Origin of the sequence: Limosilactobacillus albertensis (assembly GCF_014145555.1) — a bacterium.
GTDB lineage: Bacteria > Bacillota > Bacilli > Lactobacillales > Lactobacillaceae > Limosilactobacillus > Limosilactobacillus albertensis.
In genome coordinates this window covers 1-57,671 of sequence record NZ_JACIVD010000065.1, presented here as the reverse complement: position 1 = coordinate 57,671, position 57,671 = coordinate 1, and the positions used below count along the sequence as shown (strand labels likewise).

At 38.6% G+C, this 57,671-nt stretch carries 49 protein-coding genes (1 of these 49 running past the window's edge); 14 read left to right on the top strand and 35 right to left on the bottom strand.

The window, feature by feature from the left end; genetic code table 11:
* The 7 genes from H5S41_RS06875 to H5S41_RS06845 all read right to left on the bottom strand — a co-directional run.
* On the bottom strand, positions 1–689 hold the 5' portion of the coding sequence (locus tag H5S41_RS06875; protein WP_182602801.1) for an alpha/beta fold hydrolase. 100 nt of this gene lie to the left of the window's left edge; the window shows 689 of its 789 coding nt (coding positions 1–689); the start codon lies at positions 687–689; the stop codon falls past the left edge of the window.
* A complete protein-coding gene (gene citG, locus H5S41_RS06870) occupies positions 670–2,097 on the bottom strand; it encodes a triphosphoribosyl-dephospho-CoA synthase CitG (protein WP_182602800.1) in 1,428 nt (475 codons plus the stop codon). Before citG ends, H5S41_RS06875 begins: the two co-directional genes overlap by 20 nt.
* A 97-nt stretch (positions 2,098–2,194) precedes the next feature.
* Positions 2,195–3,733: a citrate lyase subunit alpha gene (gene citF, locus H5S41_RS06865; RefSeq protein ID WP_182602799.1), complete on the bottom strand. Its 1,539-nt coding sequence runs from the start codon at positions 3,731–3,733 to the stop codon at positions 2,195–2,197.
* Positions 3,723–4,628: a citrate (pro-3S)-lyase subunit beta gene (gene citE / locus H5S41_RS06860; protein ID WP_182602798.1), complete on the bottom strand. Its 906-nt coding sequence runs from the start codon at positions 4,626–4,628 to the stop codon at positions 3,723–3,725. The genes citF and citE overlap by 11 nt, the downstream gene beginning before the upstream one ends.
* Before the next feature lie 2 nt (positions 4,629–4,630).
* Positions 4,631–4,924 (bottom strand): citrate lyase acyl carrier protein, encoded by a 294-nt coding sequence (gene citD, locus H5S41_RS06855; RefSeq protein ID WP_153709882.1) that lies wholly within the window; start codon positions 4,922–4,924, stop codon positions 4,631–4,633.
* A complete protein-coding gene (citC, locus tag H5S41_RS06850; protein WP_182602797.1) occupies positions 4,924–5,967 on the bottom strand; it encodes a [citrate (pro-3S)-lyase] ligase in 1,044 nt (347 codons plus the stop codon). Before citC ends, citD begins: the two co-directional genes overlap by 1 nt.
* 11 nt (positions 5,968–5,978) lie before the next feature.
* Positions 5,979–7,136, bottom strand: coding sequence for an NAD(P)-dependent malic enzyme (locus H5S41_RS06845; protein ID WP_182602796.1), 1,158 nt, complete (start codon positions 7,134–7,136; stop codon positions 5,979–5,981).
* A 138-nt stretch (positions 7,137–7,274) separates the two neighbouring features.
* Between H5S41_RS06845 and H5S41_RS06840 the strand changes: the two genes are divergently transcribed.
* The gene (locus H5S41_RS06840; RefSeq protein WP_182597708.1) at positions 7,275–8,216 is read left to right on the top strand and encodes a sugar-binding transcriptional regulator; all 942 of its coding nucleotides are present in this window, start codon (positions 7,275–7,277) and stop codon (positions 8,214–8,216) included.
* Positions 8,217–8,253: 37 nt separating this feature from the next.
* Here H5S41_RS06840 and H5S41_RS06835 read toward each other — a convergent pair whose 3' ends face one another.
* The 7 genes from H5S41_RS06835 to H5S41_RS06805 form a co-directional block, all read right to left on the bottom strand.
* A complete protein-coding gene (locus H5S41_RS06835) occupies positions 8,254–9,672 on the bottom strand; it encodes an anion permease (RefSeq protein WP_163705264.1) in 1,419 nt (472 codons plus the stop codon).
* Between the two features lie 24 nt (positions 9,673–9,696).
* A complete protein-coding gene (locus tag H5S41_RS06830; RefSeq protein WP_182602795.1) occupies positions 9,697–10,632 on the bottom strand; it encodes an L-lactate dehydrogenase in 936 nt (311 codons plus the stop codon).
* Between the two features lie 63 nt (positions 10,633–10,695).
* Positions 10,696–12,090: a flavocytochrome c gene (locus tag H5S41_RS06825; RefSeq protein WP_182602794.1), complete on the bottom strand. Its 1,395-nt coding sequence runs from the start codon at positions 12,088–12,090 to the stop codon at positions 10,696–10,698.
* A 123-nt stretch (positions 12,091–12,213) separates the two neighbouring features.
* Complete coding sequence (locus H5S41_RS06820; RefSeq protein ID WP_182602793.1) at positions 12,214–13,602, bottom strand: class II fumarate hydratase; 1,389 nt, start codon at positions 13,600–13,602, stop codon at positions 12,214–12,216.
* A gap of 348 nt (positions 13,603–13,950) precedes the next feature.
* The gene (locus tag H5S41_RS06815; protein WP_182602792.1) at positions 13,951–14,538 is read right to left on the bottom strand and encodes a peptidylprolyl isomerase; all 588 of its coding nucleotides are present in this window, start codon (positions 14,536–14,538) and stop codon (positions 13,951–13,953) included.
* Positions 14,539–14,609: 71 nt separating this feature from the next.
* On the bottom strand, positions 14,610–15,656 hold the full coding sequence (locus tag H5S41_RS06810) for a zinc-dependent alcohol dehydrogenase family protein (protein WP_182602846.1): 1,047 nt from the start codon (positions 15,654–15,656) through the stop codon (positions 14,610–14,612).
* A gap of 54 nt (positions 15,657–15,710) precedes the next feature.
* Positions 15,711–17,252, bottom strand: coding sequence for a plasmid pRiA4b ORF-3 family protein (locus H5S41_RS06805; RefSeq protein WP_220483253.1), 1,542 nt, complete (start codon positions 17,250–17,252; stop codon positions 15,711–15,713).
* A 143-nt stretch (positions 17,253–17,395) separates the two neighbouring features.
* Here H5S41_RS06805 and H5S41_RS06800 point away from each other — a divergent pair, with 143 nt between their 5' ends.
* Positions 17,396–18,793 (top strand): DUF2252 domain-containing protein, encoded by a 1,398-nt coding sequence (locus H5S41_RS06800; RefSeq protein ID WP_182602790.1) that lies wholly within the window; start codon positions 17,396–17,398, stop codon positions 18,791–18,793.
* A gap of 114 nt (positions 18,794–18,907) precedes the next feature.
* Here H5S41_RS06800 and H5S41_RS06795 read toward each other — a convergent pair whose 3' ends face one another.
* The 3 genes from H5S41_RS06795 to H5S41_RS06785 all read right to left on the bottom strand — a co-directional run bounded on the left by H5S41_RS06795 (position 18,908) and on the right by H5S41_RS06785 (position 23,705).
* The gene (locus tag H5S41_RS06795) at positions 18,908–19,387 is read right to left on the bottom strand and encodes an efflux RND transporter periplasmic adaptor subunit (protein ID WP_182602789.1); all 480 of its coding nucleotides are present in this window, start codon (positions 19,385–19,387) and stop codon (positions 18,908–18,910) included.
* A 134-nt stretch (positions 19,388–19,521) separates the two neighbouring features.
* The gene (locus H5S41_RS06790; RefSeq protein ID WP_182602788.1) at positions 19,522–23,145 is read right to left on the bottom strand and encodes a KxYKxGKxW signal peptide domain-containing protein; all 3,624 of its coding nucleotides are present in this window, start codon (positions 23,143–23,145) and stop codon (positions 19,522–19,524) included.
* 386 nt (positions 23,146–23,531) lie between these two features.
* Positions 23,532–23,705, bottom strand: coding sequence for a hypothetical protein (locus H5S41_RS06785; protein WP_182597716.1), 174 nt, complete (start codon positions 23,703–23,705; stop codon positions 23,532–23,534).
* A 144-nt stretch (positions 23,706–23,849) separates the two neighbouring features.
* Between H5S41_RS06785 and H5S41_RS06780 the strand changes: the two genes are divergently transcribed.
* On the top strand, positions 23,850–24,887 hold the full coding sequence (locus tag H5S41_RS06780) for an aldose epimerase family protein (RefSeq protein ID WP_182602787.1): 1,038 nt from the start codon (positions 23,850–23,852) through the stop codon (positions 24,885–24,887).
* 145 nt (positions 24,888–25,032) lie between these two features.
* Here the strand turns inward: H5S41_RS06780 and H5S41_RS06775 are convergent, their stop codons facing one another.
* Both H5S41_RS06775 and H5S41_RS06770 read right to left on the bottom strand, forming a co-directional pair.
* Positions 25,033–25,473 carry a hypothetical protein gene (locus H5S41_RS06775; protein WP_182602786.1) on the bottom strand — a complete coding sequence of 147 codons (441 nt, stop codon included), beginning with the start codon at positions 25,471–25,473 and terminating at the stop codon, positions 25,033–25,035.
* A 182-nt stretch (positions 25,474–25,655) separates the two neighbouring features.
* Positions 25,656–26,906, bottom strand: coding sequence for a D-alanyl-D-alanine carboxypeptidase family protein (locus H5S41_RS06770; RefSeq protein WP_182602785.1), 1,251 nt, complete (start codon positions 26,904–26,906; stop codon positions 25,656–25,658).
* A 195-nt stretch (positions 26,907–27,101) separates the two neighbouring features.
* On the opposite strand from H5S41_RS06770, the gene H5S41_RS06765 reads away from it, so the two are divergent.
* Positions 27,102–27,899, top strand: a complete 798-nt coding sequence (locus H5S41_RS06765; RefSeq protein ID WP_153709865.1) for a serine hydrolase — start codon at positions 27,102–27,104, stop codon at positions 27,897–27,899.
* Positions 27,900–28,024: 125 nt separating this feature from the next.
* Here the strand turns inward: H5S41_RS06765 and gtfA are convergent, their stop codons facing one another.
* The 4 genes from gtfA to H5S41_RS06745 form a co-directional block, all read right to left on the bottom strand.
* Positions 28,025–29,482: a sucrose phosphorylase gene (gene gtfA, locus H5S41_RS06760; RefSeq protein WP_182597721.1), complete on the bottom strand. Its 1,458-nt coding sequence runs from the start codon at positions 29,480–29,482 to the stop codon at positions 28,025–28,027.
* A gap of 19 nt (positions 29,483–29,501) precedes the next feature.
* Positions 29,502–30,719 (bottom strand): MFS transporter, encoded by a 1,218-nt coding sequence (locus H5S41_RS06755; protein ID WP_182602784.1) that lies wholly within the window; start codon positions 30,717–30,719, stop codon positions 29,502–29,504.
* 309 nt (positions 30,720–31,028) lie between these two features.
* A complete protein-coding gene (locus tag H5S41_RS06750) occupies positions 31,029–32,363 on the bottom strand; it encodes a dipeptidase (RefSeq protein ID WP_182602783.1) in 1,335 nt (444 codons plus the stop codon).
* 12 nt (positions 32,364–32,375) lie between these two features.
* Positions 32,376–33,893 carry a YfcC family protein gene (locus H5S41_RS06745; protein ID WP_182602782.1) on the bottom strand — a complete coding sequence of 506 codons (1,518 nt, stop codon included), beginning with the start codon at positions 33,891–33,893 and terminating at the stop codon, positions 32,376–32,378.
* 156 nt (positions 33,894–34,049) lie between these two features.
* On the opposite strand from H5S41_RS06745, the gene H5S41_RS06740 reads away from it, so the two are divergent.
* Both H5S41_RS06740 and abc-f read left to right on the top strand, forming a co-directional pair.
* Positions 34,050–34,994, top strand: a complete 945-nt coding sequence (locus H5S41_RS06740; protein WP_182602781.1) for a Dyp-type peroxidase — start codon at positions 34,050–34,052, stop codon at positions 34,992–34,994.
* Positions 34,995–35,257: 263 nt separating this feature from the next.
* Positions 35,258–36,730 (top strand): ribosomal protection-like ABC-F family protein, encoded by a 1,473-nt coding sequence (gene abc-f / locus H5S41_RS06735; RefSeq protein ID WP_220483252.1) that lies wholly within the window; start codon positions 35,258–35,260, stop codon positions 36,728–36,730.
* Between the two features lie 57 nt (positions 36,731–36,787).
* On the opposite strand, the gene H5S41_RS06730 is transcribed toward abc-f, so the two are convergent.
* Positions 36,788–37,504 carry an alpha/beta hydrolase gene (locus H5S41_RS06730; protein ID WP_182602780.1) on the bottom strand — a complete coding sequence of 239 codons (717 nt, stop codon included), beginning with the start codon at positions 37,502–37,504 and terminating at the stop codon, positions 36,788–36,790.
* A 242-nt stretch (positions 37,505–37,746) separates the two neighbouring features.
* Between H5S41_RS06730 and H5S41_RS06725 the strand changes: the two genes are divergently transcribed.
* Positions 37,747–38,775 carry a YeiH family protein gene (locus H5S41_RS06725; protein WP_153709857.1) on the top strand — a complete coding sequence of 343 codons (1,029 nt, stop codon included), beginning with the start codon at positions 37,747–37,749 and terminating at the stop codon, positions 38,773–38,775.
* A gap of 59 nt (positions 38,776–38,834) precedes the next feature.
* Here H5S41_RS06725 and H5S41_RS06720 read toward each other — a convergent pair whose 3' ends face one another.
* Positions 38,835–39,371, bottom strand: a complete 537-nt coding sequence (locus H5S41_RS06720; protein WP_182602779.1) for a flavodoxin family protein — start codon at positions 39,369–39,371, stop codon at positions 38,835–38,837.
* Between the two features lie 192 nt (positions 39,372–39,563).
* Positions 39,564–40,478, bottom strand: a complete 915-nt coding sequence (locus H5S41_RS06715; RefSeq protein WP_182602778.1) for a PLP-dependent cysteine synthase family protein — start codon at positions 40,476–40,478, stop codon at positions 39,564–39,566.
* 307 nt (positions 40,479–40,785) lie between these two features.
* Between H5S41_RS06715 and hemH the strand changes: the two genes are divergently transcribed.
* From hemH to H5S41_RS06695, 4 genes are all read left to right on the top strand, one after another.
* Positions 40,786–41,718: a ferrochelatase gene (hemH, locus tag H5S41_RS06710; RefSeq protein ID WP_182602777.1), complete on the top strand. Its 933-nt coding sequence runs from the start codon at positions 40,786–40,788 to the stop codon at positions 41,716–41,718.
* A gap of 2 nt (positions 41,719–41,720) precedes the next feature.
* Positions 41,721–43,025 carry an Nramp family divalent metal transporter gene (locus H5S41_RS06705; protein ID WP_182602776.1) on the top strand — a complete coding sequence of 435 codons (1,305 nt, stop codon included), beginning with the start codon at positions 41,721–41,723 and terminating at the stop codon, positions 43,023–43,025.
* A gap of 132 nt (positions 43,026–43,157) precedes the next feature.
* Positions 43,158–43,409, top strand: coding sequence for a response regulator (locus H5S41_RS06700; protein ID WP_182602775.1), 252 nt, complete (start codon positions 43,158–43,160; stop codon positions 43,407–43,409).
* Between the two features lie 170 nt (positions 43,410–43,579).
* Positions 43,580–43,933: a LytTR family DNA-binding domain-containing protein gene (locus H5S41_RS06695; protein ID WP_182602774.1), complete on the top strand. Its 354-nt coding sequence runs from the start codon at positions 43,580–43,582 to the stop codon at positions 43,931–43,933.
* Between the two features lie 191 nt (positions 43,934–44,124).
* Here the strand turns inward: H5S41_RS06695 and H5S41_RS06690 are convergent, their stop codons facing one another.
* The gene (locus tag H5S41_RS06690) at positions 44,125–44,718 is read right to left on the bottom strand and encodes an LPXTG cell wall anchor domain-containing protein (RefSeq protein ID WP_182602773.1); all 594 of its coding nucleotides are present in this window, start codon (positions 44,716–44,718) and stop codon (positions 44,125–44,127) included.
* Between the two features lie 214 nt (positions 44,719–44,932).
* Between H5S41_RS06690 and H5S41_RS06685 the strand changes: the two genes are divergently transcribed.
* Positions 44,933–45,988 (top strand): Rpn family recombination-promoting nuclease/putative transposase, encoded by a 1,056-nt coding sequence (locus H5S41_RS06685; protein WP_182602772.1) that lies wholly within the window; start codon positions 44,933–44,935, stop codon positions 45,986–45,988.
* A 49-nt stretch (positions 45,989–46,037) separates the two neighbouring features.
* Here H5S41_RS06685 and H5S41_RS06680 read toward each other — a convergent pair whose 3' ends face one another.
* Genes H5S41_RS06680 through H5S41_RS06670 form a run of 3 tightly spaced genes read right to left on the bottom strand, consistent with a single transcriptional unit; the run spans position 46,038 to position 48,608 of the window.
* Positions 46,038–46,586, bottom strand: a complete 549-nt coding sequence (locus H5S41_RS06680) for a class I SAM-dependent methyltransferase (protein WP_182602771.1) — start codon at positions 46,584–46,586, stop codon at positions 46,038–46,040.
* A 17-nt stretch (positions 46,587–46,603) separates the two neighbouring features.
* Positions 46,604–47,272: a potassium channel family protein gene (locus H5S41_RS06675; RefSeq protein ID WP_153709850.1), complete on the bottom strand. Its 669-nt coding sequence runs from the start codon at positions 47,270–47,272 to the stop codon at positions 46,604–46,606.
* The gene (locus tag H5S41_RS06670; protein ID WP_182602770.1) at positions 47,265–48,608 is read right to left on the bottom strand and encodes a TrkH family potassium uptake protein; all 1,344 of its coding nucleotides are present in this window, start codon (positions 48,606–48,608) and stop codon (positions 47,265–47,267) included. The genes H5S41_RS06675 and H5S41_RS06670 overlap by 8 nt, the downstream gene beginning before the upstream one ends.
* Positions 48,609–48,763: 155 nt before the next feature.
* Here H5S41_RS06670 and H5S41_RS06665 point away from each other — a divergent pair, with 155 nt between their 5' ends.
* Both H5S41_RS06665 and H5S41_RS06660 read left to right on the top strand, forming a co-directional pair.
* The gene (locus H5S41_RS06665; protein ID WP_182602769.1) at positions 48,764–50,536 is read left to right on the top strand and encodes an oleate hydratase; all 1,773 of its coding nucleotides are present in this window, start codon (positions 48,764–48,766) and stop codon (positions 50,534–50,536) included.
* An 87-nt stretch (positions 50,537–50,623) separates the two neighbouring features.
* Positions 50,624–51,382, top strand: a complete 759-nt coding sequence (locus H5S41_RS06660) for an NADPH-dependent oxidoreductase (RefSeq protein ID WP_182602768.1) — start codon at positions 50,624–50,626, stop codon at positions 51,380–51,382.
* Here H5S41_RS06660 and H5S41_RS06655 read toward each other — a convergent pair.
* From H5S41_RS06655 to H5S41_RS06635, 5 genes are all read right to left on the bottom strand, one after another.
* Positions 51,379–52,509 (bottom strand): glycosyl hydrolase family 8, encoded by a 1,131-nt coding sequence (locus H5S41_RS06655; RefSeq protein WP_182602767.1) that lies wholly within the window; start codon positions 52,507–52,509, stop codon positions 51,379–51,381. The genes H5S41_RS06660 and H5S41_RS06655 overlap by 4 nt on opposite strands.
* Positions 52,510–52,536: 27 nt before the next feature.
* Entirely contained in the window at positions 52,537–53,844 is a 1,308-nt protein-coding gene (locus H5S41_RS06650; RefSeq protein WP_182602766.1) for a glycosyltransferase family 2 protein, read from the bottom strand.
* Positions 53,844–53,987, bottom strand: a complete 144-nt coding sequence (locus H5S41_RS06645; RefSeq protein WP_182602765.1) for a hypothetical protein — start codon at positions 53,985–53,987, stop codon at positions 53,844–53,846. The genes H5S41_RS06650 and H5S41_RS06645 overlap by 1 nt, the downstream gene beginning before the upstream one ends.
* A 4-nt stretch (positions 53,988–53,991) precedes the next feature.
* The gene (locus H5S41_RS06640) at positions 53,992–54,852 is read right to left on the bottom strand and encodes a hypothetical protein (RefSeq protein ID WP_182602764.1); all 861 of its coding nucleotides are present in this window, start codon (positions 54,850–54,852) and stop codon (positions 53,992–53,994) included.
* Between the two features lie 313 nt (positions 54,853–55,165).
* Positions 55,166–56,479, bottom strand: coding sequence for an MFS transporter (locus H5S41_RS06635; RefSeq protein ID WP_182597742.1), 1,314 nt, complete (start codon positions 56,477–56,479; stop codon positions 55,166–55,168).
* Between the last annotated feature and the right edge of the window lie 1,192 nt (positions 56,480–57,671).

Genomic DNA, 57,671 nt, shown 5'->3' with positions numbered 1-57,671 from the left:
AATTCTGGATTAGCATCCCTCATTACATCCGCAAATGATCCGTTAAAATACGGACTTTGATTGGCAGTCACCAATAACGTCGCTACATGAGTATTCATTAATGTTGATCGCCAATCCCGCTTAGCATGGTCATACAGTAACGGCAAATTTTCCGCGCGAACGAATGGAAACATTTCTTTTTCTGGTGCGAGTTTTGATATTACCTGCGCTGGTACGCCATTTAATGTTTCACGAACATTGCCATGCTCCCTTAACTTTAACTTATATGATGCCCTTGTAACATCCATATACCCATATTGCCATTGAGCCGTGTTAAGCATTTTAGGCGATTGATCAATTGAGATCACACCCCTTACAGGAAAATCAGGATAAAAATTTAAGAAACCATAGATGACTGCCGCGCCCATTGAATGACCAATCAAAAACGGATTTTCTATTTGTAAAAACATTATCAATTCATATAAGTCTTTGATCAGCGGCTTAATAGTTGTTAAGTTTTGATCCCTGCCTGATGCACCATGGTTTCGCTGGTCATATGTAATTACCTGATAACCTTGTCTGATTAAGTTTTCAATCTGCAAGCACCATATTTGTTGATAACCGCCAAAACCATGAATTAACACTACCGGTTTTCCAGTACCATAAACATAATAGTTGATCCGCACTCCATCACTTGTCTTGAAATTCATTAGGCAGACCTTCCTTTACTAAACCTAAAAAGATAGTCACAATTAACAAATCAGCTGTTCCACCAAGGCTTAAATTGCGTTGACTAAATTCCTTTTCAATTTCAATTAACTTTTGGCGCCCCGCATTAGTCGAAATACCGCCCATTGCTAAACACTCACTGATTTCTTGATTTTTCCATTCTTGAATTGATGGAGTTCCAGCACGCTTAATTAAAGTAGAATCTTCAATGTGCATGGCTAGTTCTAGGAAAGTTGTTAAGATGCGGCTATTCCAACTACCCGTTGACGCTAGTAAAGCTGGCAGTCCATTCATAAATACGGTTGGATAGCCTGCATGTGCCTCACCACGGATTCCAGATAGTCCATATTCTAAATATTGTTTTTCGCCGGCCGTCAAATGTTTTTTTGCTTTAAGATGCTTTAAATCATCATCAATTAAGTTTACCATCATTTGCTTAATTACCGCCTGGATATCCTCTGCATCAAATCTTTTAACGCGTTGCAAACTATACCCTGTTGCTGCAACAAATACTCCTAAAGAAAAGACTGCTCCCTTATGAGTATTAATATTATTTGTAGCAGTAAACATTGCTTTTTCAGCCTTTTTACCGTATTCTCGTAATTCTTCAAATATCAAGGATAAATTAGTTGAACGGCTCATTGTCCCTAATAATGCCGCTTGGTGGAGATATTTTTGCAAACTAGCCGAACTATTGATAAAGGTAAAGATGTCCATGTCTAAATGCGCTCCATGTTCAACCGGATCAACTAACCCCGGTTTAGGCCAAGCAGAGGCCTCATACAAAAGAGCTTGTTGAGCAAGTCGTGTTAGCCAATTAGCCATTTTCGTTTTTTGATTATATGATAATTCCGCGCAAACCAACAAACTAACCTTTTTTTGCAATTCTTCAACCGTGTGACGCCGCGAACGCCCACACTCCTTAGCAGGACGTCCACATATTAAGCATTTTCGCGGTGGCTGGCTTGCATCTGCCCTCGAAAGTGTTTGAATTTTACCATTACTATTAGTTAGTACATCTAAATCAAATAGACGAAAGCTTGGTTTCATTTCCTCAAATTGGCTAGTAATGCTCTTAAGCTTAGCAGCATCTTCTTCAATAAGATAAAACCGTTCAGGCCCTGTCATTTTTTCTAGCCACTCATCCTTAATGACAAAATTAACACCAGTAGTTAGTAATTTACTTTCAAAAGCATCTAGTCCAGTCACAAAAAATTCTTGTATTTTTTTATTATTTTTTATTGGACCTGGAATATTTAACTTAGCTGCTACAACAGTCATTGATGGATTATCTTTTAATAATTTATTCTGCGTTTCCACACGTTCATCTTTATTTTTTAAAACGGCCAGAATATCTTGATATTGACCATGATCAAAAATAGTTTGCATACTAACTCCTCAAATTAAAAATTCATCATTAATTATAGCAATAATAAGTATAAAAAACGGTACTAGAAAACTCCAGCACCGCAATTCTTATTCATAACTAGTCCTTGATTTGCTTGATTTCATCGATTAAAGTACCATCACGATATTCAACCAGGGCAACTGTTCGATCGGTATATTCGATCTTTTCTGGTTTACCAACAATCTTTTCAGCACGTTGTTGTAATTCTTCAATTGAAACAACAGGAATACTTGGAACTTTCTTAAATGCCTCAATCAAGTCTTTACGAGCAGGGTTTACCGCAACCCCTACTTCAGTAACGACAACGTCAATTGATGAACCAGGTGTCGTTACTGAGTTAACAGCAGGAACAATTGTTGCAATTCGGCCACGAGTTAATGGAGCCGAGATAATTGTCATCTTAGCAGTACCAGCATCCTGGTGACCACCAACAGCACCACGGATTTCACCGTTAGATCCTGTCAACACATTAACATTAAAATCAGTGTCAATTTCCAAGGCAGAAAGGATTGCAACATCTAATTGATCAACCATAGCACCCTTGTTGTCTGGATCAGCGTACCAAGAACCATCGATTTCGATTTGACCCGGATTACTCTTCATACTTGAAGCTGCACCTTTATCAAAATCTTGAACGTCCATTACTTTCTTAACTAATCCTTCTTCCAAGAGTTTAACAATTGGTGAAGTAGTTCCTCCACATGTAAAGGAAGCCGTGATATGGTTATCAATCATTGCTTGACGAAGGAACCGGGTAACAGCCAATGCCGCTCCACCAGTACCGGTTTGGAAAGAGAATCCTTCTTTAAAGTAAGGAGAGTTAACAATTACATCATTAACCATCTTGGCAATTTTTAATTCTTTAGGGTCCTTAGTAAAACGGGTAGCACCACTACCAATCCGGTCTGGATCCCCAACTTTATCAACTTTTACAACATAATCAACTTGTGTTTGTTGAATAGAAGCAGGAGTGTTAGGGTAATCAGCAATTGTATCTGTAATCAAAACTACTTTATCAGCATACTTAGCATCAACAAGTGCATATCCTAAGGAACCTAAAGCGGATTCACCGTTCATCCCGTTTGCGTTCCCCATTCGGTCAGCGTTAGGAACACCAATAAATGCAACATCAATCTTAATATTGCCATTTTCAATTGACCGCGCACGGTTACCATGAGAACGGAAGATAACAGGGTTCTTTAATAGTCCATGAGAAACTGCTTCACCAAGACTTCCCCGCATACCAGAACTAGTGATATTAGTAATCGTACCAGCTTTAATCGCTTCAATTACCTTATCGTTCATTACCCCAGTTAAAGATGATGGGGCCAAAGTTAAATCTTTGTAACCCATTTTAATGATCTTATCCATTACCATATTGAAAACAAAGTCACCGTTTCGGAAATGGTGGTGGAATGAAATCGTCATTCCGTCTTTCAAGTTATTTTTAATTACATCATCTAGTGAGGCAACTAACTTATCATCACCCTTAGTTACACGAACATCATGACCGGTATAGTGAACAACCGGGTGGCCAATTTCGGTGGTTTCAAATGGCTTGTAGTTTGTTGCGTTTAAGATTTCGTCTGAAATTTCACGACCTACTTTATTTTTCAATGTATTCGCCCTCCTCATTGATTAAGTTAGAAGCTTTAGCTAAACGAATGACTCTTTGTGCCCGCAATACGACTGGACGATCAACCATTTGTCCATTCATTGAGATAACACCTGAACCCTTTTGATGAGCTTCTTCAATTGCTGCTTCAACATCCAACGCATTTTCAATTTCTTTCTTTGTTGGCTCATAGATTTTGTTTACCCAATCAATTTGACGAGGGTTAACTAAGGACTTGCCATCAAATCCTAATTCATGAATATGCTCAGTTTCTCGTTTGAATCCTTCAACATCATTCATATTCGTGAAGACCGTATCAAAGGCGGCAATTCCAGCAGCACGTGCAGCATGAAGAATCATGTTTCGTGCAAATTCAAGCTCCGCACCATCTGGATAACGGTGAGTCTTCATATCAGTAGTGTAGTCTTCAGCAGAAAGAGCTAACCCAATCATCCGGTCTGTACTTGCAGCAATTTCTGGAGCATTTAATACCCCTTTAGCACTTTCAATTGCTGCCATTACATGGGTAGTTCCTGGCTTAATACCAAATTTATTCTCAGCTTCTTCAACTACCTTTACAAGATCTAGCATCATTTGTGCAGATTCAACTTTTGGCAACCGCACAACTTGGATTCCAGCCTTCACCATTGCAAAAACATCATTCTTAAAAAATGGTGTATCAATTCCATTAACCCGCACAACTAATTCCGAGTCGCCATAATCCTGTGCTTGAAGAGCTTGGTAAACTAACATCCGAGCAGCGTCTTTTTCTGCCATTGAAACTGAGTCTTCCAAGTCAAACATAATGGAATCAGCACCATAGATACCAGCATCCTTTACCATTCCGGCATTGTTACCTGGAACAAACATCATTGTTCGACGTAAACGTTCTTCCATTATTAAAATACCTCCCAGTCTGGTTGATCAACTGTATCAAGCGCACGTTGGGCAGCAGCCATCGTCCGTGCTTTTATTACGCAATCTAAAGCGCCCTTATCTACAGCTTTCACATTAGCATTATCAATTCCATAAGCAGACAAAGTATCAGTGATTACCTTACGAATTTGATCACCGTAAAGTTTTTCTACTGAGGAATCTAAGTCAATGTTGATACCGTTACTACCTTGGCTCAAGGTAATTTGAATATCGGAAGATTCCAAAGTTCCTGCTAGTGCAGTCTTCTTAATATCCATTATTTAATACTTCCTTCCTTTATCCGAGTTTGAAGCTCAGACCAGTTGTTTTTAATAAATTCGAGCGTTGTATCTGGAACATACTTCTTAACTAACGCAATATTATCATTAGCAATTGCTGCTCGTACCTTCGTTGCTGAAATAATATCTTGATCTTCGGCTTGTTTTCGATCAATAATTTTTACTTCAACATCAGGTGGTAGAACCCGGCTCAATTCTTCATTATATACATCAGTAGTCTTAGAATATGGCTCTTTTCCAAGATAGCGGCTTGTTATATTAAGCGGCTTTGCAATTTGTTCTTTAAAAAGAGTTCCATCAAGGGAAGCCTGAAATCTTCCAACATTTTGGTCATCTTTTAAGAAATACGCTGGAAAGGTAGCATAACTTACCATATATTCTTTTCCTGATACAATTGTTACATTTGGCAAGTCTCTTGTTCCAGCTTTTACTAATTCATAGCGTTCAGCAAATGAAAAGCTCGATACATCCTCACTAACTACAAAAACATATACATGATCATTTTCTTTACCGGCTTTTTCAATTAAAAACCGATGACCTTTTGTAAACGGATTAGCATTCATTACAATTCCAGCTATTTTACTATTATCCTGATCATCAAAATGCGGTAAAGAAGAAATATAATCATGCACATCAGATGTCCCGCTTTCTAAAATAGCTCCCTGATCTACTTTTGCCAGCTCATGAAACCCAACATACTGAAAGCTTTGGCTATATTGCGGTTTTGTAAATACAAACAAATGAAAACGTCCCATCATTGCCGCTTCATTTTCTAATTTGCTAACCAAACTATTAAAAGTTTCACCATGGCCCTGTATCTTGGAACAGATTGCAATATATTTCAACACATTACCAGCAATTGACCCCGTTGCCAGGATTTCGCCATTTTCTTCCCATACAAAAGTTTTATCAATAGAAGCGGTTTCCTTTTCTGAGAAAACCTGAATTTCATTGAACTGTAAAAATTTTTTCCACTTAGTAAAATTACGTTTCAAATGAATGTTGATTTCACGAACCTGCATCGAAAACTCTCCTAGTTGCTATTTTCCTTGCTTGCATAGTGACGAACTGCCTGAGCTACTGTATTAACAACACCATCATCAAATACCCCGGGAACAATTTTTTTAGCTGTTGGGTTAGAAATCATACTTGCTAAGCCAGACGCAATCGCCATTTCAAGACCAAAATCAACTTTATTTAAGCTGGTAGTTAATAATCCCTTGTATAACCCGGGAAATACCAGAATATTATTTACCTGATTTGGATACTGGCTTGAGCCGGTTGCCATCACCGCTACCCCAGCTCTTTCAGCCGCTTGCGGGTCAATTTCTGGACGCGGATTTGCCAAGGCAAAAATAATTGGGTCGTTTGCCATTGTCTTAACCTGTTCTTCGTTTAATACATCAGCATCAGAAAGGCCAATAAATACATCCCTGCCTTCTACAGCTTCGTCCAAGCTGTTATATGGTGTTTGATCGCTGCTTTGCTTTACTAAATCAGTTTGATAATGATTATAATTCTGGCTGTCAGCATGAACAGGTCCATTAATATCAACAAAAGCAATATTTTTAATACCTGCTGCAAAAAGCAAGCGAGCAGTTGCAACACCCGAAGCACCGACCCCGTTAATCACTACTTTTAATTCTTTTAACTCTTTATTTACCACTTTAGCTGCATTAATCAGTGCTGCTAAAACAACAATTGCTGTTCCTTCTTGATCATCATGGTAAACAGGAATATTAACAGCTTTAGATAATTTCTCTTCAATTTCAAAACATCGAGGCGCCTTAATATCTTCTAAATGGAAACCGGCAAATGACTCTTGCATATTTTTTAATGTAGTAACAAACTCATCAACAGGAACTTGCTCAACAGTCAAAGGCAATGCATTAACGTTAGCTAAGTCTTTATATAGCAAAGCCTTACCTTCAACAACAGGAAGCCCACCTGCTGGACCAATATTTCCTAAGCCTAAAACAGCAGATCCGTCTGTTACTAAAGCGATGAGTTTGCCGCTAAGCGTATACTTATCTTTAAGTTCAGGATAGCGCTCAATAAGCTTAGAAATAATTGCAACACCAGGCGTATATGCTTCACCCAATTCTTTACGGTTTTTCACTTTAAATTGAGGTGCAATATTAAGTACTCCCTGGTTTTTAGCATGCATTGAGAGTATTTCTTCATCTTCCATCTACTAAATGCCTCCTCATCTCGTTATTAATATTCTACCATCTTTTTTAAAAAATTAAAATATTTGCTGTATTTTTAAAAATTTTAAAAAATAATGCTATACTTAGAACAGCATTGAACATGAAAGGCATGAAATACAATGGATTCACAACATCAACAATTGCTGGGAAATCTCGCACAGGATTATTACCTAAGTAAAATGGCAATCAGCGATATCTCAAAAAAATATAACCTCAGCCGCTATCTCATTATGAAATACCTCGATGAAGCATTTTCTAGTGGAATTGTTGACATTAATATTCATACTGAATATGATCGAAACGCTCACCTTGAGCATCAATTATCAAAGACCTTTAATATAAAAAACATATACGTTATCAAGGATCCCGATAATCCACTTGATCGTGATAAGATTATTGCCAATTTTGCAGCAACACAAATTCAATCGTTAATAAATGAACACATGGTAATCGGATTATCATGGGGAGAAACAATCTTTACCGTTCTTGATCACTTTAGCAGACAGCCTGCCCAAGATTTGGTATTTACTCAATTTATGGGCGAAAACATGAAATATAAATCTTCCGCCGCTTCAATGAGGATGGTACAAAAAGCGGCTGCTAAATATGATTCACCTTACTATACAATTCCCGGACCGTTATATATTCTTAATGATAATGCTCGAAATGCGCTTTACCAGGAACCAGCATTCACTGAGGCATTTAAGACCGCAAATAATATGGATATGGTTGTCTGTGGCTTAGGAACCCTTCAATCAATTGATAGTATCCCTGCTTGGCATGATAATAAAGCTAAACTCTTTGCTAATGTTAATTTAAATCAAGTCGCTGGAATGGCATTCGGTCGTCCATATGATATTAACGGAAATTTTTTAATCCATCCGACATACGATAAAACATTATCTATTTCCTTAAATAAAATTCTCAATGTTCCAAAGAGAATCGCGATCGTCCAGCGTAAATCAAAGTATCAAGCAGCTCTTGGCGCTCTTCGTGGTAATCTCTTTACTGATATAATCTTGACAGAATCAATTGCCCTTCGGATTGCTAAAGAGTTGTAATAAAAAAAGATCTGGTGCCATACCAGATCTTTTTTTATTACCATAAACCGATAACTTTCATCCAAACAGTTCCTACACCAATAAATACTACTAAGTATAGAAGACCAAGGATAAAGTTCATCCGCCACCAATCAGCCTGTTTTACATAGCCAGTACTAAACAATGCTGAGGCAGGACCATTTGCATAGTGCGTAGTTGAACTATATGCAGCAGCTGTTAATGAAAGAAGCATTGCAGCTAAGAATGGTGGTACTCCTGCTGAGATTGCAACACCAAGGAATCCGCTAAACATTGCAGTAACTTGGGCTGTACCAGAAGCAAAGAGGTAGTGGCTGTAGAAGTAAATTAATACAAGAGCAAGTAAAATTACAAACCAGCTCATTCCACTGAGTGAGTGACTAACTGTCTTTGAGAACCATGGAATAATTCCTAACTTATTTAACTCTCCAGCAAGGAAGATTAGAATTGAGAACCAAATAACAACATTCCATGCACCGGTTTCATTCAATACATCTTTAGTAGTAAGAATACCTGTTAAAAGCATTAATACAACCGCGATAAATGCAACCGTCATCGCATCCATGCCAACAAAGCTTGAAATCATCCAAAGAACAATCGCAATTACAAAGATAGCTAACATGATCTTTTCAGAAAGCTTCATTGGACCCATTTCTGCTAATTGAGTATCAGCTAATTCACGGGCATCAGGTGTTTCCTTGATTTCCGGTGGATACATCTTGTAGATAATCCATGGAACGATTGCTAAAAGAATAACACCTGGAAGTAATGCAGCTAAGAACCATGAAATCCAAGTAATATTAACGCCAAGTTCCTTTGCCAAACCAACAGCAACAATGTTTGGTGCCATCGCGGTCATGAACATAGCACTTGTAATAATGTTTACGTGGAATTCAGTGAATAATAGGTATGAACCCATCTTTCGTTCTGTACCATCTTTTGGTGAAGAATGGAATGTGCTTGATAAGGAATCAATAATTGGTAACACGATACCACTAGCACGGGCTGTGTTAGATGGAGTTGCCGGAGCAGTAACCAGGTCAATTCCCATCAATGCATATCCAAGTCCTAGTGATTTCTTACCGAAGTAGCGAACGAAAAGTAATGCAACACGGTGTCCTAATCCGGTTTTAATAAAACCACGAGCAATTAAGTAAGCCATTGCAATTGTCCATGGAGTACTGTTACCAAAAGCTACAACCGCTTCTTTCATCGGTGCAATTCCTAGTAAAACAGTCAATGTAAAACCAATTAATGCTACACCAGCAATTGGAAGTGGTTGTGTAATACATCCCACAATTGTTGCAATAAATAGTGCTAATAAGTGCCAAGCAACGACACTAATCCCTTCTGGCCGCATTGGAGTACATAGCCAAATAAGGATTCCCACAATTAACGGCCATATAAAGCCCTTATAATTTACCTTTGATAATCCCATTAGTTTCTTTTCTCCCTTAAATAATTAAAGTTCTACGTTATCCAAGACTTCCTTCATCTTAGTAGCAGATAAAGTCAGCTTTTTTAACTCAGCTTCAGAAAAATCGTAGTCAACTACGCGTTCAATACCAGTTCGGTTAATAATTGCCGGCAATCCAAGATAAAGATCCTTTATCCCATATTGACCTGTTAAAGGTACAGATACCGGTAGCATAACATTCCGGTTTTCAATGATTGCTCTTACAATATATGCTAGATATTTTGCAACACCGTAGAAAGTAGCGCCTTTCCCATTAATAATTTCACTGCCTCGAGCCTTTACAGCCTTTTCTAATGCAGCGTAATCTTGATCGGTCAGGTTGGCAACCTCTTTTAACGGCTTACCATTAACCGTTGCTTCATCAAAGGCACCAAATGACGTATCACCATGTTCGCCCAAGATAAAAGCGTCAATTTCATTAACGGGTAAATCCAGCTTTTCAGATAACAAAACATCTAAGCGAGCTGTATCTAAGGATGTCCCGGTACCGATAACACGATGCTTAGGAAATCCAGACAGTTTTTGAGTTAAAGTAGTTAAAATGTCTACTGGATTACTTGAAACAACAAAGATACCGCTAAAGCCGCTTTCAACAATAGGAGTTACAATCGTTGAAAGAATCTTTGCATTTTTGTTAACAAGATCTAGCCTTGTTTCACCTGGCTTACGGGGAACCCCTGCAGTAATCACTACTACGTCAGCATCTGTCGCATCAGAATAGTCCCCTGCATGGATATTTACCGGGCTAGTAAGCGGTGTAATATCTTGTAAATCTAGTGACTCACCAGTCGCCTTATCCTTTTTTAAATCAACAATGACTAGTTCATCGACTTCTTGTGTTGTTTGAAGCAATGAAAAGGCAAAGGATGATCCTACTGCCCCATCACCAACAAGCAAAACTTTATGATGATGCCTTAACATAAGTGTTTCCTCCAATAATAATTAAATAATTGCTCTAGGCGGAAAATTCCACCTATTTTATTCTTACTTCAAACTACGTGCGTATACAGTCACCTGTTGTCCGGCTTGGCGTCCAAAGACAATTGTTTCCGCAATCGAGTTTCCACCGACACGGTTATTGCCATGTAATCCACCAGCAACTTCACCTGCAGCATATAATCCCTTGATTACATCTCCATTACCATCTAACACTTGGGTCTTAGTATTAATATGGATACCACCCATTGTGTAGTGAATAGCAGGTGCAATATGAATTGCGAAGAATCCTGGTTTAGTAATTCCGCGATCCATTCCGGTTGTCCGGTGGAATTCCTTATCATCATGATTTTCAACAGCTTCATTCCAGGTTGCAACAGTCTTCTTTAAGTTTTCTGGGTCCATATTGAGGTTCTTAGCAAGGTCTTCAACTGTGTCACCATGTACTACAAGACCAACCTTGTCATAAAATTCAATTGCCTTAACATGATCACGAATACCCTGGTCAAAAACCAAGTAAGCACTGTGCTCAGGAAGTGAGGTAATTGCGTTAGCACAAATCTTACGAGTATTTAATTCGTTGATGAACCGCTTCCCCTGAGCATTTACCAAAATTGCACCTTCGCCACGAACTGCTTCCCCAATCAGGTAAACATGGGGATTGTCTTGTTGAACCGTTGGGTGAACTTGTACAAGGTCCATTTGCATTAATTCCCCGCCAACACCTTCAGCAAGTTTCAAACCATCACCTGTAGCTCCTGGCTGGTTTGTTGTCTTATAATCAGCGAGGTCTGGGCGGAATCGCTTCATGTATTCCTTAGACGCACCAAATCCACCAGTAGCTAGAATAACCGCTTTGGCATGAATAGTCTTAATAAGTCCATCAGCATTGGCTTCAACACCGATTACCGTACCTTCATCATCTTGCAATAGCTTATTAACTTTAACCTTGTTGAATACTGGAATATTTTCCTTTTGGACAACTTCTAATAAGCTCTTTACCAAGAAACCACCAATCGGCGCCATACTTGCTGGACGGTGAGTACGCTTCCGTGACATTCCACCGGTAATGGTAATATCATCAAGCTTAATACCATGGTCAGCTAACCAGTCGATTGCAGGCGCAGTGTGATATACAAAGTAACCAAGCATATCCTTATCGTTTAAGCGTCCACCATCTTTGTAGGTTTCATGGTAGAAATCAGCCACATTATCAATAACACCGTGTTGCAACTGAACATTGGTTTCAGCAGCGTTCATTCCAGAAGATGCCCGGTTAGTATTACCGCCTAGTTCTTCTTCCTTTTCTAGAACAACTGTCTTCATTCCTAATTCATTTGCTTGAATTGCTGCTGAAAGGCCTGTACCACCAGACCCAATTACAATAACATCATAATCATTATCTAATTTACTTACAGATAATGGTTGAAATTTTTCAGCCATGATATTGTTCTCCTTTATTTATCTTATACCTGTTAACAGTCAAAAAGAGTGGGATAGCGAGCTGCTTTTCGAACTGCTCATTTCCACTCTCGCCAGAAACTGGCATTGCTTTTAACTTAATTGTTACTTATCACGATCAACGTTGGTCATCTTAAGCATGTCCATCCATTCATCATACTGTTCTTCGGTAAGCTTACCAGACTTTAATGCAGCTTCTTTCAATGTGCTTCCTGCTTTATCCGCAGCTTGTGCGATTTTAGCACTGTCATGGTAACCGATGTGTGGTGATAATGCAGTAACGGTCATCAAGGAATTATCAACTAATTCTTCCATCCGTTCTTCATTAACGGTCATACCGTGGATCATCTTGTCGGCAAAGCCCATGATAGTACCAGTCATCAAGTCAGCTGATTCAAGGAAGGCATCGATCAATACCGGCTTGTAAACATTCATTTCAAAGTTACCTTGTGATGAAGCCATCGTTACAACTGTATCGTTACCAAATACCCGTAAAGCAGCCATTGTTACAGCTTCTGCTTGAGTTGGGTTAACCTTACCTGGCATAATTGATGAACCTGGTTCGTTAGCTGGAATATTTAATTCACCATAACCAGCACGAGGACCTGATGCTAAGAAACGGATGTCTTGGGCAAGTTTGAACATGTCAGCTGCCAAAGTCTTTAAAGCACCATGAACAACATCTAGACCAGAGTGGTTAGCTAAGCCATAGAATTTATTTGAGTCAGCAGTCAAGTTTAATCCATAAACTTCACTAAGCTTTTCAGCAATCTTTTCAGGCATTCCTTCAGCGGCATTCAAACCTGTACCAACAGCAGTACCACCAATTGCAAGTTCGTTTAGCGTTGGTTCTAAAGTTTTAATGTAGTCAAGATCATGTTCCAGAGAAGCAACATAACCAGAAAGTTCTTGGCCAAACGTCAATGGAACAGCATCTTGCAAGTGAGTACGTCCAACCTTAACAGTCTTCATGTACTTCTCTTCCTTAGCCTTTAATTCATCAATCAAGTGTTGAACAGCAGGCTTTAACTTATCAAGAGCTTCTAAGGCAACCACGTTCATTGCAGTTGGGAAAGTATCATTTGAACTTTGACCCTTGTTAACATCATCATTTGGTAAAATTTCGATGTCAGGGTTAATTTCATGAGCCTTGTGCGCAACAACTTCATTAGTGTTCATGTTGGTTTGTGTACCAGAACCAGTTTGGTAAACCTTTAATGGGAAGTCTTTCCGCAATTCTTCATCATTTAATGCGAGTAGTTCATCAATTGCCTTTACGATTAAATTACCCTTTTCTTCTGAGATCGCCTTGGTTTCCATGTTAGCTTGAGCCGCAGCTTTTTTAATGTTCAATAAAGCACGGATGATTGCTAATGGCATGTATTGACCAGTCGGGAAATTATTCCGGCTCCGTTCGGTTTGTGGTCCCCATAATGCGTCAGCAGGGATTTTAACAGGACCTAACGTATCTTCTTCAGTACGGTATTCTGACATCTCAAAAACCTCCAATGTATTAATTGAGCAATTATAACTTGTGAAATGTTACACATCATTTACACGTATATCCTACCGTGTAAGTAGAGCTATAGTCAAATCTTTAACATTCAATAATTTTCACTTATAGCTATAGCTTTATCTATTGTTATAATAGCGTTTTCAGATTGTATTTGCAAAAATTTCACAATGTTTTCTACCAAAAAATACCTAAGATTTTTTAGTTTCTTAGGCGCTTTTTATTAGATGCTCAATATCTAGGTTTTATTATTCACAAACAGTTTATCTGCCCAATTGTAAAACAAAAGCAAGAAACTGAGAAAATTAAAATTTTCTCGGTCTCTTGCCCTATTTTTCAATCGTAATGCTTTTAATGATAACGTCTTTTTTAGGCTTATCTATTGCGTTGCGTTTAACTTTACTAATTTTTTCAACAACCGCCATACCAGATAGGACTTGCCCAAATACTGTATGGTGGAAATCCAGCCACGGAGTCCCGCCATGCTTTTCGTAATAATCAATAATTTCTTGCGGATAACCAATAGCTTTCATTTGATCAATCAAATCTTCTGGGACATGCTTGTTCGTAACGATAAAGAACTGACTTCCATTAGTATTCGGACCAGCATTAGCCATTGAGAGCGCACCAGTAAAATTAAATAATTCTTCTGAAAATTCATCTTCAAAGGGGTGACCGTAAATACTCTCGCCACCACGACCAGTTCCCGTGGGATCACCGCCTTGAATCATAAAGTCAGGAATAACCCGATGGAAAATCACATCATCGTAATAGTGTTTTTCTGCTAATTTAACAAAGTTTTCCACTGCTTTGGGAGCATACTTTGGAAAAAGCTGAATCTTTATGTCACCCATTGTTGTTTTAATTGTTGCTTTGGGTCCCTTAGCTTCATCTAATGCTAATTGGGGATATTTCATTGAAAAGGCCTCCTCTTTCTCTCAAACCTCTTGCACTATCTTAGCAAGAAGCAGAAAGAAAAAGCAATTGTTTAATCTTCACTAACCCGCAAAACACAAGCACCTTTAATATCACCATTTTTAACGTAGCGAAGAGCTTCATCTGCTTTTGCTAACGGATATTCATGCACTTCTGGATGAATGTTAAGGCGATCGGCGAGGGTTAAAAATTCTTCTCCGTCACGCCGGGTATTACTTTCCACACTCGTTAACGTTTTCTCATGAAAAATCTCTTTTTGATAATTCATCGCTGGAATATCTGTCATATGAATTCCTGCCAAGGCTAAGGTTCCGCCTGGAACAAGACTTGCTAGTGCCGGCAATACCATATCGCCAACCGGTGCAAAAATGATTGACGAATCTAATGGCACAGGTGATGGATCATATGAGCCTTGGACTGAGGAACACCCTAACTCAAGGGCAAACTTTTTGGCATCTTCACCACGAGTAAAGACATGAACCTCAATCCCCTGTGCAAGAGCGATTTGGGCAGTAATGTGCGCTGAACCGCCAAATCCATACAGACCTAATCGACCTCCAGCAGGAATATTAGCCCGTTCAAATGCCCGATAACCGATAATACCTGCACATAGTAACGGAGCTGCCTCTAGTGAGTTAAACTTTTCAGGCAAACGATAGGCAAAACCTTCTGGAACCGTTACGTATTCTGCATAACCGCCATCGTGATCCCATCCTGTATAAACAGAGTGGGGACAAAGGTTTTCGTGGCCTGAACGGCAGAACTTACAAACTCCGCAAGCATGACGAAACCACGGAATACCAATCCGTTCCCCTAGCTTAAACCGTTGTGTTTCTGGACCAAATCCCACAACTTTTCCGACAATTTCATGCCCAGGGGTAACATTGGGTTGATGAACAGGTAAATCTCCTTCAGTAACATGCAAGTCCGTATGACAGACACCACAAGTTAGTACTTTTACCAGGACTTCACCACGGTTAGGAGTAGGAACTGGTTTTTCAATAAACTTAATTGGCGACTCTTTTCCATCAATCGGTCCCGGTTTAGTAACTGCCCATGCTTTCATCGTTTTTGGAATAGCATCTTCTCGTTTCTCCATCATTTAAAGACCTCGATTAAATAAAGTTTTCACTATTTATTGTAATGCTTTTTATTATTCATAACAGTTATGAATTTTCTCAATTTGTCGTGCCCATTTTTTCTTGAATTCAGTTATGTTTAATTGACTATTAATCGATCCATCATCTTTAGCCACTTGTGCAAGTCCGGTTACTCCGCCAATATCTTCCAAAATTCCATAACCAAAGCCGTCAATAATCTCTGGACCAGTATGGGCAGGAATCCGTTTAGGCTTAATTTCCTCAAATTTTATTTTGAAATCCCACATATCGCCAAAATCATATATTAGGTGAAAATCATGCGATACATCGCAATCGCCAACCCAACTTTGCGTAATATCCTTTGTCTGGCCGAAACCGCTATCAAAAATAGGCAGCTGATAACGCACTGACCCCTGTTGAAGCTCAAATAAGTGATTACCATCGGCATTAAAAGCAGCCAAGATTGTAAAACATAGCATATCCAACCGGGTATCACCGCTAACGGTAAACCGTCGCCACATTTTAGGATTATAGTTGCTTAGCTCAACATAAATAGTATATTGTTTATTAACATACTGAATTGCATGTTCTCGTTGATTTCGTACTTGCCGCTGCATATCACGAATGATTCGTTGGAGATGATACATTCGTTGTTTTGAATTCAGGTCCTTGATTCCTTGATTAACCGCTTGAACAAATTTGTCATAGTCTTCACTTGAAAAAAGATCCTCAGCACGTAAAAACTTACCAAATTCACGAAAGGCATCGCTCTTTGAACGAAAACCAGTATCAGTTGGCCGCTCATTATGCAGTTTTTCATAATTAATAAAATAGTGATAGATTAAAGTCAAATCATCAAGAACCGATTCACCTAGCGCTTCGCAATAGCCAATATAATCAGCTGCGCAGTCAAGGTCACGATCAATAATACTTTCACTCTTGTTTCGTTCTTCAAGATATTCTTCATAGTCATCCAGAATCTTTTCACCGACTGCTGTTGCATTCATAATATCGTTAATTGAGAGCGAACGATAAAGGTAACGACGATTATGCTCATTAAGTTCCGGATGGGATGGAACTTTAAAGTCAGTGATAGAATAATCCTCAAAGATATCCATTACTACATATTCTTCATCAGTTGCCTGATTAATAATTTGTGTTTGTTCAGCTAATTGAAGGGCAATTTCGGCATTACTAGGATTCTTCTCCCAGTCAATGATTGAATTAGGTCCTATCATTAAATTCTGGTATTTTTGCAATTGCTGTTGTGTTTCCGGCTGAATCTGCCGCGTGAATGCCACCTTACCGAATTGAGCATCACGGATCATTCTAATTTTTGCATGCGGAATTGGCGATATTTCTAATAATTGTAAAAATTCACGTTTAAATGCTGTCATGAATGATCGCGAATCATTAAATCGTTGGGGATGACGAACGATAACAGGAAACGACATCAAATTATTCATTATAATCATGAACTCACCAGCAACCCGAATTGTCCAAGCATTGGTATCTAATAACTCAGAAGGTGACATTATTTGTGAGTTAATGTGTAAATGCTGGGCAAGTGAATTTTCCACTGCAATAATCACCATATCAACTCCTTTTTTATTACTTAACTTATATTAATTTTATTTTAAAAAACATTATTTATCAACTCAATCAAACCATATTTACAAACAAAATAAAAGATTTAAAATAGGGTATAATGTACTGTCTTTGAAAGGATGCGCCTCTTTTGATCAATCAAAAACTTGATATTTTTGACCTTAAAAAAATTCAAATAAATAAAACAAAAGCAGAACTTGAAAACGCTGGGAAACAACGACAAAAGGATATCACTAGTGAAATGCTGGGGACTTTTATTCCCGTTAGTCGTAATCCGGTTCGAACAATCCAAATAACAGAAGCGAACATGATTCGCGAATTACTGTCTCTCCGCCATCAACGCATGCTTGCAAGCCGGTTTGCCTTTTTTCGCGGGACAGCCGAATTAATGGAACACGACCTCAAATATCAATCCCAGAGTAATCTTCCCATTATTATTTGCGGAGATGCTCATGTAAATAATTTTGGATTTTATGCCTCTCCCGAACGAAAGCTTCTTTTTGGGTTAAACGATTTTGATGAAGCAAGAATTGGTAATTGGGAAAGTGATCTAAAAAGACTCTTAGTTAGTGCAGAACTAGCCGGAGAAGAAAATAATTTTGATCGTGCCGACCTTTATCGCCTGCTTCAAGTCACCACTAAAACGTATCGTCATACCATTAAAAGTGCCAATAAGATGAGTCTGTCACAATTATTTTACTTCTCGTTTGCATATGAAGACATGGGTAAAGCAATTGAGTCCTTTGGCGATATTTCAACCCAAATGCAAACCGTCCTTAATAAGGTTCTGAAAAAGAGTCAACGCAGTAATTCAGAAGAAATAATCCAAAAAATGGCGACAGTTAATAACCAGGGTCACTTGGTCTTCCGTGATAATCCGCCACGTGCCCGCCATCTTAGTGCTATTCGCTATCAGCAAATCGTTAAGGGTTATCAGCAATACTGCGAAAATGTTCGCCAAGACGTCCGTGTACTGTTAGCCAATTTCCACATTTCAGATATTATCCGTTACAGTGTTGGAGTAGGAAGTTTTGGAACGCGCTGTTACTTAATAATGCTTACTGGTAATGATGGCAGCCATCTTGTTTTACAGGTTAAAGAAGCCATGCCGCTCCGTTATAACATGCTCTCGCTCCCTGTTCAGCAGGTAATCAAAAATGGTGGCATTGCCGGACAACGGATTGTGACCGCCCAACGCGTTTTGCAATCTTCGTCAGATCGTTTCTTAGGAAGCACCAATTTTGGCGGGCGAAGTTATTACATTCGTCAGTTCCGCGACATGAAAGAGTCCATCAATGTTAATAAACTTGATTTTGAGAGTTTTCAGTTTTATTGTCAGACATGTGCTTACCTACTTGCAATGGCTCATTTTCAAAGTCCAACCGCCCCAATGATTCGTGGTTATTTAAAGCATCAAAAAAAGCTTGACACACTCTTAGTTGATTGGGCATTAAAATATGTTGAACAGGTAACAGCTGATTTTGAACAATTCAAACACGCCATTATGGAAGGAAAATTAATAAGTTAATAACGGATTTAAAAAGGACTGGGAATTAACCCAGTCCCTTAATTATTTTAAAGATAATAATGCAACAATCCTTCAGACGGTGGGACAGCTAGGCAATTTAGCTCTGTCCCGCTCTTATTTTCGTTGATTCATCTTTTTGCGGTACTCAGCCCTTGTCATTTTTACTGTTTCCGTATCCGACTGCTTTTTAGGAGTCGTTTTAGCTGGCTCCGGCTCCTTTGAGAGTTTAATTTTACCATAGCTTGTTGAAATAGTAGTAAAAGTTGATTGCCTAAGCGGCTGGTTATTTTCCTTTTCTACTTCAACTGCTTTTTTAGCATTTTCTAAATTATTACGTGCTGCTTTCAAATTTCCCCTTGCTACTAATAAATTAGCAGAAATACGGTCTAAATTATCTTGAACATTTTTCAGTAATTGACTACTGGTAGTAATAGTCGTCCGATCACCAATTGTTTGTACCCCTGCAAAGGTATTCTGTGCAGAGATCACTGCCGCCTTTGCATCGTGATACTTCTGGTTAAGTTTTTCATACGACTTCTGTGCCTGTTCATAAGTTTTTTGGGCTTGCGTTAATGCTGCTTTTAGATCAGCCATACCATTTACCTCACTTAATACCTGTAAATAAACTAAAAGGTTGTGGCAAAGCAACCTTTGTCACAACCCTCTAGTATGTCCGAACAAAATATAATATTAGATTCTCAACCAATAATTAACTCTTAATTAAGTTATTAGTATTCGCGCTTCTTACCAGCTAAGCCAAGACCAAACATAGCAGCAGCTGCTCCTAAGGCAACAGCAGCAACGCCACTTTCGTTACCAGTTTGTGGTAATGTTTCTGCCTTAGCGTTGTTTTGCTTATTAGCAGTCTTGTATTCTGCACGAGTTAAGTTAGTAGCTGCAGCAGCTTTCTTGGTAGTAGTTACACCAGTAGTAGCTTCACCCTTCTTAGTGTCGTTTACAACACCTGCATTATCATTCTTAGCAGCGTTGTTGTCACCTTTGTTGGTGTTGTCTTCGCCTTTATTAGTGTTGTCATCACCAGTAGATGGCTTATCGGCAGGCTTGTTGGTATCAGTCTTGTCATCGCCAGTTGATGGCTTATCAGCAGGCTTTTCACTAGCAGCCTTCTTAGCAGCTTCAAGGTTTGCCTTAGCCATATCTAAGTTAGCTTGGGCATTCTTCAAGTTAGCCAAAGCGTTGTCGTAGTTAGTTTGAGCAAGCTTTTGAGCTTCTTCTGCATCCTTAACAGCTGGGAAGTCGCTAAAGTCACCGTTATTTACACGGTCAAGAATTGCCTTAGCAGCGTCAGCGTTCTTTTGAGCGTCTTGGTACTTAGCTTCAGCAGCAGCCTTGGCTTCATTAGCATTCTTAACGAGGTCGTTGAATACGTTTTGTGCTGCTTGAATCTTATCCAAGGTAGCAGTCTTATCAGCTGGAGTGGTTGGGTTAAGGTAGTAATCCTTAAGAGCACTTACTAATGCTTCGGCAGCATCAGTTTGTGGTGCATTGTAACCATAAACCTTTTGAACCTTATTAAGTAAACCTTGGGCAGTGTTCAAAGCATTTTCAGCGTGGTCAGCGTTCAATTCGTTATATGCTGCAGCAGCATCAGTAGCGAATTCGTTATTTTGGTTGAAGGTATCTTGAGCCTTCTTAGTAGCAGCCTTAGCAGCATCTAATGCCTTAGTTGCATCGTTAACTTTAGTAGTTGCGTCATCATATGCCTTTTGAGCATCAGCAACTTTTTGGTTTTGCTTTGCAAGAGCAGCCTTAGCATCTTCAAGCTTTGCGCCTGCTTGGTTAGCAGCAGTTGAAGCGTCATCGTATGCCTTTTGAAGGGCTGCCATATCTGGGTTAGTTGTACCTAACTTATTAGCAGCGGCTGTTTGAGCATTCATAGCTTCATCAAATGCTGCTTGGGCCTTTTGTTGAGCAGCTTGGGCGTTACCAAAGTCTTCACTTGCCTTGTTTACATTAGCGGTTGCACTTTGGTAAGCCTTTGCAGCAGCTAACTTATTTGCTGCAGCTGTTTGAGCATTTACAGCAGCATCATGTGCATCTTGAGCAGCCTTTTGACGTGCCTGTGCGTGTTCAAGGGTTTCACCAGCTGCGTTTACTTCTGCTTGAGCACCATTCAATGCAGTATTAGCTTCGTCAAATGCTTGTTGAGCCTTAGTTAAAGCAGCGGAAGCTTTATCCCAATCTGTTTTTGCTTGTTGTTCTGCTGCATCATTCCATTCATTTGGTTCGTTGATGTTGTCTTGTGCAGCAGCGTCATAGGCATCTTTAGCTTTTTGTTCGGCAGCCTTTGCATTGTTTAATGCTGCTTCTGCCTTAGTGTAAGCTTCTGATGCAGTTGTTTGACGGTTTGCAGCAACATCATAGTTATCCTGAGCATCCTTAAGGTCAGCATTTGCTTCTTCTAAGGAGTTACCTGTTTCGTTTACCTTAGTTTGAGCATCATTAGCAGCCTTTTGAAGAGCTGTCATGTCTGGGTTAGTTGTGCCTAACTTAGTTGCTGCATCAGTTTGAGCGTTGCGTGCTTCGTCAAGTGCCTTTTGAGCATTAGCTAATGCTTCATTAGCAGTGTTCAATGCCTTAGCAGCAGCTTCTGCCTTAACAGATGCTTGTTGATATTGCTTAGCAGCAGCTAACTTATTTGCTGCAGCTGTTTGAGCATTACGTGCTTCATCAAATGCTTGTTGAGCATTTGCAACATCTTGCTCAAGCTGGTGTGCTTGATTGTACTTGTTAAGAGCATCTGTTTGCGCATTTGTTGCATCGTCAGCAGCCTTTTGAGCCTTTTGTTGAGCAGCTTGTGCATTACCAAAGTCTTCACTTGCCTTGTTTACGTTAGCGGTTGCAGTTTGGTAAGCCTTAGCAGCAGCTAATTTATTTACTGCAGCTGTTTGAGCATTTACAGCAGCGTCATGTGCATCTTGAGCAGCTTTTTGACGAGTCTTTGCATTTTCAAGGGTTTCACCAGCAGCATTTACTTCTGTTTGTACACCGTTCAATGCAGTATTAGCTTCGTCAAATGCTTTTTGTGCATTAGTTAAAGCTACTGCAGTCTTCTCAGCATCGGCTTTGGCAGCATCAAGGGCTTCAGTAAGGTATTCTACTGAGTAATCGTCTGCATCTTGCAAGTCCTTTTCAGCTTTAACAACGGCATCTTGAGCCTTCTGATCAGCAGCCTTTGCATCGTTTAATGCTGTTTCTGCCTTAGTGTAAGCTTCTGATGCAGTTGTTTGACGATTTGCGGCATCATCATAGTTTGTTTGGGCAGTCTTAAGATCAGCATTTGCTTCTTCTAAGGAGTTACCTGTTTCGTTTACCTTAGTTTGAGCATCATTAGCAGCCTTTTGAAGAGCTGTCATGTCTGGGTTAGTTGTGCCTAGCTTAGTTGCTGCAGCTGTTTGAGCGTTACGTGCTTCATCAAGCGCCTTTTGTGCTGCATTTAATGCTTCATTTGCATTATTCAAAGCAGTTGTGGCCTTTTCAGCAGTAGCAGAAGCATCCTGATATGCTTTCTTTAATGCATCGATGTTAACAGCTAACTTAGCATTATCAAGAGCAGTCTTAGCAGTCTTTTGTGCGCTAACAGCTGCGTCTAATTGTTTTTGAAGGTTAGCTTGGTTAGCATTTGCTTCGTCAAGTGCCTTTTGTGCTGAAACAATTTGATCATTAGCGTACTTTTCGTATGCATTAAGAGCATCAACGGCCTTACCCTTGTTGGAAACAGTTGGGTTTTGGTTGTATTCGTTAATTGCATTAATTACATTTTCAGCAGCTTGCTCTTGTGAACTGTTATTGCCGTAAAGTTTTTGGGCTTGACTAACAGCTGATTGAGCAGCATTTAAGGCATTGTCGGTTTTGCCATCCTTAAATTCATTGTAGGCGTTTGCAACATTAGTTGAAACATTGGTTGCCGCACTAGCAGTTGACTTAGCTGCACTGTAATCGTTAAATGCTGAACTTGCAACAGCAGAAGTTGAGTTAGCGTTACTTTGAGCAGTTGAGGTTGCCGCACTCTTAGCAGCTGCTACATTTTCTTGAGCAGTACTGTTAGCAGCACTTGTAGCAACAACAGCACTAGAAGCAGCTGTAACTGCATCACTAGCAGCATTTACTTTTTCTTGAGCTTGTGAAACTACATCAGATGAAACGTTTGAAGCAGCACTCGTTTTAGTTGTTGCAGTAATTGCGGGTTGAGCAGCAACATCGGCGTGAACTTCATTATTATTTACATTTGCTAATGTAAGACCAGCTAAAGTAGCAGTGGTCATTAAACCAGCATATACAATATTCTTTTTAGCTTTATACATTTTGTAATGTACTTGATTATTTTTCATAAATAATCCTCCCAAAATAAAAACTTCAAAATAATTGTCTTACAACACCCTCATTTTATGTAATCGTTCTTACCATTTCAAGCTATTTTCGTTTATCTTTCGATTGATAAAATAAAAAAAAAAAAAAACGCCCTTATTATTGTCATATCAACATTCGTTCTATAATTATTGATTTTTAAATTAACTAAATTTTATTTTTTGGTAAATTAAATATCGGTTTATTGATATCAGTTGATAATTATAAACGAAAAAGAAAGAAGTTGTGCAAAAACGCAATTGCTAATAAAGCCCATATTTACTATTAAAATACGCAAATCATATGATATGTAAAATTGCTCATTCAGTGTTAAAGATAAGTCGACTCAATATCATTAAGGACACTGCCTTTAATTTTCATGTTTATTTCGCTGATCGTTCCCATAACGATCTTGTTCCTTGATAGCACTGCTTTTATGGCGATGCTTGTTAATAAAGTCTTGCTCAGCTGCAAAAATCATTAAAAAGTCGATAAAATTTTTACTAAAACTCTTCTTAAATTTATCCCACTTATTTTTAGTCATTTACTCTCCCTCATAAATTTCACTGTATCTTTATCTTTTATTCTAGCATATTCAAACTTGTGCAAACGATTGCACGATTTTAAAATAAAATTGTGGTAAAATAGTAATTGTAATAAAGCGCTTACTTCAAGGAGGAACAAATTTATGGAAATTTCTAAAGTACCATTCGGAACATATAAAGGTGATCCGGTAACAAAATATATTTTAACTAATGACAACGGTGTTCAAGCCGGAATTTTAGATTTTGCTGGTCTATTACAATCTTTCAAAGTGCCGACAAAAGATGGCGGAAAAGCAGATATGATCTTAACATCTGAAAATCTTGACAACTTTACCAACAATGGTTTCTGTACTAATCGTTTAATTGGCCGGGTTGCAGGCCGAATTGCTGACGGTAAGTTTAGTATTAATGGTAAAGATTATCAAATCGAACAAAACGAAGGAAAAAATGCCTTGCATGGTGGTACGAATGGCTTTTACAGTCATATTTGGCACGTTGATAGTACTGAAGCAACTACCGACTCTGTTTCAATCACCCTCAGCTTAACATTGAGCCCAGAAGTAGATACTTACCCTGGTAAAATGCATATAGTTGCAACGTATACCTTAAATAATGACGATTATCTTTCACTTAAAATTTCGGCAACTACCGACGCTGATACATTGTTTAATCCTACTAATCACACATATTGGAATATGGCAGCAGCGAATGTTCCAACCATTGACCAATTAAAGCTTTATGTCAACTCAGAAAGTCACTTAGCGGTTGATGATGGAAAGATACCAACTGGTGAAAAGGTTGCTAATGAAGGAACTCCATTTGACTTTGGTACTCCTACACGCCTAGGTGATGCCCTAGAAAAGATGAGTTCTACAAAAGAAAATGGTTTTGACGATATTTGGGAAGTAACTCCTAGTCTTACAAAGCCTGTTGCTACACTTGAAGATCCAGAAAGCGGTCGTAAAATGAGCCTTTACTCTGACCGCAATGGATTAGTTATGTACACAATGAACTCAGACGATGCCGCTGTTTACAATCATGGACAAGTTCATCCCCACTTAGGTCTCGCCATGGAAGCACAAAATCTTTCAGATGCACCACACCACCCAGAATTTGGTGATATCACACTACATCCTGGTGAAGAAAAAACTTACACTATTAAGTGGCATGTCGAATATTAATTAGTAAATAATAGTGAAATACACAAAGAGGCTGAGAAAGCAAAAAAGTTTTTCTCGGCCTCAACTATTTTTACTTTTCAATGTTAATAATAAAAGAGGTCGGATTTTGCTCTGGCCTCTTTTATTAGTTGTTAGGAATTATAAATTAGTCTTTTTCATCTTGATTGTACTTACCAGCCTTTTGAAGAATGTCCTTTGCCTTTTCAAGGTAATGGTGTTCTGCACGGAATGCCTTGATCTTACCGCCTTCATCATCGGTAAGAGCTGCTAACTTCTCATCAAGTTCCTTAAAGGCCTTATTAAGGTCCTTAATAACTCCTTCTTCGTCTTCCATGTAAACATAATGATTTTCTGCTGGATCTTTGTGACCTTCACCAGCACGTTCTTCAAGCTTTATTGAGTCCTTATCTACTTTCCAAGCGTGCTTAAGAATTGACTTAATATCCTTGATTGTTTCGTGTTGTGCGGTACGGTGCTTTTCGTTGTCAACACTATCTTCAATCTTTGTTAAGTGTCCTTCAGCATCTGCAATCTTCTTTGCAATTCGGTCTAAAGCCTTAAGTTGACGCTTTGCATAATCAGCCATAAATAATTACCTCCTAATACAATAGCTATAATTCCTAATTCATCTTTATTATATTTTTATAATTTAAATTATACAAATGATACGGCTTATATATTACACGAAGGTAAAATAAGATTACAAAGACATTATATAAATAATAAAAATGAGCAGGATTTATTCCTACTCACTTTTAACACCTAGTATCAGTTAAAAATTGATTTTTTAGCAATATTTTGGCTTGCATATACCGATATATCAAAATCCGGCAACCCCGGTATATGTAAAACAATCTCACCGACCTGCTGACCCTTTTTAATTGGTGCTTCGAGGCTTTGTTGACCACCGTTTAATTTTAGGGTTGGCTTAGTTGCTCCTAATTTGACGTTCTTAGGAAGCCAAACAGTTGTTGCTTTGTTCAGTTTTATCTGAGTATTCTTCTTATCCTTGCCGTTAGTAACTTTTACAGCTTTAATTTTGGTAGAAATATCACTAATTTTCTTTGCTTGAACAGGCTGATATTCATCAACAAGCTTATTATAAAAGTCTTGTTGCATCTTTGATTGGTCATTCCATTCACCTTTTGTATGCAACGCAACCAAGATTACTCGGCGGCCGGAAAATGTCCCTGTTGAAACAATACATTTACCCGCACGATCAGTATTGCCTGTCTTTAACCCGTCAATTTCTCCTTCTTTAGGGGCAAAACCGTTTTGGGGTAACAAGGCATTTACATTTGTCATTAGGTATTGCTGATCTTTTGTTACATCAAAGTTAGCGAATTTCTGTTTTGTAATTTCAAGAGTTTCTGGATATTTTTCAACGAGATATTTTGAAATAAGCGCCACGTCTTTAGCAGATAATAAGTTCTCCGCGTCTTTATCGACATCCTTGAGCTTATGCTTTCCTAAATCACCATTAGGCAACCCGATCATATTATAAATCTTAGCATCGGTCACACCAGCTTTTTTCGCAAAAGCCTGCATCTTTTTATTAAACGCCTCAGTACTACCAGCGTCTGCTAAGGCAAGCGCTTCGGTACTGCCATCTGCTGACACGAGCATCATAGAATCAACAAGCTGGCGGACCGTATATTCTTGTCCCTTTACCAATGGCACATTTGAGAAATGCCAGTCATCGGCCATTTTGGCAACTGCTGGCGTTATTTTAATTTTTTGATCCCACTTCAAGTGATGGTTACGAATGTCCTGTTCAATTACCCCTAAAGTCAAAATTTTAATAACTGAAGCAATGGGGTATAATTTTGTCGCATTTTTTTGATAGAGGACTTGACCGCTTTCCGCATCGATTGCATAAACAGCCCGTGCATCCATATTAAAAGCCGCTGTTTCTGCTTCTGCATGAACCCGTGCAAAAATGCTTAGTCCGCCTAAAAATATATTAATTGTTGCAATTACCAATAATAACTTGGCAAAAAAAGATTTAACTTTCTTCATTAGAACTACTTTCTCTCCTTATACATACCTAACTATCATATCCTATCCTTACCCCAAAAAACATGACGATTTGATTAAATTTTGACTGAAAGTCTTATTTTTCATTAAATTAATAAATTGTATCTTTTATTTTTTTAAATTACTTGTATCATTAATTAAGTATGCTAATTTTTAATTAGAAAGGGTCGTTAAAGAATGCAGAGATCGCAGCATCATCGGCGTAAACCTGGTAAGCTTATCCTAATTATTATCGCTATCCTGCTTATTATAATGGGAGTCCATCATTTTACCTCAACAAACGCCCGGTTAAAATCCGCATGGAATAAAATTATCTTCACCTCTAATAACAACGTCAGTATTGCGGTATATTCCCCTAAGACCCACCAGATCTATACTTCTAGTAATGCACCTCAGCATAAATTCCGAACAGCTAGTACAGTTAAAGTTAGTATCTTAGCGGGAATTATTGCTAATCAAAAAGGGCCGTTAACTAGCCACCAAAAATCCTTGGCAACTAAAATGATTGAGCAAAGTGATAATGATTCAACAAGCGAATTATTTGAAAACTATCTTGGAGGCAAAAACGGCCTTCAACAAACGTTTGAGAAGTTCGGGATGAACCAGTCCAAAGCAAACAGCAGTTGGGGATTAACTGTTACGACGCCTAAAGATCAGGTTAAACTGCTAAACAACATTTTCTATAAGTCTAAGATCTTATCTGATGAGGATAGAAGTGAAATCCGTGACTTAATGAGTAATGTTGAAAATGATCAATCTTGGGGTATATCAGCTAGTAGCGATAATTTTGCTTTGAAAAATGGTTGGCTAAATTATGGTAAAGACGAATGGATTGTAAATAGCATTGGTTATGTAAAAAACAGTAATGGAACAGACTACACGATTGCGGTATATACCGATAAGAATCAAACGATGGCAGCCGGTCAACAAGTAATTGAGCAGCTTGCCCGTGTAACAAAACCAATTTTAGATTAATGTAAAAAGAGCGGGGCTAGAAATTGAAAATTTCTAGCCCCGCTCTTTTTATAGGCAGTTTATTAAGAGAGAATTAAGCGTTTTTGGAAAGGACAACTGCCTATTTTGAGAGAGATTATGAACTACTATTTTTGTTCCATAACCTTTTCACCATTAGCAGTAACAGTGAAAGTCTTGTTAGCGGCATCGGCGTCAAGAACAGCAACATTCTTGCCATCCTTGTCCTTCCGCGTAATCTTGATAGTAGTTTCAGTTGGTGTTTCAACTTCAATTGAGCCATCAAGATCAAATGCTGCAAACTTATTCCGCCATGCGAGTAAGTCTAAGAGATTCTTAACTACCGGACGTTGAACTTCCTTTGCAACTTCTTCTTTAGTGTAGTAGTGACGATTAATGTTACGGCCTTCCTTAGTCTTTTCAAGTAATTCAAGATCGTTTGAACCAGCGAGTAAACCAACGTAGTAAACCATTGGGATACCAGGAGCAAAGATTTGGAATGCACGAGAAAGCAAGTAAGCTTTGTCATTGTCACCTAAAGCAGAGTAGTAAGTAGAATTGATTTGGTAAATATCCAAATTATTGTATTCTGCACTTGAGTACTTCCGCTTAACATTAGCACCAACTTTGTACAATTCATTTGATGCATATTCAATTTCGTCATCAGTCAAAATATCCTTTGCATCAACTACCCCAATACCATCATGAGTGTCAAGAGTAGTGAATTGCTTCATTGGTGACATCTTTAACCATTTAGCAAGGCGGTTAGTCTTACCAGAATAAAGGGTGTAAAGAGTAGTCATTGGCAAGGTAAAGTCATAAATAAAGAAGTCATGTTCTGAAATCTTTTGTGGAATAGTGTAGTGTTCGTGAATTTCAGGAAGAATGATTGCCTTGTATGGTGCTAAAATATCTTGAACTTCATTTAAGAGGTCCCAAATTTCAGGTTCAACGAAGAAGTCATTAGTACCAACTTTCTTGATAGCGTAAGCGAATGCATCAAGACGGATCATATCAGCACCATGCTTAACCATATCGATTAATGTTTCCTTGAAGAATTCATTGGCAACCTTGCTCTTAACATTGATGTCGATTTGTTCTTCACCAAATGTATTCCACAAGTTTTCAGTCGTGCCGTCATCAAAAGTAATTTCTTGCTTAGGAGCTTTATCCTTCCGCTTGTAGATTAAGTCAACATCTTCTTGAGTTGGGCGGTTTTTACCAGCCTTTTCCCAGAACTTTTCCCAACGAATAAAGAAATCATTGTACTTGGAATCATCATGTTTCTTCTTAAAGTCTTGGTACATTTCTGACTTCTTTGAAATATGGTTAATCATGAAGTCAAACATTAAGTAGTAATCTTCACCAAGTGCTTCAACATCATTCCAGTCACCAAATGCTGGATCAACAACATCGTAACGGTAAGGTGCAAATCCGCGGTCACCAGTTGATGGGAAGAATGGAAGTAAGTGAACTCCACCAATAGCGTCACCAATGTACTTCTTTAATACTTCATGAGTTTCCTTAATGTCTTTCCCCATTGAGTCAGAGTAAGTAATTAACATTGCTTCATTTTTGATTGGCATAATAAAAACCTCCAATAAATTAGTTAGCTTGTTTTGAGCGACGAGTTGCAAAGAAAATAATCAAGGCAATAACTATTAGCATTACCCCATAGATTGGGAACGGAGCAGCAAGATCCATTCCGCTAAGTGGACGTCCCATTAACCGGTTCATCCACTCAGCAATTGTTGGTGAGAAGAAAGCTCCAAAGTTAAAACCAATAAGTACCATTGATGTTACTAAAGGCTGACGTTTAGCAGGAGCTAGGTCTGGCAACAAGTTGAAAATCAATGGGGAAACTAATTGTAATGGGAAACCGATTAAGAGCAAACCAATTACCAGCATTACAAAGTTGCCGTTAGCAAAGGCAAACAAGAAATTTGAAATGGCCATTAATCCGAGACCGAGGTAAACAGTATTAAAACCAAGAACCTTGTTAATTGATCCGTAGAACAAACCACCGAGTGTTGCTCCGATTAACATTAATGAAAGGAACATTGAGGACCCAGTATAATTGCTTCCCTTGATTGCAACTGCTAAACCAGGGAAACGATTTTCCATTCCGACATAGTCAACAACTAATAAGAAAGCAAAGAGAACAAGCAAGTAAACTACCGGACTAATCTTTTTAATCGGTTCGTCTTCTTCAGTTAATTCTGCAGCAAGGTCATCTTCAGCAACATGGTTATCTTGCGCCTTACTATCATCAGGAACACGGATTGCAAAGAAGAAGAGAACAATAAAGGCAAGAAGATATACGGCAAATGATGCATGCCAGCCAGCGTAGCTAAGGATTAAACCAGCAATAGCAAGGGTACATGCCTGACCAATTTGCTCAGCAGCAGCACGCCAGCCAAGCATTTGAGCGCGGGTAGTACCTTCATACCAAACCGAAATCATTGAAATAGCTTGAGAGTTGTATAAACCAAATCCTGCTCCCAAGACTAACCGGGAAATTAAAATCGCGGTGTAGTCATTGGCAAACATCGGTACAATCCCGGCAAGACCAACGATTGTAACTCCGGCCATAATGATCTTTTTATCAGAAATGTTAAACCATTGTTGAAGTAATGGTGAAAGGACAACGAAAATCATTACAGCAAATGATGGAGTTGTAACTAAATATTCTGACTGTGTTTGTGAGATTCCGAGTGCCGCCTTCAATTGCGGTAAAGAACCTTGGATGGCATAAGCACTCGTAACCATGAATGAAACTGACAAGAATGCCAATTTTGTAACAATGGAATTTTTGTTATTCATAATTAGTAGGTACTCTTTCTATAGGATTATTGATAAACGTTTATCATTACTGTACACCAATAATATACAATGAACATTTCAAAATGTCAAACGATTAACAAAGATTTTTTCTTAAAAATTGTAATCCATTTCATTGTTATTGTAGTGCGATTTAAATGAAAGAAAATGAAAACAGATGATGGCGCTATTTCGAGTTGCTTTTTTAAAGATTGTGCAAGACTATACATTGTCGTTTTAAAATTAATTTATTAAAAAAGAGTAAAGCACTGATGAGGTGAATTACCGCTTTACTCTCCTTAAATTTAACAATCAGTCAATACATAGCTTCTTAATTGCCTGTGCATAAATCTCCATCGCTTTATACATATCCGGTAATGGCCACTGCTCATTTGCCTGATGCATGTAGTCTGGCGTTGTTGGTAACATTCCACCAAAGGCAACACAGTTATTCATCGTCCGTGCAAATGTTGCACCGCCTGAAATTTGTGGTTCAGCATCAACATCACCTGTTTGTTCTTTATAAACCTTCATTAATGTCTGAACTAATTTACTATCTTTAGGAACATACAACGGAGCTAAATAATCGAAATGGATGTACTTAAGATCATATTTTGCTACTTGCTTACTTAACTTTTCTAATAATTTATCACGATCAACTGTTACCGGAATTCGTAAATCAATTTGCATCCGCGTTTCATTTTCATTAATTTCAAGACTAGAGATATTGAAAGTGAGTTGCCCGGATTCATCATGAACATCGCCAAGCACGTTACTTCCTGTTGCGTCTTCCTTAAATAGCTTTCCAATAAAATCAAGAGGCTTAAAATCGAAAACATCATCAAGAGCAATCGCTAACCGTAATACAGCATTTGTTCCTTCAGGGGCCATCATGGCATGAACTGACTTACCAATAACAGTAATCGAATTGTCATCACTAGTATACTCAAAACCATGTTTATCTAAGGCTGCTTTAACCTCATCCTGCTTTGGTCCATCATATACTGCACTATCTGGAACGGCATTAAAAGCATTCTTTAGGTTAAGCTTCAACTGACTAGTTCCCGGGCCAACAAGATAAGACTGCTGAAGGCCCTTTTCGGCATAAATTAACGGGAATTCCGCGTCTGGAGAAATGCCGCTATCAATTGGGGCTTCCTTTTTATTATATTCAGCAATTCCCCGCCACAAAATTTCCTCATCAGTTCCATAAATAAACCGAATCCGCTGGTTAAAATGGTACCCTTGATCCATTAGTGCTTTAACAGCATATAAGGCTGCAATTCCAGGCCCCTTGTCATCCTGCGAGCCACGTCCATAAACCGCATTATCAATTACTGTTCCCTTAAACGGATTGTGTTGCCATTTTCCTAAATCACCTGCTGGAACCGTATCAAGGTGACAAATTATCCCAAAGAGCTTATCACCGCTGCCGACTTCCGCATAACCATAGTACCCATCAGGATCCTCATAAGTTTTAAATCCTAGCTCGTCACAAATCTTCATCATTTCATCAAGGGCATTGCGAATTCCCCGTCCAAATGGCGCACCATCTTCTGCCTGTTGGTTATATGACGGTACAGAGATTAATCGTTCTAAAGTCTTAACGGCTGCCTTCTGTTCATCTTCTGTAATAATCTTATCCATTAGATTCTCCTCCTACAGTAATGCTGCAATTCCCAAGAATACACAAGTAGCAATAAAGAGATAAATCATTAATTTCAGCATCCACTTCCACCAAATACCGACATTAATGTGGGCAATTGCTAACGCCCCCATAACAACCCCAGATGTAGGCGTAATTAAGTTAACCCAACCGGAAGCGGCTTGGTAAGCAGTAATTACCAAACTACCCGAAACATGAGCAAAATGTCCCATTGGTCCGATAATTCCCATTGTTGCTGCTGCTAAACCTGATGTCGATGGGATTAGGAACGACATTGGAATATAGAAAATATATGTCAGAATAATGAATACCGTTTGCGATAATCCATGAAGGCCTAATTCTCCCCAGTGAAGGACAGTCCCAGTAATCATCCCGTTGTTCATTACTACTTGAATTCCCCGAGCAACCGCAACAATAATTGCAACACTCAAGAAATCACTCATTCCAGCCATAAAGGCATCGACAAATTCGCTTTCCTTCATATGATAAACCGCCATAATTAAGACTGACATAAAAAGAAATAGCATTGTAATTTCATTGAAGTACCATGTCCCAAGAGGTGCCATATCGTGACCCAATAAATCACCTAAAAATGGAATGCTGACTAGCCACTTTGTAAATTTATCGAAGAATGTCCAGTGACTATTAAGATTAGACCATGGGATTAAACCAAGGATCATTACAACAAAAGTAATTCCAAATAACCAGATAACGGTCTTTTGCCGACCAGTCATTTTGTGGTCATCATTTGGACTAGCCTTTACTAAGAAATGTTTTTCATCTTCTGCCCGTTGGTTGTAAACCAAAGACTTAGTGGGATCCTTCTCAATTACCGAAGCATAGTGATAAACATAAAGAATACTAATAGTAATTGTAATAATTAAAAGTATTACCCGGGAAACTAAGCCATCACCAGGTGAAATATTCAACGTTTGAGAAGCAACACCAGTGGCAAATGGGTTAACGGTTGAAGCTAAGCACCCTACTTGACTTCCAACTAAGGCAATCGCTACGGCAACAATTGAGTCAAATCCTACTCCCATCATGACAGGGATTAATAATGGATAAAACGCGATCGTTTCTTCACCCATTCCATAAGTTGAACCACCGAGGGCAAATAAGAGCATGAGGATTGGAATCAATCGTTTTTCACGTCCCTTATAACGTCGAACAATTGAAGTAATTCCTTCATTTAAGGCATTTGTCTTGTTAATAACTCCTAAAAAGCCCCCAATAACGAGGATAAAAAGCGAAACAGAAATTGCACCATCGGTTTGCTTGTCACCAACCATCCCGATAACCGGTGCCATAAAGATATCCCAAATTCCCTGAGGCTTGTTTGCCACCGTCTTATATGTACCGGAAATAATATTTCCTGCCTTATCTGTCTCATATGTCCCTGCTGGAATAATCCACGTTAAAATTGCAATTAAAATAATAATTAAAAATAAAATCGTAAACGCAGTAGGCATATGAAACCGATGCTTTTTCTTTGTCTGTGTTTCCTGCATAAAACCACCCCTTTATAAAAATAATTACACACTTTATTTTAAGGCAGTTTGAAAGCGGCTTCAACTCAATGTGATAACTATTACAATTAAATCGTGAAAGAATGCTATAATTGTCTTGTGATAATATAATGCTCTTTATAAGGAGGAGATCATCTCATGGTAATGAACCCAAATAAAGCTCAAGATGTTTGGAAAGATGCTGGTGAGCATGTTCAATTCACTGTTTTAGAATTAAAGCGCCAGGATCGGGCAAAAGAACAGGAAGCAATTAAGGAATTCGTTGATCGTTTCCAAGCTATTACCCGTTCTCTTCGGATTCGTGATAATAAAGGTAACTTAAAGGTCGCTCTTGGTTTTAGTAGCGATGCATGGGACTACCTCTTTCCTAACGCCCCTAAGCCTAAGGAACTAGAGACCTACCAAACACTCACTGGTCCAAAATATAAAATGCCTGCAGCTGAAGGAGATATCTTCCTCCACATTCGTGCTAATGATGAAGCAGTTGTTTATGAATTTATGGCCCAAATTATGCTTTTCATTAAGGATATTACTAATGTCGTTGATGAAACAAAAGGATTCCGCTATTTTGAAGGCCGTGCAATTATTGGCTTTATCGATGGTACTGAAAATCCTGAACCGCAAGATGCTGCTGATTACGCAATTATTGGCGATGAAGATCCTGTCTTTGAAAATGGTTCATATGCTTTTGCCCAAAAATGGCGCCATAACATGGATATTTGGAATAAACTAACTACTGAAGATCAAGAAAAGGCAGTTGGTCGAAAGAAGTTTTCTGATCTTGAATTAAGTGAACAAGAAAAGTTTAAGAACGCCCACAATGTTGCTTCCCAAGCTGAAATTGACGGTGTTGAGCAAAAGATTGTTCGCATGAACGTCCCATATTCTGACCCTGCATCAGGCAATACCGGAACATTCTTCATCGGCTACTCGCGGCACTGGAATGTTACTAAGAAAATGTTGGAAAACATGCTGGACCAAAACGATTACTTATTAACCTTCTCTGACATTCTTGGCGGACAACTATTCTTTATTCCATCACGCCCAATGTTAGACCAAATTGCTGATGGCGAATTAAATTAATTATTGACAATTTATTTTTAACTTGCTATATTTAGTGCATTGAATTTTAGGAGGGATCATCCATTGAAATTTTAATTCTACACAATTTAACGTATCGCTTACTGTGGATTAACACGGGGAGATACTCTGGGTAGAATTAAATTCAATGACTGATCGTAATGAACCTAGTGCGATATTAATTTCCACTAGTTTAAAAGTCTACCCAGAGTGGTGGGCTTTTTTTACTACCCACCCTTTCTCCGCGTACATGAAAGGGTGATTTTTTGATAGAACCAATTACAATTAACAACTTAACTTTTGCTTATCCCGGACAAGCACCGCTCTTTAAGGATTGCAATTTAAATCTTAGTAGTAACTGGAAGTTAGGATTATTAGGACGAAATGGGCGCGGCAAAACAACCTTATTCAAGATATTACAAAACCGCCTTGATTATCGAGGCCAGGTTCAAACAAATTTAAAATTCGGTTATTATCCATTTGATGTTGCAGATCCTGATGATTTTGTTTGGAATAACCTAAGCAACATGGTTCCCCAGCTTGAACAATGGCAGGTCGAACGGGAGCTCAATTTGATGCAAACTGATGCTGCTTTCTTATGGCAACCATTTAACACCCTTAGCGGCGGTGAACAAACACGAGTAATGCTCGCTTGCTTATTTGCTCAAGAAGGGATCTTCCCCTTACTTGATGAACCGACAAATCACCTTGATCAAGTTGGACGGTCATTGATTGCCCAGTACCTTAAACAAAAAAAGGGTGGTTTCATTATTACTAGTCACGATCAAACATTTCTCGATGAGATTATTGATCATACATTAGTTATTGAGCAGCATCAATTAGTTCTCGCCAAGGGAAATTACAGTAATTATTTTGCTCAAAAGCAACGGCGGGATAGTACAGCAATTAGTACTAATGAACAGCTCTTAAAAGATATCAACCATCTTAAACAGGTCCGTCAAACAAAACAGCAATGGGCACAGCAAGCTGAAAACGAAAAGAACAACAATTCACACGCAGATAAGGGATTCATTAGTGCGAAAGCGGCGAAGATGATGAAGAAGTCAACAATTATGAAGGGCCGCCTTGATAAAGTAATTGAAGATCGGCAAGGCCTTTTGCAAGAGGTTGAAAAGGTCGTCCCGCTTACAATCAACCTTCAGCCAACCCATCATCAGACTTTGCTTAGTATTGACAAACTTTCCCTTAGTTTCCCAGGACACTCTCTTTGTAGCAACCTATCATTGAAAGTCGCCAATCATGAACAAGTCGTCCTTTGCGGCAACAATGGAAATGGAAAATCAAGCTTATTTCATGCTATTCTTGGTGATTTTAATGGTACGCAGGATGGTCAAATCACTATTGGCAGCAATATTAAAATTAGTATTGTTCGGCAAAATTATCTATCTAACCATGGTAGCCTTCAAAGTTTTGCCAAAAATAGCAAGATTGATTATGATACCTTTCTTAACCTTCTCCGTAAACTCGGAATGGCGCGCTCAACATTTAATGTTCCGATCGAGCAAATGAGTATGGGTCAACAAAAGAAAGTCGAACTCGCCCGTTCTTTGGCGCAACCCGCCCACCTGTACTTATGGGACGAACCACTAAACTACCTTGATACCTATAATCAAGAGCAAATTATAAAACTAATTCAGGAAGTTCGGCCGCCAATGTTGATCATCGAGCACGATAAACACTTTATTGATCATGTTGCAACGCAAAAAATTCAAATTTAATTTCCCAGGAAATAATAAAGAGATTGGAATAGTGCTTATTATCCCAATCTCTTTTCCTTATCCTAAATGTAATTCTGTAAACCACTCTAAAAACAGCGGGAACCATTTACCCATATGTTTATCAACACGGTCATTATTAACAATTCCCGTATATTCATTAGCCAGGGCAATTCCATGTCCGCCCGTACTAAATTCGTGAAGTTCAAATGGCACATCATTCTTAACCAAGGCATCGACGTAAACATGTAAATGATCCACGAACGGCGTCACCTTATCCTTAATTGATCCCCACATAAAGGTTGGCGGTGTTTTGGTTGTAACCAAGTTTGCCACATTTTCTGTTGTTACCCCCATCCGTTCGTCAATTGTAGGTTGGATAACCGGATAGCCTAATGCAGCAAACTTGGCTTTTGAAGCTGGCATGTTACTGTAAGCTGCTGCAACCTGCCCGCCAGCCGAGAAACCGATGATCCCCAGTTGCTGAGTGTCAACATCTAATTCTTCTGCATGAGTTGTAATATAATCAAATGCTTGGGCAACAGCAATTTTTGCTTGTTCATAATTTTTATGTTCAAGTACCGGGTAGCGAACGACAAATGTTTGCCATGCGTGAGTTGCAAAAGTTAACGCAACACGTTCAGAGTCACGTTCCATAATCTGGTTATAGCTTCCACCAGGTAAAATTACGATTGCTGGCAATGCATGGTCTGTTTTACTATGGTAAATATCAAGAGAAGAGTATGGTTGTGTCAACTGTATATTTTGAAAATCCATTTTTACACCTCTGTTTATTTCTACTATTCCTAAGTGCAAAGCAATACTATACCTTATAGTATAAACATAAAATCAATAAAGATTAGTAAAACACTTCGCCAAAAAATAATTTATCCATATTAATAATCTATTCGTAAATTTTATTTAGAATGAAAAGGCTTTCTCTTTGTTTTCCCCTTGTTTATTAAATCACTTTTGTTAAAGTTATAAAGGACATTATTTTATGGGGGTTAGAGAATCTTATGAGTATCATGAAGACTAGGTCATTTTGGCTAGCTGCTGTAATGACTTTAATCTGTTCCGTTGCGGGAGTACTTTTAGCTAAGCTCCCCTACGTTAATCTTATTGGGGCTTTGGTTATCGCCTTGCTTTTAGGTATTGCAATGCAAGTAGTACCATCGAGTATCAGGACTGAGGCTGCAGGCGGAATTGGTTTTATCTCAAATAAGTTCTTACGACTGGGAATTATCTTGCTTGGTTTTCGTTTGAACCTTGAAAAGCTTGCCGCTGCAGGTGTTAAAACGATTTTAGTCGCAGCTGTCGGCGTTACTGGAACCATTATCCTTACTTACTGGTTAAGCCGCAAGTTTGGGGCTGAAGATGAATTAGCTATCTTATCAGCGTGTGGTTGTGGAATCTGTGGTGCTGCTGCCGTAATGGGAGTTTCGCCACAAATTGAAACAACTGATGAAGAACGAAAACGCGAAAATGAAGTTCTAGCAGTTGCCGTTGTTTGTGTAATGGGAACAGTTTTTACCCTAATCGAAATTGGAATCAAGCCACTGCTTGGACTAAGTGATCCGCAATTTGGAATCGTTGCCGGAGGATCATTACACGAAATTGCTCATGCTGTCGCTGCCGGTGGTGCATTTGGTGAAGCAAGTCTTGATAATGCTTTAATTATGAAGCTTTCACGGGTTCTTTTACTTGCACCGGTTGCATTAATTGTCGGTTACTGGTATCAACATCGTCTAGTCAAAGAAAGCGAAGAAGAACACACAAAAGAACCAAAGAAACTTCCTATTCCATGGTTCTTAGGCGGTTTTATCCTAACGAGTGTATTAGGAACATTTCTTCCTTTCTCTCCTGCCTTTCTTGATGCGCTTGTGCAAGCTGCTTATATTTTCTTGGGAATGGCTATGGCTGCTCTTGGTGTTTCAGTTAATTTTAAGGTTATCTTTAAGCGTGGCGGTGCTGTTTTCGGAGCTGCCGCAATTAGTTCAGTTTGTTTATTAGTATTTATGATTGTAATGAGTAAGTTATTCTTCTAAAAACTAACAAAACGTTAAATCAAGGATTATTATTAGTCCCCCGATTTAACGTTTTTTCATTATCTAATTGATTTGCCTAAGTCATACGCTTCTTCAACGTGGTTAGTCAATTTTTGTTCATTCCATGAATCGGCTGCCAAAACACTGCCTACTTTGTCCCACCGCATATAATTTAATAATTGGTCAAAATAGAGATTAAGGGAAGCAAAGGCGTCTTCTTGACCATACCCGCTCACTAAAGTAACTGCTTTTTTATTACCATGAAGTTCATGATTATAGTTGTAAAAACGATCAATTACTGCCTTTAGTGCTGCGTTAATCCCATAATAATAAAGCGAACTAACGAGGACAACCATATCGGCGTCTAGTAGCTTCGGCATTACTTCATTGGTAATTATATCGTTTGGTTCAATCGCCACCTCTTGTCCTGGATGATTATCCGCTAACTTAATCATCGAAAATTCATTAACTCGCCGACCTGCATCAAATCGATAAACTTCATTTCCCGCCTCAGAAGCTCCTTTAACAAAAGCATCCGCTAATTGCTCCGAGGTTCCCGGATGGTGTGGACTTCCTGTTAGTACAACAATTTTCATTACTACCGCATCCTTTCTTACTTAATTATAGTAATAATCAATTTAAATTAAAAATAGAAAACCCGCATATAAAAGCATAGTTAAAGTGCATTAACGCCACCAAACGAGAAGCCTTAGCCAATCAAAATGGGAAGAATTTCGCCCTTTCTTAATATATGAGCGGTCCGTAATGAAATGAAAAATATTCATGTTCTAAACCTCATATATATGTTCACTCAAGTAGCGTTCGCTAGAATCAGGGAAGACCGTTACCAAATTTGCCTCTGCTGGTAATTCCTTTGCTACCGCTAAACTTGCCGCCAAGGCTGCTCCGCTAGAACTACCAATGAATAGACCGAGATGTTTAGCAGCCCACCGTACATAGTAAAAAGCATCGTCATCACTAATTGTTTTTACCCCTGTGTAGTCCAAATTTTTAAAGAAAGGCGGAATGAATTCAACACCAATTCCTTCTGTCCGGTGACTGTGAGCAGGTCCGCCATTTAGTATTGATCCCGCTGGCTCAACAACATAGCCTTTAAGGTCAGGATAGGCATCCCTTAACGATTTTTGAATTCCGGCAAACGTTCCCCCGCTTCCGGCACCAGCAACAAAAGCGGCAATTGGCTTATTAGCGAGGTCGGCTAAAATTTCTGGTCCAAGAGTATGCTGATATACATCCGGATTTGCCTGATTTTGAAATTGCAATGGTACATAAGCATCCCCAATTTCAGCTGCTAATTCCTTTGCCTTGGCAATTGCCCCTTTAATCCCCTCTTCACTTGGCGTATTAACTACTTCTGCTCCCAACGCCCGCATCAGCGTTTGTTTCTCATAGCTAAACTTCTCTGGGACTACTAGTTTAACTGATAAATGATGCTTCAACGCCGCTAGTGCAACACCAATTCCCGTATTCCCCGCAGTTGGTTCAATAATCGTCGTCGTTGATTTTACTTTCCCCTCTTCAATTCCGCGTTGAATCAAGGCCATTCCTAAACGATCTTTAATACTGCCTCCAGGGTTAAACATTTCAAGTTTGGCATAAATATTAACATTATTAGGTGTTTCCATTGGCAAGTGCATTAACGGGGTGTGACCAATCAAATCATACGTATTTTCAACTAGCATCAAAAATCCTTCTTTCTCAAAGTATACAAAAAAGGCGCAAATTCAAGAAATATTCTTGGATCTACGCCTTATGTGATATCAGCTTAATAGTAATTCAATTAAAAATGAGTATACCAAAAAGTGAGTCGCATAAGACGCGATTCACAACAACAAGTATTTGCGTTAACAAAATAATTGTTTTTCATCAGTATTCCCTCGTATTTCAAATTATAGTTATCATAACTAGCAAAAAGTAAGTTGTCAAGAAAATTTATGATGACAGGTGTAAAATAAAAAAGAATTATTCTATGACCCAGGAGCGAGATTCATGAAAGAAAACGGACTGTTACTTGTTAATTTAGGTTCACCAGATACCCCGACCACGCCCGATGTTAAACGTTATTTAAAAGAATTTTTAAGCGACCGTAATGTCATTGAAATGCCACCTGCATTATGGCAGCCTTTACTGCGCGGAATTATCATTCCAATGCGGTCATGGCGGTCAGCAACCTTTTACCGAAATTGTTGGACAACAGATGGCTCACCACTAATTGCCCATACTGAACGGCTCGTAAAAAAAGTGCAAGCCTTGATGCCCGATTGGACGGTCAAAATGGCGATGAATTACGGTCACCCGGCAATCAGCGATACAATCACAGCAATGAAAAAAGAATGTCGGCACTTAACCGTTCTTCCGTTATTTCCATTTTTCACTAAAAGTACAACTCAAACCGTTATCGATAAGGTCACCGCAACCGATCCCAACGCAAAAATTATCGATCGTTTTTCGACTGAAGAGGGATACCTAACGTTGCTAACAAAGCAAATTCAAACGGCCTGGGATAACGGAAATTATGATAAGCTCCTTATCTCATACCATGGTATTCCAACAGCGATGGTTAATCATGGCGATCCTTATCGTGATGAAACAGAAGCAGCAACCGCTGAATTAATTAAACGCCTTGATATTCCAGAAGAAAAAATTAAAATGGCCTACCAATCAAAATTCGGTCCAATGCCATGGCTCAAACCCTACCTACGTAACACCCTGCTTAGTGAAGCACAGCTCGGCCACCGCAATGTGTTAGTTGCTGCACCATCCTTTGTTGCCGACTGTTTAGAAACTCTCGAAGAAGATCAAGTTCAAAATTATCAGTATTTTCGGGAAAACGGCGGTGATAACTTAACAATGGTTCCTTCTCTTAACGATTCATCGGAATTTGCGCAATTTATAGCGGAATTAGTAAAGCAAAGGAGATAATAATGCAACATAAAAGTTTAGATGAAATCAACGGGAGTGTTGACGTACCAAATGTTTACGAAAGTGCATTCTGTCAAAAATTCCTCGCATATAGCGGCCCCGGAGCCTTAGTAGCGGTCGGGTATATGGACCCTGGTAACTGGCTGACATCCCTTGCCGGGGGAAGCCAATACCGCTACCAGCTACTTGTAATCCTATTCACCGCGATTCTAATTGCCATGTTCATGCAATCATTGTCAATTAAACTTGGTGTCACCACCCGTACCGACCTTGCTCAAGCCATTGCCAGCCGGTTGCCAAAGCCACTTAGAATTGTACTCTGGCTACTCAATGAGGTCGCAATGATGGCCACTGACCTAACAGGAGTCGTGGGAACAGCCGTAGCGTTAAATATGTTATTTCGATTACCGCTTTTAATTGGGGTAATCCTAACAATTGCGGACGTTTTAGTAGTCCTCTTTTTCCTCCACTTTGGGATTCGACGGATTGAGTTTATTGTCCTTAGTGCAATTTTAATTGTCGGAATAATCTTTGCCATTGAAGTGTGCCGTGCTCATCCCCACTTTACCGCAATTATGGATGGATTTATTCCACGATCTGTTATCTTTACCAATCACAGCGAGTTACTAATCAGTCTCGGAATTGTTGGAGCTACAATTATGCCCCATAATATCTACCTGCACTCATCCCTCGCCCAAAGCCGCCGCTATGATGAACATGACCCCAAACAAGTTAAAGAAACGCTCCGTTTTGCGAATTGGGATTCCTTAATTCACCTTTTCGCTGCCTTTATCGTCAATGCTCTTTTACTGGTCCTCGGCGGCACCCTTTTCTTCCATACCGCCAGTCTCGGTAGTCTGGAAGATGTCTTTTATGGGCTTAAAAATCCGCATATTGTTGGTAGTCTTGCCAGTCCATTAATGAGTTGGCTATTTGCTTTTGCCTTATTAGTAACGGGGCTAATTTCCTCCATCACTAGTACATTAGCCGGGCAAATCGTGATGGAAGGATTCATCAATATCCGTTTACCCTTATGGCAACGGCGACTATTGACACGAGCAGTTACCCTGGTACCGATTTTAATTATCGGCTTTATGATTAACTTTAACGAAGAGCAATTTGAACAATTAATTATCTACGCTCAAATCGTCTTAAGCATTGCTTTACCATTCACCTTATATCCCTTAGTGGCACTAACTGGCAGTAAAAAGATGATGGGCCAACACGTTAATGCACCTTGGCAAACTATACTTGGATATTTTTTAGCCAGTGTGGTAACTGGACTGAATTTACTTGTTCTATTTTAGTTTTTCACTGTTCTATCGTTAATTTCAGCGTTCTACACTTTCTTTTACAAGTTCAGTATTTTCCCTTTATTTTCAGTAAGCGGTGATGATATATTCAATACTGAAATTTGTTACTGTAAGGGAAGATAGCCTATGCTAAACGTATTTATTTTGGAAGACGATCCGATTCAGCTCCATCAAATGAAAAACAACATTGAAAAGATTGGGACCAATTTAGATATCAAAGTTGATTGCAAAGTCTTTACCAATACTGATGACTTAAAAAAGAATCTTCCACAACCAAGTCAATCTAATGTATTTATTTTAGATCTTGAAATTAATAAAAATAATACAAAACAAATAGCGTTGAGCTGTACCCCCCCCCCTCAAAATTTGACCTTATAAACATAAAAAATAATTCCGTTCTCAAACTTAGCAAATATATTCGTACACATGATCAATTTGCCTCATTAATTCTTATTGCAACCCATGATGAGTTATTATATTTTTCATATAAATATCGAATTAATGCATTAGATTTTATAGTAAAAAAACATGATAATGTCTTAACTGAATTGCGTAAAGATATTCATCATATTTCTAGTCAAATTCAAAGCAATGAAACTGAATTACCATTTGTCTATAAAGACTATTCAAACACAATTAAAGTTGCCTTCAAGAATATCAATTATTTTGAGTCAAACTCTGGTAACTCACATTCGTCAATTTTAAACACTGTTAACAAGCAAAAAAGACAGTTGAATTATAATCTTCGTGATATTGAAAAAATGGATAACCGCTTTTTTCGTGCTCATCGGAGTTATTTAGTTAACTTGCGACAAATAGACTATGTTGACCCACGAAAAAGATCTATTTCTATAATGGAGAAGAATGTCCTGTCAGCAAGTTACACATACGACATCTATTAAAACTAGTCAATACTATTTGACAGCATAAATTGAGAATTTTAATGTTGGGAAGGGTAATAAAAGTACATTAAAAAGATATCTATACCAATGATGAATAATTTATTTTATTTCATAATCTAATCAAAAAGGCAGAGCCAAACGTTTCGTTTAACTCTGCTTTTTAATTTAGAAAAGATAAATTAAATAATTGCTTAAGCGCGCTTCTTCATGTAGCCGAAACCAAACATTCCGGCAAGAGTTGCTAAGCCTAAACCAGTTGCAGCTGCGGCTTGTGTATCAGCATTACCAGTTTGTGGTAAGGTCTTCACACCATTGTCGGCCTTAACTGGAGCGGCACTCGTCGTTACAGTGTTACCTTGGGTAGTAGCTGCTGTACTCGTTGCCTTATTGCTTGTAGCAACACCTTGGTTACCTTGAACAGTACCATTACTTTGAGCTGAATTGTTACCAGTAGTTCCAGTAGTAGTATTAGCACTGTTTGCGTTATTAACATTTTGGGTTTGTGGTGCTACGTTTTGACCCTGTTGTGACTGTGCACTGCTTTGGTTACCATCAACTTGCTTCATCCATGCTTGTGCTTCTGAATCACCTTGTTCAGCTGCTGATTGGAGATCAAGCCAAGGAGCGTTAACAAGTCCCTTTTTATTATCTGCTTCCATCTTTTGATTCCATTTTGCATTCATCTCATCATAAGTTGCAGCATGAGCTGTTACAGTCGTTGCTCCTAAAGTTAAGGCCGCTACCAATAAGGCACCTGATAGCATTAATTTATTTTTCATATTCATAATTATATTACTCCCCTCATTTAATTAACCACCACTCTACATAGCGGTTATGTGGTAAGTATATAATTTTTATTTATCACCTTTAATACATTTTCAGTAAACGATCGTAAGGCTCAGTAAATAATCCTTAAATAAAATAATGCAATTTCCAATTTATTGCGTATATAAAATATAGGAGAGGTCTCATCCGAATTTTTATCCAAGGAGAATAAGCATGAACAACGAATTACGCAAAAAGTGGGACAATGCCGATTTAACAGATGACTACATCTTTAATAAGGTGATGCTAGATAAGGAGATTTGTCTGGAGCTATTGCGAAGGATTTTACCAGACTTAAATATAAAAGATATTCAATACCCCAATAACCAGCAGGAATTCTCACTCGCACCGGATGCAAAAGCAGTACGATTTGATATCTATACAACTGATGAGCGGAATAATCACTACGATATTGAAATGCAAGTCGTTAACGAACATAACCTTGCTAAGCGAATTCGTTATTACCAAGCCGCTAGTACAATGGAAGCATATGATAAGGGAAAAACATATGATTTTGCTGATAATTCCTATGTAATTTTCTTTTGCAACTTTGATCCCTTTAATCTCGGCTTTCAATGTTACACACTGCATAAGCATATCGATAATGCACCAGAACATATCATTAGAGACGGGCAAACCGACATCTTATTCAACATTCCATCAAGCAACCATGATGTAACCCCTAAAATGCAGGCAGTTCTTGACTTAATTGCCCAGCGGAATATTGAAGAACCAGATGCTTTTGTCGTAAAATTAAGGGAAAGGATGCGGAAAGTCAAGCAAAATCGGAAATGGAGGGCGGAATATATGCGACTCTCAATGTATGAAATGGACCAGCAAATTCGGGAGCGAAAAATACAGGAACTGCAGACAAAGGTTGAAGAAGCGCAAAGTAAGTTAAAAGAAGGGCAAGCCAAGTTAGAAGAAGGCAAAAGTAGATTAGCTGAAAACCGAGCTAAGTTAAATGAAGACAAAAGTAAATTAGCCGAAGATCAAACTAAACTAAATGAGAGTAAAAGTAAATTGGCTGAAGATCAAGCTAAATTACAAAACGAACAAGATAAGCTAAAGAGCAAGTGGCATGAAATAAATAATATTCAAGAAAAGGATATTAAAGCGCTTATTGTAAAATTACAAAAAATGGGAATTAATGAGGCAGCGATAAAGGAATGTGTCAAAACTAGTTATAAGCTGGACAGCAAACAATTACAGAACTATTTTAGCGACTAAATAAAAATGGTGGTTAACTTAGATTTTTCCCAATTACTAACCACCATTTTTAAAGCCTTTTCGCCACTATTACTTTTTGCCCATTAATTTTTCTACCTGAAATATTCTTAATGCCATAATATTCCAAGAGTTGTTCATACCGCTGCATATTACCAGAATCAATAATCACTAATGTGCCGTGTGCTGCTAACACCCGCACTGCTTCCTGAAGAACACGGCCTCGCGTAATTGCTGGCTTTACCTGTTGAAGTCCTGCAATAATCACGAAATCAAAACAATGGTCGGTAAATGATAAATTAGTAACATCAGTCAACACAGTTTTAGCACGATCAGCTACTGCAGCTTCTTTGATCAGCTCTTTTAATCTTTGCTCCTGCTTCTCATTTGCTGCAATACCGATGATCTTGCCCGGACTAGTTAATCGCTTGGCAAAATTAATAAGGGCTTTTCCATTGCTGACACTCATGTCAAGGATCTGAACATTCCCCTTCATGTTTAGATCAGCACCTATTCTATCCCATTCGCGTCGACGCTGGATAAACCAATAGATTATTCCCAAAGCAACTACAACAATAACTATTCCAATTACAACTCTCAATTCTCTTCACCTATTATTTAACTAACAATATCGTTTAATTTTCGAATATCTTTTAAATTTCCTACGACTGTAATCTTATCATGCGGTTGAATTACATCATTAGCTTGCGGCATCTGGTTGACTTCATCATCTTGGCTAACGATGATAATCACATTAACATTATATCGGTTACGAAAGTCTAAATCATCAAGGGTCTTACCAAAAAACTTAGGATTATTGATATTAACTTCTGCCAGTGTAATCTCCTTACTAAGGGTTACATAGTCGATTACACTGGGATTTAGTTGCTGAAAAATCAGCCGTTCTGCCAAGTCATGTTCAGGACGAACCACCATGTCAGCGCCGACTCGCTCAAGAACTCGCGCATGGTTCACATTCTCTGCCCGGCATATTACATCGGGTGCACCTAGTTCCTTAGCAATCAGGGTCGCCATGATACTAGCTTCAACGTTTTTTCCGATTGAAATATATACATGGTCAAAGCTACCAATGTCAAGGTCACGCAAGGCGTCTTCATCTTGTGCATCCGCAATTACTGCCCGCATAACAGAACCAGCAAACTCATTAACCACTTCTTCACTGGAATCAATCGCTAATACTTCTTGTCCTGCCTGTACTAACGCTTCACATATCGATGCGCCAAATTGTCCAATCCCAATAACTGCGTAACTTTCTTTTTTAGCCAATTAACACACTCTCCTCTGGATAACGATAATTTTTCGCTGCTGTACTAGCATTCAAAATTGAGAACATAACAGTATAAATTCCTACCCGTCCAACAAACATTAGAAACATAATAATAAATTGTCCTAATAAATTCAGGTGCGTGGTAATCCCTAGAGAAATTCCTGTTGTTCCAAACGCTGCCACCGCTTCAAAGGTAACATAAGCCAATGAATCATGCTTTGGTAAATCTTGAGTCTCTACAAGTACCAGGATTGCGACAAGCAGAATAAATAAAGCAACAAATAGCAACGTCAAAGCACGATAAATATTTTCCTGTGTAAAACGACGATGAGCAAATGTTGTATCACGTTGTCCTCTTAACGTTGCAAAACTTTGGATAGTTAATAAGCCAATAGTAGTTGTTTTAACACCCCCGGCAGTTGATCCTGGCGTTCCACCAATAAACATTAAAATAACTGTAAAAGCAATACCGGCAGCACTTAGGTCAGTATAAGGAAAAGTAACCAGCCCAGCAGTACGGGGAGTTATTGCCATAAAAATAGTATTGATGATGCGGTTAGTAAAAGTTAATTTATCGCTTAACTGAGCTAAATTTTTCTCCGTAATAAAGTAAACAATAACCGATAAAACAAATAAAACCGCTCCGGTTCGCAATGCTAACTGCGTATGTAATGATAAACGGTGGTATTTAAGATAATTAAGGATATCTTTCCATACTAAGAAGCCAAGTGAACCCGCAATGATCAAAACCGCTAATACACATAACATATACGGATCATTCGCGTAGTTTGCCATGCTATTATCAAACAAGTCAAAACCAGCATTACAAAACGCCGATATCGAATGAAAAATACTAAACCAAATTCCCCTTCCCAGACCATAGCGAGGGTAAAAATCAAAAAATAGGAAAATTCCTCCTGCTAACTGGATCAATAGTGATAATCGAATAATAAGATATACAATATTTAACTGAGAGAGATGGTCAAGATTGAGTGCCTCCTGAGTTAAAAGTCTCGTGGACATCCGCATTCGTTGACGGACAAGAAGCGACATCATAACCGCAAATGTCATAAATCCCAGACCACCAACTTCCATTAAAATTGCAATTACGATTTGCCCAAATAATGTCCAATGATGGGCGGTGCTAACTAATGTTAATCCCGTTACACAAGTTGCGCTGGTTGACGTAAAGAAAGCGGTCATAAAGTTGGTTGTTTCTCCAGTCCGCGTTGCAAACGGCAAGGAGAGCAAAATTGTTCCCATAAAAATAACAATTAAAAAACCGAATGTAAGAATTTTGGGAAATGTATATTTGTGTTTATTTATTTCAATCACTTTTATCCCTCCTCATATTAAAGATTACTCAACTAATTATAAGCGTTTTTGTTAAATTCTAAACCCTTTTTTATTTCCCAGGAAATCATCTTGAGAAAGCGCTACAATATAAATAGGATTATTGATATTGCTTTTCCTTGAAAGGAGACGTTTTTATGTATTATTCAAACGGGAACTATGAAGCATTCGCTCGTCCGCGTAAACCGGCGGGAGTTGATAACAAGAAAGCGTATATTGTTGGTGCTGGTTTAGCTGGTCTTTCCGCTGCTGTCTTTTTAATTCGGGACGCACAAATGCCAGGTGAGAATATCCATATCTTTGAAGAATTGCCAATTGCTGGTGGTTCCTTAGATGGTCAAGATCGTCCAGACGTTGGCTTTGTTACTCGTGGCGGTCGGGAAATGGAAAATCACTTTGAATGTATGTGGGACATGTACCGCTCGATACCATCACTAGAGATTCCAGGCGCTTCTTATCTCGATGAATATTACTGGTTAGATAAGGATGATCCAAACAGTTCAAATTGCCGACTAACCTACAAGCGCGGTAATGAAGTTCCAACAGATGGTAAGTATCTTCTTGGCAAATCTACTAAGGAATTAATGAAACTGATTCTGACACCTGAAGATCAGCTTGGTGACTTAACCATCGGCGATTACTTCTCTGAGGATTTCTTCAAGAGTAACTTTTGGATTTACTGGTCAACCATGTTTGCCTTTGAAAAGTGGCACTCTTTAGCTGAAATGCGCCGGTACGCAATGCGGTTTATCCACCACATTGACGGCTTACCCGACTTTACAGCTCTTAAATTTAATAAATATAACCAATATGAATCAATGACTAAACCATTACTTGCCTACCTCAAGGACCACGGCGTAAAGTTTGAGTATGATACACAAGTTCAAAATGTCCTAGTTGATACCAAGAATGGTGAGAAGCACGCCAAAAAGATCATTCTCAAACAAAATGGCGAAGATAAAACTATTGATTTAACCGATAATGACCTTGTGTTTGTCACTAATGGATCGATTACCGAAAGTTCCAACTATGGTAGTCATCATCAAGTTGCGCAACCAACTCGTGCACTTGGCGGCAGTTGGAAATTATGGGAAAACATCGCTAAACAATCACCAGCATTTGGTCATCCAGATGTCTTCTGCAAAAACATCCCTAACCGTAGCTGGTTTATTTCTGCAACCGCAACTATTGAAAATCCACAAGTTGAACCATATATTGAACGCTTAACTAAACGTGATCTTCATGACGGAAAGGTAAATACTGGTGGAATTATTACTGTTACCGACTCCAACTGGATGCTAAGCTGGACAATCCACCGTCAGCCACACTTTAAGAGCCAAAAGCCAAATGAAACAATTGTCTGGATCTATGGCCTCTACTCTGACACAGAAGGTAATTACATTAAAAAACGGATTGTTGATTGTACTGGCGAAGAAATTACTAAAGAATGGCTCTACCACCTCGGCGTTCCAGAAGCCTTAATTGATGATTTAGCAAAAGAAGAATCGATTAATACAGTTCCAGTTTACATGCCATTTGTTACCAGTTACTTTATGCCACGGGTTAAGGGTGACCGTCCTGCTGTTGTTCCAGAAGGTTCTGCTAACCTTGCCTTTATTGGTAACTTTGCTGAATCGCCAACTCGTGATACTGTCTTCACAACTGAATATTCAGTTCGGACTGCAATGGAAGCCGTCTATAGTCTCCTTAATGTTGATCGCGGTGTTCCAGAGGTATTTAATTCAATCTATGATATTCGGGAATTAATGCGGGCAATGTACTACATGAATGATAAAAAGCCACTCGAAGAAATGGACTTGCCAATTCCAAAGGTCATTGAGAAACCGTTACTTAAGAAAGTTAAGAAGAACTGGATTGGTGAGTTGATGGAAGAACAACATCTGCTTTAAAAAAATCAAAATAAGGGAGTAGGGCGCAAGTTATCATTAACTTTTGCTCCACTCCCTTCACTAATTACACATAGAGGAGTTATTACTATGAAAAATAATACTGTTGAACAGCAATTAAACCATCGGACAATTCGTGCTTTTAAGCCAACATCCCTCTCCAAAGAACAGTTAACTACTCTTTATTCCGTTGCCAGTCATACGCCAACCAGCATGTTTATGCAACAAATGTCCATCATGCACATTACCGATCCAGATAAGCGCACAGCTATTAGGGAAGTAAGCAAACAACCATACGTAGGAGCTAATGGTGACCTTTTAATCTTCCTAGTTGACCTCTATCGTAACCAACAAATTCGGCAACAAAAGGGTAAGGATGATGGCCGGCTCCATACCGCTGATATTTTCTTCCAGGGCGTTGATGATGCAATTATGGCCGCCCAAAACGTGATAACCGCCGCTGAAAGTATGAACCTTGGCGTAGTTCCCCTTGGTTCAATCAAGAATAATCCGCGAAAGATTATTGATATTCTCGACCTTCCCAAAATGACTTTTCCCGTTTTAGGTCTGCAGATTGGTATTCCTGATCAACAGCCACAACTAAAGCCCCGTCTTCCATTAAAATTTATTGCATTCGATAATGATTATAATCGAGAAATTAAGCTTGACGAGTTAGCGGATTATGACCAAGAAGTTACTACTTACTATGACCTGCGTGATGCGAACCGGCGAATTGATTCATTCACCAATCAAATTGCCGGGGCTAAACTTGACCATCATCATACCAAGCGTGATGAGATCATGAAAGTATTGCACCAACAAGGTCTCTGTACTGACGAAGGAATTTAATTCATCCCTTCTAAGGCAGCTAACGTTGTTAAAGTTGCATCATAATAATTTCTTGTCGTCACTGGTTTGCTAAAAATATACTTTTGACTAACAAATAAGTTGTCATATCCCTTATTACGATTGCAGCTAACAGCATAAAATATCGGTGCGCTGAAGCTATTTGACTGGTACTTAACCAAGCGGCGTCCTTCCAATGAATACCCTGCCGTAATATAATATTGGTCACTAAAAAACCTCATCATCTTATTTAAGACCCTTTGCGCGCGGGGATCATCACTTTGGGCAAGCATCATCGGAACTCGACAAGCATTGGCCCCGTAATCACCATCATGAATACTTGCAACTGTCCGTGCCTTTACTGCACTAGTAGTTTTCTCACCTGCCCACGCGAAATCCGGTACAAGCCCTGTCCGATGTTGGCTGCTTAATGTAACAAGCCGGTCCAGCATATTATCTTTAACAATCTGCCATTGAATGTCATGACTTGTTTCATAAAGATCGTCAAACACATCTGGCATAACATCTGACGTCCGTAATAAATAATAGTATTTTGATTCTTTTGTAACCCAATCACCAACAGTTAATGTTTGCGTGGTTGGGTTATATTCGTATCTTAAAATATCTGCTGCAATATTACGTTCTATTTTTTGGTAATAGGCTGATCGATTGGGCCATACTACAGCTGCATGATGCAATGCCGCCGCAATGTATAAATCACCATCTGTAGCACTGTTATGGTCAGTTACCCATTTTCCCTGCTTATTATACTTTTGACGCCATGCCATTAAATAGGTTTGCCGACCATTTACATAGTCACGATGGGCTAAATAATAATTTAATAGCTTTTCAAAATCAGCCTGCCTTGCCCAGCCCTTCTCACCAGCTTTTGCGATAAGTTGAAGACCATAACCCTGCGCTTCTGATAAGGCAATTGGCCGTGTTTTGTTATTGCTTGTATTAACAAAAGTCTGCTGATCATTCTTTGCTACTAAATATCCGCTCTGCCATCGTTCATAAGCCTGCCGTTGGATATGTTCCGGATTCTTTGTCCGAACTAGCACCAACGTCGTAATGTACATGAATGCTACTATCGTTGCTAGCAGCCAAATATATCCTGGGCGTTTCATCCCTGCACTCGCTCCTCACTTAATATTCTAGTCCGCAAATCGTTTGGTCTTTACCCATTTGGTTCCATCACGGTGCATTAACTTATCAATTCCTACTGAAATCACTGCATTAATCGAAACAATGATAAACAATTGTGAATATGTAAAATATGATGCAAGAGCTAACCAAATTTGTTTATTGGTTGCTTGACCAAATTGAGTTGCAGAAGCCGTTGTAATTTGTAAAACGTAAAGAATAATCATTAATAACCAGTTAAATAGCAATAGTTGGGCAATTAGGATATTACTCTCACCAAATGTAAATGGTATTAGTACATGTGGCTTAAAAAGATGTATAAACCAGAAAATGATATTCGTGATAAAAATAATGTCTGAAAGGACAATTGCGGCATTGAACCAGAAAAATGTACAGGAATAGTAAAATGTTTCTAGTTTCACCCGCCAATTACTTTGATCAAATAAGTGTCTAAAGTTTTTTAATACTACCTGATAATTGCCCTTTGCCCACCTTAATCGTTGAAAATAGTAATCCCTAAGCTGCTCAGGTTCTTGCTGGAAGGCCTCTGAATTATAAGCTAGCGCAATTAATTTCCCGCTTTGCATAATTTTAAATGAAATATCCGTATCCTCGGTTAAAGCGCCATTCTCCCATCCGCCAATCGACTTCACGTATTCGCGTTTAATGATAAAGTTTGTTCCAGGGATCCGGCCAATCTTAAATAAATGCCAAATTGCACAATGCTGGATTCGCTGAGTGACAACGATTTCTTGGTTAATGCAACGGGTTAAAAAGTTTTGCTTAGCATTTCTCGTTTTATTACGACCAAATACTGCCACATATTTTTGCGGATTTTCTAGCCCTTTACGTACTAAGAAGTACAGGGCATTTTTCTCTGGCATCGCATCGGCATCATAAACAGCAATGTATTCACCCTTGGCAACTTTGAGAGCATCATTTAAGACACCAGCCTTGCCACCCTGACCGTGACGTTCAATCACGCGTGCATTACGGTGCTTATATTTGATCATCTGTAATACAGCCTTTGCACGTCTAGCAGTCTGATCACCACAATTATCAGCATAAATCAATAATTCGACCTTATCAGCCGGATAATTTAAGTCTAGGATCGCCCTAGTTGTCTGTGCGATAACAACTTCCTCATTATGTGCCGGAACAATAATCGTAACTGATGGATAATGTTCTAGCGGCTCGATATCAACTACTTTTTTGCTATGTGTTAACCAAAAATGAACTGCCCCGGCAAGGGTTAACGAGGCCATTAGCAATGAACTCCAAATCGATAACAGTGTCACAATCATTACAAATTCTTGCATTATTTTTTCTCGTTTCTATCAGTATTTAAGGTTGTCTGCTCAATACGGAAATAAATTATCCATTGAAGAACCGCAAAAACCATTGCGAGGATAAAAAAGACAAGGGTAACAACAATCGCCAACCAGAAAAACGTCCGTACCATTTATTTATGACTCCCCTCTTAAGTATTCCACAACGATGTCTGTTTCCATATCTCTCTCAATATGGCGCATTACACTTTCTAATGTCTCAAACGATGTTACATTAATATCATCTACCTTTAAGTGTCCCCATTTAAATTGCGGCGTTGCCTTCCCGATTAGTAAATCTGCTAGGCCTTCACGGGTACTTTGGTTTTGATAGGCAAACGTGATATTGGGCAAATGATACGACAAAATTAAAAAAGTACCATTTCCCAGGAAATATAATGCCTCTGACGGTAACCGGCGCTCTTTTAATACGTGGGCAATTTGTTGCAACGCCTGATTATAATCATCATGATGAAACTGACGAAACTGCTGGTTATGAACCCAATGAATAGCGGTAACATCGATCCACAAGTCCGCTATTTGTTCTTTAATAATAAAGCGAACCTCTTTTTGATAAATTTTGTTGGCGTTATATCCCGTTTGTAGTTTTACAACCTGGTTATAGTAGGCGGCATAACTCTCAATATCTTTACGATTACGATCTAACCAGCCTAACTCACCAATCACATAACGACTAAAATAAGCTAACGCTGCTGTCAGGGGAAATGCAGCGAGGAGCATTAGCTTTAACGGGGTCTCCATTACTATGTATCCTAACAATAAAATTGCGCTGCCGATTGTTGTCAAACCGATAACTAACCAAGTAACGGCAATGCTAGGAATAAGGCTACCAACAACCAACCCCAAAATAATCATTACCATCATTGCCGTCATAACAAAATGTGCATACTGCCCAGCCCACCACATCATCAAGACAACAATTATGACCAGTGAACAAAGTGTGGCAAGACCCGCTTCTACAACATGGCGTCGAATCATATAACTCTCTTCCTCTCTGATAAAATGAGCAGGTAATATATTAGCATACCTATTTCTAGTTTTCACTAGTTTAAAGTCTTGGCAGAGTAACATTTAAAGCCGCCTTGTGAATTTACTTATCATTTTATATTGCGTTGTTTACCATTATAAAATCGCTTTTTGATGATATTTAAATTTATAAACAAATGAAATAATTTTGTTTATTTTTGTAGTTTGATAAGCAAATTATCGTTTTAAACAAAAACAGAATCAGCAATCTAATTTGCCGATTCCGCTATCATGATAATAATTATGAATAATATGGGTCAAAATATTACTTTGTGTAGTCAACGTTCTTTGTTTCTTTAGTTGTAAGCCACGATACAACTGCTAATACAGCCAAAGCAAGCATGTAATATCCAGCTGAGTGGAGGCCATAATGTGCAATTAGCCAAGTAGTCATTGTTGGAGCAACCGCGGCACCAACCACAGCAGCAAGGTTATAAGTAATTCCCGCGCCAGAATAACGAACCTTAGTTGGAAAGAGTTCTGGTAAAACTGCGCCAACAGGGCCATACAAAGTACCCATCACTAAGAAACCAACACCAAGGAATAACAGCATTCCGGTAAGATTATGCTGTCCGGTAAGGAACATTGGGAAAACAAGGGAGTAAACTACTAGCGCTACTGAAGCTGTTAATAGCACTTTCTTTCGGCCAACCCTATCTGCTAAAACAGAAGTTAAAACAATAAGAACAGCAAATTCAACAATGGCTCCCATTAAAAGAAGTAAAAACTCAGATGGACTAAATCCAAGTGCCGTCGTCGCATATGATAATGACCAGGTCGTTAAAGTAAAGAATAAAGCATAAGTAGCAGCCATGATAAATGTCCCTTTAAGGATTTCCCGCCAATTCGTACGGAAAACTTCCCGCAATGGAGACTTAGTCGTATTATCCTTTTCCTGTGCTAACTTAAACAACGGGGTTTCTTGTAAACGGCGACGAACATATAAACCGATAAATACTAGGACTGCTGATGCCCAAAATGGAATCCGCCAACCAAAACTCATCATTTGTGCTGGTGTTAAAACTCGTTCCAAAACGAAGAAGAGTCCGTTACATAGGAAGAAACCAATTGGTGCGCCGACCTCGGGGAAGGAACCGTATAGGGCCCGCTTATCTGCCGGAGCGTTTTCGGTTGCAACAAGGACCGCACCTGACCATTCGCCACCAAGTCCGATCCCTTGAACAAACCGGCATAAGCATAGCAACAGTGCTCCCCATACGCCGATTGATTGGTATCCAGGGATAAAACCAATTGTCACAGTTGAAACACCCATGACAAGTAATGAAACCACTAATGTCTTTTTTCGGCCAAGGCGGTCACCAAAATGACCAAAAAGGAAGGACCCAACCGGCCGGGCAACAAATGCAACCCCGAATGTCAATAAACTAAGCAATGTAGCTAATAATGGCGTCATCTGGGGAAAGAAAACTTTGGGGAAGTAGGCAGCTGATGCAGTTCCATAAGCATAAAAATCAAAAAATTCAATCGCCGTTCCCATCATTGATGCTAAAATAACTGTTTTAACCGGGTCACGTCGTAATTTTGGTCTAGTTTGTGTTGCTGTAACTGTATTTTCCATTTCTCTTACCTCTCTAGATTATTTAATACTAGCGTCTGTCATCTCTTTCAGTTAAAATGTCGCTTTCCATTTTATTCATCACCCTTTCAAAAAATAAAAACCAGCTAACTGCTAAACAGTTAACTGGCTGCCAAAGATATTGCGCTACCGTTTCACTGTTCGCACTGCCTTTAATCTCAGGTAATGCGAACAACATTAAATTATCCGCATCACCTAAATAATGACCCGAATAATAATAATGTTTTGTTGTGTATTTGTAGCAAAAAGCATATCTTTGTCCTCTTTTCTTTTTCGATGAATAAAATATTACCATGAATAAAATTACATTTCAATAAGTTTTCTAATTTATTTTTAATTTTTATCTCTAATTAACTAAAAAAGCCTAATCTCTTAGTGCAGGAGAGATTAGACTTCAACTTAGTAAACTCAATCATGAAACAAATAATGTTGTTGATGTTAATTGGATAAAGGGATGTGCTGTTTCACTGACGAGCTTTTCTAATATCTAACTTAAAATAAACAAGTGGATTTCTTGTTCCTATGTATTATATCACAATAATTGTGAAAAAGTTAACTAATATCTAAAAATATTCAAAAATAATAAAGCAATAATTGATTACTTAGCCATTAGCATCAATTTATCACCAGTGATTTATATCACAATAGTAAAATAACTACTAAACTTGCTAATTTACAAATATAATATTTAAAAATAAATATTTTTATGTACTTAGTGTTGAAAAAAAAAAAAAAAAGGTAATATAAGGGTGATAAATAAAATTTAATAAATTTATTTAAAAGAAATGAATTTATTCTTTCTGATCCCCCCGCTTGGTTCAGTTGCCTTGAATCCTATAGCTATCCTCTAGCAGCTATTATTCATCGTATTTTTATTTATCATTTTTATTTAGAAAGGAGTCGATCTAAGAGATATTTTTATCTTGTTTTGTTAATCCTATCGGCAGTATCAATTACAGCTAATTTAACTTAACCCCACAAGCTACTTTTCTTCCTTTACTTATAAATAATTAAATTACTTGTTAGTATGGGCCGGTACTATTAACTTAACATTCAGATCTCTTTTGGTGTTTCTCTAACCCTTTAGAAACGCTGTTGTTTAGTCCTAATAGATAGAATATTCATTAATACACAGTTACAAAGCAATCTCTATTTAATTAAACTTTCTAATTTT

Coding starts and splice junctions, on each gene's coding strand:
- citG (WP_182602800.1), bottom strand. CDS start 2,097: ATGCAAACTATTTTTGATCATGGTCAATATCAAGATATTCTGGCCGTT.
- citE (WP_182602798.1), bottom strand. CDS start 4,628: ATGGAAGAACGTTTACGTCGAACAATGATGTTTGTTCCAGGTAACAAT.
- citD (WP_153709882.1), bottom strand. CDS start 4,924: ATGGATATTAAGAAGACTGCACTAGCAGGAACTTTGGAATCTTCCGAT.
- citC (WP_182602797.1), bottom strand. CDS start 5,967: ATGCAGGTTCGTGAAATCAACATTCATTTGAAACGTAATTTTACTAAG.
- H5S41_RS06845 (WP_182602796.1), bottom strand. CDS start 7,136: ATGGAAGATGAAGAAATACTCTCAATGCATGCTAAAAACCAGGGAGTA.
- H5S41_RS06840 (WP_182597708.1), top strand. CDS start 7,275: ATGGATTCACAACATCAACAATTGCTGGGAAATCTCGCACAGGATTAT.
- H5S41_RS06835 (WP_163705264.1), bottom strand. CDS start 9,672: ATGGGATTATCAAAGGTAAATTATAAGGGCTTTATATGGCCGTTAATT.
- H5S41_RS06830 (WP_182602795.1), bottom strand. CDS start 10,632: ATGTTAAGGCATCATCATAAAGTTTTGCTTGTTGGTGATGGGGCAGTA.
- H5S41_RS06825 (WP_182602794.1), bottom strand. CDS start 12,090: ATGGCTGAAAAATTTCAACCATTATCTGTAAGTAAATTAGATAATGAT.
- H5S41_RS06820 (WP_182602793.1), bottom strand. CDS start 13,602: ATGTCAGAATACCGTACTGAAGAAGATACGTTAGGTCCTGTTAAAATC.
- H5S41_RS06815 (WP_182602792.1), bottom strand. CDS start 14,538: ATGAAATATCCCCAATTAGCATTAGATGAAGCTAAGGGACCCAAAGCA.
- H5S41_RS06810 (WP_182602846.1), bottom strand. CDS start 15,656: ATGGAGAAACGAGAAGATGCTATTCCAAAAACGATGAAAGCATGGGCA.
- H5S41_RS06805 (WP_220483253.1), bottom strand. CDS start 17,252: ATGGTGATTATTGCAGTGGAAAATTCACTTGCCCAGCATTTACACATT.
- H5S41_RS06795 (WP_182602789.1), bottom strand. CDS start 19,387: ATGGCTGATCTAAAAGCAGCATTAACGCAAGCCCAAAAAACTTATGAA.
- H5S41_RS06790 (WP_182602788.1), bottom strand. CDS start 23,145: ATGAAAAATAATCAAGTACATTACAAAATGTATAAAGCTAAAAAGAAT.
- H5S41_RS06785 (WP_182597716.1), bottom strand. CDS start 23,705: ATGACTAAAAATAAGTGGGATAAATTTAAGAAGAGTTTTAGTAAAAAT.
- H5S41_RS06780 (WP_182602787.1), top strand. CDS start 23,850: ATGGAAATTTCTAAAGTACCATTCGGAACATATAAAGGTGATCCGGTA.
- H5S41_RS06775 (WP_182602786.1), bottom strand. CDS start 25,473: ATGGCTGATTATGCAAAGCGTCAACTTAAGGCTTTAGACCGAATTGCA.
- H5S41_RS06770 (WP_182602785.1), bottom strand. CDS start 26,906: ATGAAGAAAGTTAAATCTTTTTTTGCCAAGTTATTATTGGTAATTGCA.
- H5S41_RS06765 (WP_153709865.1), top strand. CDS start 27,102: ATGCAGAGATCGCAGCATCATCGGCGTAAACCTGGTAAGCTTATCCTA.
- gtfA (WP_182597721.1), bottom strand. CDS start 29,482: ATGCCAATCAAAAATGAAGCAATGTTAATTACTTACTCTGACTCAATG.
- H5S41_RS06755 (WP_182602784.1), bottom strand. CDS start 30,719: ATGAATAACAAAAATTCCATTGTTACAAAATTGGCATTCTTGTCAGTT.
- H5S41_RS06750 (WP_182602783.1), bottom strand. CDS start 32,363: ATGGATAAGATTATTACAGAAGATGAACAGAAGGCAGCCGTTAAGACT.
- H5S41_RS06745 (WP_182602782.1), bottom strand. CDS start 33,893: ATGCAGGAAACACAGACAAAGAAAAAGCATCGGTTTCATATGCCTACT.
- H5S41_RS06740 (WP_182602781.1), top strand. CDS start 34,050: ATGGTAATGAACCCAAATAAAGCTCAAGATGTTTGGAAAGATGCTGGT.
- H5S41_RS06730 (WP_182602780.1), bottom strand. CDS start 37,504: ATGGATTTTCAAAATATACAGTTGACACAACCATACTCTTCTCTTGAT.
- H5S41_RS06725 (WP_153709857.1), top strand. CDS start 37,747: ATGAGTATCATGAAGACTAGGTCATTTTGGCTAGCTGCTGTAATGACT.
- H5S41_RS06720 (WP_182602779.1), bottom strand. CDS start 39,371: ATGAAAATTGTTGTACTAACAGGAAGTCCACACCATCCGGGAACCTCG.
- H5S41_RS06715 (WP_182602778.1), bottom strand. CDS start 40,478: ATGCTAGTTGAAAATACGTATGATTTGATTGGTCACACCCCGTTAATG.
- hemH (WP_182602777.1), top strand. CDS start 40,786: ATGAAAGAAAACGGACTGTTACTTGTTAATTTAGGTTCACCAGATACC.
- H5S41_RS06705 (WP_182602776.1), top strand. CDS start 41,721: ATGCAACATAAAAGTTTAGATGAAATCAACGGGAGTGTTGACGTACCA.
- H5S41_RS06700 (WP_182602775.1), top strand. CDS start 43,158: ATGCTAAACGTATTTATTTTGGAAGACGATCCGATTCAGCTCCATCAA.
- H5S41_RS06690 (WP_182602773.1), bottom strand. CDS start 44,718: ATGAATATGAAAAATAAATTAATGCTATCAGGTGCCTTATTGGTAGCG.
- H5S41_RS06685 (WP_182602772.1), top strand. CDS start 44,933: ATGAACAACGAATTACGCAAAAAGTGGGACAATGCCGATTTAACAGAT.
- H5S41_RS06665 (WP_182602769.1), top strand. CDS start 48,764: ATGTATTATTCAAACGGGAACTATGAAGCATTCGCTCGTCCGCGTAAA.
- H5S41_RS06660 (WP_182602768.1), top strand. CDS start 50,624: ATGAAAAATAATACTGTTGAACAGCAATTAAACCATCGGACAATTCGT.
- H5S41_RS06655 (WP_182602767.1), bottom strand. CDS start 52,509: ATGAAACGCCCAGGATATATTTGGCTGCTAGCAACGATAGTAGCATTC.
- H5S41_RS06650 (WP_182602766.1), bottom strand. CDS start 53,844: ATGCAAGAATTTGTAATGATTGTGACACTGTTATCGATTTGGAGTTCA.
- H5S41_RS06645 (WP_182602765.1), bottom strand. CDS start 53,987: ATGGTACGGACGTTTTTCTGGTTGGCGATTGTTGTTACCCTTGTCTTT.
- H5S41_RS06640 (WP_182602764.1), bottom strand. CDS start 54,852: ATGATTCGACGCCATGTTGTAGAAGCGGGTCTTGCCACACTTTGTTCA.
- H5S41_RS06635 (WP_182597742.1), bottom strand. CDS start 56,479: ATGGAAAATACAGTTACAGCAACACAAACTAGACCAAAATTACGACGT.